This window comes from Haloferax sp. ATB1 (assembly GCF_000730175.1).
In genome coordinates, this window is record NZ_JPES01000088.1 from 1 (window position 1) to 57,671 (window position 57,671).

43 protein-coding genes and 2 pseudogenes (1 of these 45 running past the window's edge) are annotated in these 57,671 nt (G+C 58.6%); 26 read left to right on the forward strand and 19 right to left on the reverse strand.

The features are described from left to right. The coding region (locus ATB1_RS14495; RefSeq protein WP_128081478.1) for an MFS transporter at nucleotides 1-264 on the reverse strand (264 nt) is incomplete at its 3' end. Between the two features lie 512 nt (nucleotides 265-776). On the opposite strand from ATB1_RS14495, the gene ATB1_RS14500 reads away from it, so the two are divergent. Further along, on the forward strand, nucleotides 777-2,105 hold the full coding sequence (locus ATB1_RS14500) for a glycerate kinase (protein ID WP_042664943.1): 1,329 nt from the start codon (nucleotides 777-779) through the stop codon (nucleotides 2,103-2,105). Nucleotides 2,106-2,377: 272 nt separating this feature from the next. Here the strand turns inward: ATB1_RS14500 and ATB1_RS14505 are convergent, their stop codons facing one another. Both ATB1_RS14505 and ATB1_RS14510 read right to left on the reverse strand, forming a co-directional pair. Continuing rightward, nucleotides 2,378-3,118, reverse strand: coding sequence for an IclR family transcriptional regulator (locus ATB1_RS14505; protein ID WP_042664945.1), 741 nt, complete (start codon nucleotides 3,116-3,118; stop codon nucleotides 2,378-2,380). A 340-nt stretch (nucleotides 3,119-3,458) separates the two neighbouring features. After that, complete coding sequence (locus ATB1_RS14510; protein WP_082256434.1) at nucleotides 3,459-4,598, reverse strand: TAXI family TRAP transporter solute-binding subunit; 1,140 nt, start codon at nucleotides 4,596-4,598, stop codon at nucleotides 3,459-3,461. A 176-nt stretch (nucleotides 4,599-4,774) separates the two neighbouring features. Here ATB1_RS14510 and ATB1_RS14515 point away from each other — a divergent pair, with 176 nt between their 5' ends. From ATB1_RS14515 to ATB1_RS14525, 3 genes are all read left to right on the forward strand, one after another. Then, on the forward strand, nucleotides 4,775-5,836 hold the full coding sequence (locus ATB1_RS14515) for an isocitrate/isopropylmalate dehydrogenase family protein (RefSeq protein WP_042664948.1): 1,062 nt from the start codon (nucleotides 4,775-4,777) through the stop codon (nucleotides 5,834-5,836). A 12-nt stretch (nucleotides 5,837-5,848) separates the two neighbouring features. Then, on the forward strand, nucleotides 5,849-6,262 hold the full coding sequence (locus tag ATB1_RS14520) for a universal stress protein (RefSeq protein ID WP_198526116.1): 414 nt from the start codon (nucleotides 5,849-5,851) through the stop codon (nucleotides 6,260-6,262). Nucleotides 6,263-6,504: 242 nt separating this feature from the next. Continuing rightward, entirely contained in the window at nucleotides 6,505-8,460 is a 1,956-nt protein-coding gene (locus tag ATB1_RS14525) for a TRAP transporter fused permease subunit (RefSeq protein ID WP_241768264.1), read from the forward strand. A gap of 455 nt (nucleotides 8,461-8,915) precedes the next feature. Here ATB1_RS14525 and ATB1_RS14530 read toward each other — a convergent pair whose 3' ends face one another. After that, on the reverse strand, nucleotides 8,916-9,560 hold the full coding sequence (locus tag ATB1_RS14530; protein WP_042665142.1) for an SDR family oxidoreductase: 645 nt from the start codon (nucleotides 9,558-9,560) through the stop codon (nucleotides 8,916-8,918). A 195-nt stretch (nucleotides 9,561-9,755) separates the two neighbouring features. On the opposite strand from ATB1_RS14530, the gene ATB1_RS14535 reads away from it, so the two are divergent. The 3 genes from ATB1_RS14535 to ATB1_RS14545 all read left to right on the forward strand — a co-directional run bounded on the left by ATB1_RS14535 (nucleotide 9,756) and on the right by ATB1_RS14545 (nucleotide 13,439). After that, nucleotides 9,756-10,769, forward strand: coding sequence for an NADP-dependent oxidoreductase (locus tag ATB1_RS14535; RefSeq protein ID WP_042664956.1), 1,014 nt, complete (start codon nucleotides 9,756-9,758; stop codon nucleotides 10,767-10,769). Nucleotides 10,770-10,928: 159 nt separating this feature from the next. Then, nucleotides 10,929-12,140 carry an ABC transporter substrate-binding protein gene (locus ATB1_RS14540; protein ID WP_042664958.1) on the forward strand — a complete coding sequence of 404 codons (1,212 nt, stop codon included), beginning with the start codon at nucleotides 10,929-10,931 and terminating at the stop codon, nucleotides 12,138-12,140. An 84-nt stretch (nucleotides 12,141-12,224) separates the two neighbouring features. After that, on the forward strand, nucleotides 12,225-13,439 hold the full coding sequence (locus tag ATB1_RS14545; protein ID WP_042664961.1) for an ABC transporter substrate-binding protein: 1,215 nt from the start codon (nucleotides 12,225-12,227) through the stop codon (nucleotides 13,437-13,439). Nucleotides 13,440-13,824: 385 nt separating this feature from the next. Here ATB1_RS14545 and ATB1_RS14550 read toward each other — a convergent pair. Continuing rightward, nucleotides 13,825-14,043: pseudogene (locus ATB1_RS14550) on the reverse strand (inorganic phosphate transporter); the annotation flags it as partial. A gap of 111 nt (nucleotides 14,044-14,154) precedes the next feature. On the opposite strand from ATB1_RS14550, the gene ATB1_RS14555 reads away from it, so the two are divergent. Further along, nucleotides 14,155-14,445: a fibronectin type III-like domain-contianing protein gene (locus tag ATB1_RS14555; protein WP_042664967.1), complete on the forward strand. Its 291-nt coding sequence runs from the start codon at nucleotides 14,155-14,157 to the stop codon at nucleotides 14,443-14,445. A gap of 766 nt (nucleotides 14,446-15,211) precedes the next feature. On the opposite strand, the gene ATB1_RS14560 is transcribed toward ATB1_RS14555, so the two are convergent. Then, complete coding sequence (locus ATB1_RS14560; protein WP_082256435.1) at nucleotides 15,212-16,879, reverse strand: histidine kinase N-terminal 7TM domain-containing protein; 1,668 nt, start codon at nucleotides 16,877-16,879, stop codon at nucleotides 15,212-15,214. Nucleotides 16,880-17,352: 473 nt separating this feature from the next. Between ATB1_RS14560 and ATB1_RS14565 the strand changes: the two genes are divergently transcribed. Then, nucleotides 17,353-18,153, forward strand: a complete 801-nt coding sequence (locus tag ATB1_RS14565; protein ID WP_042664970.1) for a UbiA family prenyltransferase — start codon at nucleotides 17,353-17,355, stop codon at nucleotides 18,151-18,153. 30 nt (nucleotides 18,154-18,183) lie between these two features. On the opposite strand, the gene ATB1_RS14570 is transcribed toward ATB1_RS14565, so the two are convergent. From ATB1_RS14570 to ATB1_RS14585, 5 genes are all read right to left on the reverse strand, one after another. Further along, nucleotides 18,184-19,326, reverse strand: a complete 1,143-nt coding sequence (locus ATB1_RS14570) for an ABC transporter permease (protein WP_042664973.1) — start codon at nucleotides 19,324-19,326, stop codon at nucleotides 18,184-18,186. Next, entirely contained in the window at nucleotides 19,323-20,000 is a 678-nt protein-coding gene (locus tag ATB1_RS14575) for an ABC transporter ATP-binding protein (protein ID WP_042664976.1), read from the reverse strand. Before ATB1_RS14575 ends, ATB1_RS14570 begins: the two co-directional genes overlap by 4 nt. A 1-nt stretch (nucleotide 20,001) precedes the next feature. Further along, nucleotides 20,002-20,586 (reverse strand): hypothetical protein, encoded by a 585-nt coding sequence (locus ATB1_RS23460; protein ID WP_241768266.1) that lies wholly within the window; start codon nucleotides 20,584-20,586, stop codon nucleotides 20,002-20,004. Next, on the reverse strand, nucleotides 20,579-21,193 hold the full coding sequence (locus ATB1_RS23465; protein ID WP_241768267.1) for a hypothetical protein: 615 nt from the start codon (nucleotides 21,191-21,193) through the stop codon (nucleotides 20,579-20,581). The genes ATB1_RS23460 and ATB1_RS23465 overlap by 8 nt, the downstream gene beginning before the upstream one ends. A 306-nt stretch (nucleotides 21,194-21,499) precedes the next feature. Then, entirely contained in the window at nucleotides 21,500-24,562 is a 3,063-nt protein-coding gene (locus tag ATB1_RS14585) for a right-handed parallel beta-helix repeat-containing protein (RefSeq protein WP_042665147.1), read from the reverse strand. Nucleotides 24,563-24,956: 394 nt separating this feature from the next. Between ATB1_RS14585 and ATB1_RS14590 the strand changes: the two genes are divergently transcribed. After that, nucleotides 24,957-26,516, forward strand: coding sequence for a COG1361 S-layer family protein (locus ATB1_RS14590; protein ID WP_042664979.1), 1,560 nt, complete (start codon nucleotides 24,957-24,959; stop codon nucleotides 26,514-26,516). A gap of 28 nt (nucleotides 26,517-26,544) precedes the next feature. Continuing rightward, the gene (locus ATB1_RS14595) at nucleotides 26,545-28,797 is read left to right on the forward strand and encodes an RND family transporter (protein ID WP_042664982.1); all 2,253 of its coding nucleotides are present in this window, start codon (nucleotides 26,545-26,547) and stop codon (nucleotides 28,795-28,797) included. Nucleotides 28,798-28,934: 137 nt separating this feature from the next. On the opposite strand, the gene ATB1_RS14600 is transcribed toward ATB1_RS14595, so the two are convergent. Continuing rightward, on the reverse strand, nucleotides 28,935-30,512 hold the full coding sequence (locus tag ATB1_RS14600; RefSeq protein ID WP_042664985.1) for a hypothetical protein: 1,578 nt from the start codon (nucleotides 30,510-30,512) through the stop codon (nucleotides 28,935-28,937). Nucleotides 30,513-31,025: 513 nt separating this feature from the next. Here ATB1_RS14600 and ATB1_RS14605 point away from each other — a divergent pair. Further along, nucleotides 31,026-31,811: a TrmB family transcriptional regulator gene (locus tag ATB1_RS14605; RefSeq protein ID WP_241768271.1), complete on the forward strand. Its 786-nt coding sequence runs from the start codon at nucleotides 31,026-31,028 to the stop codon at nucleotides 31,809-31,811. A 238-nt stretch (nucleotides 31,812-32,049) separates the two neighbouring features. Here ATB1_RS14605 and csg read toward each other — a convergent pair whose 3' ends face one another. After that, on the reverse strand, nucleotides 32,050-34,515 hold the full coding sequence (gene csg / locus ATB1_RS14610) for an HVO_2072 family ArtA-dependent S-layer glycoprotein (RefSeq protein ID WP_082256436.1): 2,466 nt from the start codon (nucleotides 34,513-34,515) through the stop codon (nucleotides 32,050-32,052). A gap of 606 nt (nucleotides 34,516-35,121) precedes the next feature. Beyond that, nucleotides 35,122-36,723: a hypothetical protein gene (locus ATB1_RS14615; RefSeq protein ID WP_241768286.1), complete on the reverse strand. Its 1,602-nt coding sequence runs from the start codon at nucleotides 36,721-36,723 to the stop codon at nucleotides 35,122-35,124. 466 nt (nucleotides 36,724-37,189) lie between these two features. On the opposite strand from ATB1_RS14615, the gene ATB1_RS14620 reads away from it, so the two are divergent. From ATB1_RS14620 to ATB1_RS14635, 4 genes and pseudogenes are all read left to right on the forward strand, one after another. Beyond that, entirely contained in the window at nucleotides 37,190-38,716 is a 1,527-nt protein-coding gene (locus tag ATB1_RS14620) for a COG1361 S-layer family protein (RefSeq protein WP_052368028.1), read from the forward strand. 3 nt (nucleotides 38,717-38,719) lie between these two features. After that, nucleotides 38,720-41,240 (forward strand): annotated as a pseudogene (locus tag ATB1_RS14625) (RND family transporter). Nucleotides 41,241-41,415: 175 nt separating this feature from the next. After that, entirely contained in the window at nucleotides 41,416-42,522 is a 1,107-nt protein-coding gene (locus ATB1_RS14630; RefSeq protein ID WP_042664994.1) for a tubulin/FtsZ family protein, read from the forward strand. 185 nt (nucleotides 42,523-42,707) lie between these two features. Next, entirely contained in the window at nucleotides 42,708-43,328 is a 621-nt protein-coding gene (locus ATB1_RS14635) for a TetR/AcrR family transcriptional regulator (RefSeq protein ID WP_042664997.1), read from the forward strand. Between the two features lie 125 nt (nucleotides 43,329-43,453). On the opposite strand, the gene ATB1_RS21000 is transcribed toward ATB1_RS14635, so the two are convergent. The 4 genes from ATB1_RS21000 to ATB1_RS14650 form a co-directional block, all read right to left on the reverse strand. Continuing rightward, a complete protein-coding gene (locus ATB1_RS21000; RefSeq protein WP_241768273.1) occupies nucleotides 43,454-43,876 on the reverse strand; it encodes a hypothetical protein in 423 nt (140 codons plus the stop codon). 68 nt (nucleotides 43,877-43,944) lie between these two features. Then, the gene (locus tag ATB1_RS14640) at nucleotides 43,945-44,337 is read right to left on the reverse strand and encodes a putative toxin-antitoxin system toxin component, PIN family (protein ID WP_042665000.1); all 393 of its coding nucleotides are present in this window, start codon (nucleotides 44,335-44,337) and stop codon (nucleotides 43,945-43,947) included. A gap of 494 nt (nucleotides 44,338-44,831) precedes the next feature. Continuing rightward, nucleotides 44,832-45,806 (reverse strand): hypothetical protein, encoded by a 975-nt coding sequence (locus ATB1_RS14645; protein ID WP_042665153.1) that lies wholly within the window; start codon nucleotides 45,804-45,806, stop codon nucleotides 44,832-44,834. Nucleotides 45,807-46,199: 393 nt separating this feature from the next. Continuing rightward, the gene (locus tag ATB1_RS14650) at nucleotides 46,200-46,484 is read right to left on the reverse strand and encodes a hypothetical protein (RefSeq protein WP_042665003.1); all 285 of its coding nucleotides are present in this window, start codon (nucleotides 46,482-46,484) and stop codon (nucleotides 46,200-46,202) included. A 124-nt stretch (nucleotides 46,485-46,608) separates the two neighbouring features. Here ATB1_RS14650 and ATB1_RS14655 point away from each other — a divergent pair, with 124 nt between their 5' ends. The 9 genes from ATB1_RS14655 to ATB1_RS21010 all read left to right on the forward strand — a co-directional run bounded on the left by ATB1_RS14655 (nucleotide 46,609) and on the right by ATB1_RS21010 (nucleotide 55,900). After that, nucleotides 46,609-47,106, forward strand: coding sequence for a hypothetical protein (locus ATB1_RS14655; RefSeq protein ID WP_241768274.1), 498 nt, complete (start codon nucleotides 46,609-46,611; stop codon nucleotides 47,104-47,106). Nucleotides 47,107-47,390: 284 nt separating this feature from the next. Beyond that, nucleotides 47,391-47,552, forward strand: a complete 162-nt coding sequence (locus ATB1_RS22495; RefSeq protein WP_198526117.1) for a hypothetical protein — start codon at nucleotides 47,391-47,393, stop codon at nucleotides 47,550-47,552. Between the two features lie 716 nt (nucleotides 47,553-48,268). Next, nucleotides 48,269-48,742 carry a type IV pilin gene (locus ATB1_RS14660; RefSeq protein ID WP_042665008.1) on the forward strand — a complete coding sequence of 158 codons (474 nt, stop codon included), beginning with the start codon at nucleotides 48,269-48,271 and terminating at the stop codon, nucleotides 48,740-48,742. Nucleotides 48,743-49,058: 316 nt separating this feature from the next. Next, the gene (gene agl6 / locus ATB1_RS14665; protein ID WP_042665010.1) at nucleotides 49,059-50,300 is read left to right on the forward strand and encodes a low-salt glycan biosynthesis hexosyltransferase Agl6; all 1,242 of its coding nucleotides are present in this window, start codon (nucleotides 49,059-49,061) and stop codon (nucleotides 50,298-50,300) included. Between the two features lie 532 nt (nucleotides 50,301-50,832). Further along, nucleotides 50,833-51,813 carry a hypothetical protein gene (locus tag ATB1_RS14670; RefSeq protein WP_042665013.1) on the forward strand — a complete coding sequence of 327 codons (981 nt, stop codon included), beginning with the start codon at nucleotides 50,833-50,835 and terminating at the stop codon, nucleotides 51,811-51,813. A 102-nt stretch (nucleotides 51,814-51,915) separates the two neighbouring features. Further along, nucleotides 51,916-53,352 carry a lipopolysaccharide biosynthesis protein gene (locus ATB1_RS14675; protein ID WP_241768275.1) on the forward strand — a complete coding sequence of 479 codons (1,437 nt, stop codon included), beginning with the start codon at nucleotides 51,916-51,918 and terminating at the stop codon, nucleotides 53,350-53,352. After that, nucleotides 53,349-53,501: a hypothetical protein gene (locus tag ATB1_RS22075; protein ID WP_157837754.1), complete on the forward strand. Its 153-nt coding sequence runs from the start codon at nucleotides 53,349-53,351 to the stop codon at nucleotides 53,499-53,501. The genes ATB1_RS14675 and ATB1_RS22075 overlap by 4 nt, the downstream gene beginning before the upstream one ends. Continuing rightward, entirely contained in the window at nucleotides 53,498-54,691 is a 1,194-nt protein-coding gene (locus ATB1_RS21005) for a glycosyltransferase (protein WP_082256437.1), read from the forward strand. The genes ATB1_RS22075 and ATB1_RS21005 overlap by 4 nt, the downstream gene beginning before the upstream one ends. A 264-nt stretch (nucleotides 54,692-54,955) precedes the next feature. Next, nucleotides 54,956-55,900 carry a glycosyltransferase family 2 protein gene (locus ATB1_RS21010; protein WP_082256438.1) on the forward strand — a complete coding sequence of 315 codons (945 nt, stop codon included), beginning with the start codon at nucleotides 54,956-54,958 and terminating at the stop codon, nucleotides 55,898-55,900. 77 nt (nucleotides 55,901-55,977) lie between these two features. On the opposite strand, the gene ATB1_RS14680 is transcribed toward ATB1_RS21010, so the two are convergent. After that, the gene (locus tag ATB1_RS14680) at nucleotides 55,978-56,907 is read right to left on the reverse strand and encodes a glycosyltransferase family 2 protein (RefSeq protein ID WP_052368020.1); all 930 of its coding nucleotides are present in this window, start codon (nucleotides 56,905-56,907) and stop codon (nucleotides 55,978-55,980) included. Nucleotides 56,908-57,211: 304 nt separating this feature from the next. Between ATB1_RS14680 and ATB1_RS21710 the strand changes: the two genes are divergently transcribed. Then, nucleotides 57,212-57,671: the start of a hypothetical protein gene (locus tag ATB1_RS21710; protein WP_128081479.1), read on the forward strand. It continues 1,121 nt past the right edge of the window; the window shows 460 of its 1,581 coding nt (coding positions 1-460); it begins with the start codon at nucleotides 57,212-57,214; the stop codon falls past the right edge of the window.

Below are 57,671 nucleotides of genomic sequence, written 5' to 3' on the forward strand. Positions count from 1 at the left end.
GGTCGCGAGCGCGACCACGCGGCGCACCGAAAACCGGTCGAGGACGACGCCGACGGGGACGCTCGTGACGACCGCCGTCGCGTACATGATGCTCACGAGCCAGCCTGCCGCGCTTGCGCTCAGCCCGAGGGACTCTTGAATCACCGGCAGCACGCTCGCCGGGGCGATTTCGTAAGCTGCCGCCGCCGTCGAAAGCAGGAAGAAGCCGACGACGATGCCCAGTATCTCGCGTCGCGTGCCCGCCGCGTCCGATGTCGTACTCACGGTTTTCATATCTGCTCGGTGGGGGCTGAAATCGTTTGTCGTTCTTCTGTGCTGAGCAGATGAGCCACACGCTAGCTTTGTGTTTTTGTCCATTACTACTGTTCTTCGAGCATGGTGTTGTCCCGTGGCAATTGACACATTTAGATACAATACTATAGCACTAGTATAATCTATTTTCGCTCGATTACCTGGACGGCTGTCGATGTGGAAAACTATAGAAAAATAAATAACAGTGGAAACACCTGGTATAGGTGGTTAGAAGTGTAAAATATATTTCTTTGAGGAAATTTTGAGATATATGATGACGACCACGTTCCAATGGGTTTGACTGATCTATACCTGAAAACTAGCGGCTATCTTGTTATTTACTACCAATATTAATGGGTGAAGATACTATTCTGGAGTGTGAGAGTATTGTCTTATACGAACACGACAACGTCGCGCAGCTATCTCTGAACACGAGACACGAAACGCCAGTACATTTTTGAGTTCTTGGTTGAGAGTATCCACTGATGTTTGCAAATCGAGCTGCCCTTGCAGCTACATCCGAACACAAACTCGTACTCGACTGCCTTGAGGCGGGGATTCGAGCTGCACACCCGCAGTCGGTTATCGAACGGACTGTTTCGGTAGTAGACAACACGTTACACGTCGGTGAGCGCGAGTACGACCTAGACGACTACGATCGCCTGCTCGTGTTGGGCGGTGGTAACGCCGCTGGCCACGTCGCTGCGGCCCTCGAGACGTGCTTGTCCGACCGAATCGACGACGGACTGGTCGTGACAGATGATCCTGTTTCGCTCTCGAGGGTCAGCTGTGTCGAGGGGTCTCACCCGATTCCAGATGCGTCCGCCGTTTCAGGGACCGCCGAGCTGTTGGAGCTAGCGTCGGACGCGACGACAGACGATCTCGTGCTCAGTATCGTGACGGGTGGGGGGAGCGCTCTCCTCCCTGCCCCAGCGGGTACTCTCACTCTTAGTGACGTACAGGCAGTCACCGAGACACTTCTCAGGGCCGGTGCGACGATTGGAGAGATCAATACGGTTCGAAAACATCTTTCAGCAATCAAGGGCGGACGTCTCGCGGTCGCTGCCTCCCCAGCGGATGTCATCGGGCTCGTGTTCAGCGATGTCGTCGGGAACGATTTAGGTGCAGTCGCGAGCGGCCCTGTCTCGCCGGATCCGACGACATATAGCGACGCACAAGCGGTGTTCGACCGCTACAACATCGAACCGCCTGAACCGGTTGTGCGCCACCTCAAAGATGGCTTCCAAGGGGGGCACCCAGAAACGCCTACAGAAGACCACCCGGCTTTCGCTAGTGTGGACGTTCACGTCTTGGCAGATAACGGAACTGCGTTGGAGAGTGCCGCTGAAGTCGCTCACGAACACGGGTACGAGTCGATGATCTTGTCATCACATGTCCGAGGCGAAGCGAGCGAAATCGCGAAAGTACACGTCGGTCTCGCAGAGGAAGCACTCGCCGCGAAACGACCGGTCGAACCACCGGCGGTCGTCCTTTCCGGCGGCGAAGCAACAGTAACCGTCTCGGGCGACGGACATGGCGGTCCAAACCAAGAGTTCGCGTTGAGTGCTGCACTCGAACTCGATGCGGCGGGCGTCGTCGTTGGAGCGGTTGATACGGATGGCATTGACGGCAACACCGACGCCGCTGGGGCACTCGTCGATGCCGAGCTACTTGATGACCAAGAGAGTGCACAAGCTGGGCTCGCACAAAACGACGTCTATCCACACCTCGAGGCCGCTGAGGCACTTCTTCGATCGGGTCCGACCGGGACAAATGTAAACGATCTTCGTGTGATGGTAATCACGTTGACGTGAACTGCCTCGGGGCTTGACCCCGAGGCACTCGCCTTGTTTTCTCTGTAGACCCGACATTCTGTTTTATTTCTTCGTGGGCCGTGGTCCGCACGAGAACGTGTCAATCGTAACTTGGTATCGGTCTGGTTGGCATCTATCTACACAACAACACATACTATATAAAATTCCATCTCGTGGAATATAATTACCGATGATAGGTTATGTGGTGAGGGATTACAACGATATCTTTGTAATGTATAGTACGAACATCGCTTCACCCGCACGGCATTCGTCTACTGGTATTTCATATTGAGCTCGACCTCGTTGACGACACCCAAGAGTTTGTCTGGCAGTTCTTCGCGGTAGAATTCACCTTTGAACCGGTTCTGCGGGCCGGAGATACCGATCGCACCTAACGGCTGTCCGTTCGGCTTGATAACTGGAACTGAGACGGACCGGAGACCCTCAATATACTCTTGATCATTGAAACTGACGCCCTCGTCTCTGATCTCGCGTAGTTCGTCGTAGAGCTCGTCTTCGTCCGTGATGGTGTTCTCGGTGATTTTTGGGAGCCCATGACGCTTGATAATGCGAGCGATTTGGTCGTCGGTCAGTTGAGCGAGAATTGCTTTTCCGCCGGAGGTCGCGTGGATTGGCATTCGCTTTCCGAGCTGCGTGTTCGTCTGAACGGCGTGTTCTCCGGTTTCTCGATAGATGTACACGAGATAGCCGTGTTCTTCGATCATGAACTGAGCACGTTCGTCCGTCTCCGAGGCGAGTGCTTTGACTTTCGGTTCGATCTGAGCGAACGCCTCGTGTCGGTTGTTTACGCCCATACCGATGTAAAGAAATCGGGAGCCGATGTGGTAGAGATCCCCCGTCTTCATCACGTACTCTCGTTCCTCGAGTGTCTTGAGATGCCGGTGAACCGTGCTCTTGGGCAGCTCTAACTCCGTCGCCAGTTCCGATACTCGAGCCCCGTTTCGGTCTCGTAGCTCCTCGATAATCCTGAACAGCTTGTGTGTCGTTTTCATGGTTTGTGTCTCCGTTAGTCGTGATTCTCAGCGGTAGCATATAAAATTTCACAATGTGGAACATAGCACTCGGAGTCTCACTTCGGATTGGCGCGCGTGTCTCGGCGTACACACGTAGTGTTCGTGTGAGTCTCACTCACACATATGTTCTTAACAATCATGATGGTTGTTCGCGTGTCCATCCATCTGTCTTCGAACACAACGAAGTGAGACCCCATACTGGCCACCGATCAGCATCGAGTGTGTGCCATGATACGGAACATTATATGCGAATTCAATGAGTACGAAGTACAATCGGTAACTAATCATAAAAAACGAAACGTCCGTCAGTTTGGTTTCGTTACGCTTCGTCGCCGACGGTCCAGGAGTCGTCCCACACGTCTTGTTCCTTGTAGAACTCAGCGACGCCGGGGTGGACCGGATGTTCTGGAATGACTGCGGTGGCCATATCTGCCGGGTCAGAGTGGTCAGCGTACGTCTGGTCGGCCTCCCGGATCGTCTCGCCGTGTTCGTGACTGATCCGAGCCAGTTCGTGTGCGGCGTCTGCTGGCACTTCCGGACTGAGCAGACACTGCAGGTCAAGATTCCAGCTGACGATCGAGTCGGTAACCTTCGTGACCTCCTGATTCCACCCGTAAGGCTCGATTTCGGCTAAACGTGCGCCGCCGACCTCTTCGATGGCCTGTTTGAAGTTGTCGGCGACATCGACGAGATAGACGTCGTTTCGAGCATCGATCTGCTTCGCCCAGCCAGTCAGTTCGACGCGATTCGACCCGTATACCGCAACAGCGTCAACGCGACCCTCTTCGATCGCACCAGGGATGTCGCTCGTGTTGACGTTGATGATGTCGACTTCCTCCCACATTCCGGCGACTCGCATCACCTCTTCGGTGAGTAGCCGCGTCCCGAAGCCCGGCTGAATCGGGTAGACAGTCTTCCCCGCGAAGTCTGCGGTCGATTCGATTCCAGAGCCTTCAACGGCAACCCAGAAGATGTCGAGTCCGTTGAACCGGAACGACTGATAGCCGATGTTGTCGACCGGTTCATCGTTGAATCGGTCCGTTTCGTTGACCGCCTTGTTGATCGTGTTGTTGTCCGTCGCGACGGCAGGGATGTTGCCTTGGTCGTACTGATACATGTTGGCGACGTTCCCCTGGGTCTGCTCGACGGTCATTCGGAGGGAGTCGCTGTGTTCGTTGAGTGCTCGAGCAAGTGCTTGCATCGAGTTGAACGCCGTACTCCCCTGTGAGGAGCCGCCCATCCGTAGTTGGTACGAGCTACCGCCCGAGCCACCGTCCGAACCCGAATCATCGCTCGAGCCGCCGTCCGACCCTGAATCGCCACCGGATCCACTGCCAGACCCACTGTCGGATTCGCTGTCGCCACCGAGACAGCCGGTGATTGCAACGGTCCCGGCACCCGCAGCGGCTGCTTTGATAATACTCCGTCTAGTCCGTGCGCTGTGTGCTTGCTTAGACATCCGCTCTCGACGTTCATGTACATCGATGATAAACCTTGTTGTTAATTCCAATATTTGATTGATATTCAAAATATCATCAGGGGGTTGCGCCCGTGACAGCCGGCTTGGGAGCGAGATACCCTCTCGATTGGTCGCCACCCAAATGTTTTTATCAGGATAGAGCATCAATCGGACCGATGTCGTATAACATAGCGGTGATTCCAGGCGACGGTATCGGAATCGAAGTGACAGAGGCGACCGAGCCACTTCTCATCGAACTTGCTGCGGCCCACGGCGTTGAGATCGAGACGACGTGGTTCGACTGGGGAAGCGAGCGGTATCTCGAAGAGGGTGCGCTCATGCCCGACGACGGTTTGGAGACGCTCAAAGAGTTTGACGCGATTTTGCTCGGTGCGGTGGGTCACCCAGACGTGCCGGATCACGTTACGCTCCGTAACCTTCGCCTCCCGATCACCAAGGGATTCAACCAGCACATCTGCAAGCGCCCCTCGTATCTCTTTGATGGGGTCGAAAGCCCGCTTCGTGGCTACGAGGGCGGCGATATCGATCTCGTTGTCTACCGACAGAACACCGAGGGAGAGTACGCTGACGTCGGTGGACGCGAACACCAAGGATTCGGAAACGAAGTCGCAGTTCAATCAGCGGTCTACACACGCGAGGGGACCGAAGCGATCGTCCGGGCTGCCTTTGAGGCCGCGACAGAGCGGAGTGGAAAACTAACCAACATCACGAAGTCGAACGCACAGGCTTACGGGATGGTGTTCTGGGACGAAATCGTTGAGGAGATTAGCGAGGAATACCCGGATATCACCGTCGAACGACTCCTCGTCGACGCCGGGAGTATGGACTTCGTTCGTCGTCCCAACGAGTTCGACGTCGTCGTCGCATCGAACCTGTTCGGCGATATCCTCACCGACATCGGTGGCATCATCTCCGGGAGTCTTGGGATGGCCCCATCGACGAACATCAACCCCAGCGGGGAGTACCCCTCGATGTTCGAACCGGTCCACGGAAGTGCCTTCGATATCATGGGAGAAGGCATTGCGAACCCGGTCGGGATGCTGTTGTCGATGTCGCTGATGTTCGAACATCTCGAAGAGGACGATCTCGCCGAGACGCTCTGGGACGGTGTCGGTGCACAGCTAGCAGATTCGGATGCACCGCGGACCCCGGACATCGGTGGCACGGCAACGACGCTGGATGTCGTGGGCGATCTCGAAGAGCGACTCCTCGAGTAACCCATGTATCACGTGCTACTTGCCGTCGACGGGAATGAAGATCGGACGGCAGCCGCAGTCGACGCAGTTGCCAACCTCCCCGCTGCCGAGTCAGCGGTCACCGTCACGATTCTCAACGTATTCGAGGAGTTCGATGCAATCGACGACAGCGGCGGACACGTGACGTCGGAGGAACTCTTCGAAAAGTACGATTCGCCATCGAGCGTAACTGTCGCCCGCGAGGAACTGGACGAGCGCGGAATCGACTGGACGTTCGAAGCGGCCCACGGCGACCCGGCGGCGACGGTCGTACAGACTGCAGCGGATTGTGACGCCGACGCGATTGCCATGGCGCCCGCCAGTCGCTCTCCGGTTGGGAAAGTGCTCTTCGGGAGCGTCACACAGGGCGTCCTGCTTGACGCCGAGTGTCCAGTCATCGTTGCCTAGTTCCTGACCGCCCGACAGCCTGCAACCTGCCCCACTCCCGTTTTCGTCAGCTGAGATTGCCTCCCAACAGCTTCAGTCACACTCCCCGGAAACCGAGAGCCGATGTACTCGGACGTCTCAGGTGCGGATTCGTTTGTCTGCTGTCATGCGAGACGTCGCCATATGACTGAGCCTACCATAACTAATTTATATGTTTGAATCTACTGTGAGAGTGAACCATGGTAGCAAGACGTATCCAGCGATTGAGATCAACAGACCTGGAAGACGCGGTGGGTGGGACGTTAACGCTCGCTGCTCTCGCGTTGTGGGCACTCGTTATCTTCTATGCCTACACCGTGTCGATGCCGAGGGCACAGTACGGTGTCCTGTTCATTGCCGGTGCAATCGGGGTGTACATCCTCAACGAACTCGAAGACGTCATCGCTGATCGGGACTATCTCGACGCAGCCCTGTTACTCGGGTCGTTGGTGATCACCATTGCCATCACCGTCTACGTCAACCTGCACTTCAGGGAACTGTACATCGACCGTGTTGGCTACGCGTTTCCACACGAGTACGCCTTGGCAGCTGCATTCCTCGCAGCAATTGTCTACCTCTCGTGGCGTTCGTTCGGGCTGACGTTCCTTAGTATCCTTGTGGGTGCGCTCCTGTACGGCTACTTCGGTGATCTGATTCCCGGAATCCTCGGCCACAGTGGGTTAAGCTACAGCCGACTGCTCCTCTTGCTCGCACTCGACATCACCGGCTTCTACGGCTTCCTGACTCAGTTAGTCGCGGCGTGGATCGCGCTCTTCTTGCTTTATGCGGGGCTGTTGGAGAGCTACGGTGCGTTCGACCTCATCTTCCGTGGAGCCGTCCGAACGTCGAAGTACATCGACTCGGGCGTTGCACAGACCGCTGTCGTCGCAAGTGCGGTTATCGGCTCGATCAACGGTTCACAGACCGCAAACGCCGGTATGACCGGGTCGTTCACAATCCCGATGATGAAAGAAAACGGCATCAAGCCCTCGACAGCAGGGGGAATTGAGGCGGTCGCATCCACGACTGGTCAGGTTCTTCCACCAGTTATGGGTGCGGGTGCGTTCATCATGGCCTCGCTTCTCGGCATCAGCTACGTGACCGTCATCACCGCAGGGCTCATTCCGGCGATGATCATGATGGTGTGTATAATTCTCGCGGTTCACTACATCGCGAGCAATCAGCTCGACTCGATCGACGTCGATGCCGTCCTTGACGAGCTGGAAGACCGGACTCGTCGGGACACCCTCGTCGACACGGTCAAGTTCATCATCCCATTCGGCGTGTTGGTGTACACGCTCGGTGTCATTCAGCTGACTGTGATGACGTCCGCGCTGTACACCGCAGTCACGATGTTGATCACCGGTATCACATTCCCCGTCCTCCAGGCGGCGTACGAGTCGCGCTCGGTGACGGCCGCGACTCGAGAGACACTCTCGGACACGGTGGCTGGCTTCCGGCGCGGTGCGATCATCACGGCACCCATCGCCATTATCCTCGCGGCGATAAACGGCGTCGTTGACATTCTTATGACCACCGGCGTCCCCGGAATCCTCACCCTCTCGATGATGGATATCTCGGGTGGCATCATGCTCGTCGCTGTTCTGATCTCGATGGTAATCTGTATCCTCCTCGGGTTGGGGATGCCGACGACCGCCGCCTACACCGTTGTGGCACTCCTCGTGGCCCCGACGCTCGTCAGTCGCTTCCTCGTCCCCGATCTGGCTGCCCACTTCTTCGTCTTCTACGGCGCGATTCTCTCAGGACTCACGCCACCGATTGCGACGTGTGCCGCGGTCGCCGCCGGTATCGCGAATGCCGACTTCGTCGAGACGTGCTACGAAGCTATCAAAGTCGCCGCCCCATTGTTCGTCTTGCCGTTCTCGTTCATCTACCACCCTGTCATCGTCTCAGGGGTACTCAGTGGTGGTGCCGTCTTCACCGGGTTGCTCATCTTGCTGGGCGGCATCAGCATCATCCACGGAATCAACTACCGCTTTGGCTACGGCAAATGGGCGCAACTCGGCACTCGAGTGGCGTTCTTTGTGGTTGGTGTCCTCACGATGGTGTACCCCAACTCGACAGTTCAGTACGCGGGCGCTGGCGTGATTATCACGCTCTTCGTCATCCAACAGCTCGCGACTCGTAAAGTTGCTGTCGGCGACACCATCAACAACTAGGCGCATCGATGTACAACCGTCAATACAAGACACCGACCGGTAACGGGTAGCTGGCGAGTCACGTACCATCCCGTCGAGGTTACTCCCGAGGACAGTTGTCGTCTCTTCCCACACAGCACGTATTGTGGGTGTCCTCATACGTGGTTACTACTCTTAGTTGACCACGTTTCCTGAATGTATCTTCGGATATAGGTGAATAAAAATCCAATGTAGTTATGCTATTTCTACACATTTTCATATTAGTGCATCATTCTCGAGACTGTGCGTACTGAATAAGAGACTGCAGGTAGTCGCCACTTTCTGTGCACACCTACTGTGGAAACTCAATAGTAGTACTAGAATATCGAATTTGTTGCTCCATTGGGAGCAGCAAAAACTGGTTTTACTCTCCGGTATTGCTTACTTATTACACTTCTATTACCTGTGCTAGGTGTCTATATACAGACAATACCGACTCAGTCGTCGCCGCAAAGCGCCCGCTCGATGGGCGTCTCGCCACTCGTGAGATGCATCGTCTCGCCGACCGTCCGGTCGATGTCGAGACAGGCGACGACCGCTCCTGCGACGTCCGCTCGCGGAATCTCGGCCGTGTCGCCATCGAGGTCATCGACGGTCAGCGAGACGGTTCCGGTGCCGTCCGCATCGGTGAGCCTCGTGGGCCGGAGAATCGTGGCGTCGAGCCCCGACTGTTCGAGGTAGTCGTCGGCGCAGCGTTTGGCGACCAGATACGGGCGTAGGGGCTCGGGGCCCGCGAGGGGGTCGCCCGCGCCGACCGAGCTAATCATCACGAAGCGGTCGATGTCCGCGTCGACACAGGCGTCGACAACCCGTCGAGCGCCCCAGAGGTCGACCATGAGCGTCTTGTCCGCGCCGGTCGACCCGCCGGACCCGGCGGTGAACACGACCGCGTCGGCCCCGTCGAGCGCCTCGTCGAAGTCGCCTTCGAGGTCGCCCAGTCGCGGCTCGCCGCCGCGGTCGCGGACCGCCTCGAACTGCGACTCGTCGCGGACGACGCCGATGGGGTCGTGGCCGGCGTCCGCGAGTCGCGGGAGAAGCTCGCGTCCGATACCGCCGTTCGCGCCGATGACTGCGACCTGCATGGTTCGGCGGTTCGTAACCGGTCCGACGCAATAGGGGCTTGGTTCGGCGAAGGTGTAGCGGTCGTTCGTCGAGGGTGGCGTGAGGGTGGGCCGCGCGACGGGAGCGCCGTCGACCGACGCCCGACGCCAGTCTGTCGAACCGGACGGTGCTGCTGGAACCGACACCGTCCTTGGTCCGCGGGTCCGTGTTCGGGTATGCGCGATTCGAACCGCGAGTGGATTCTCGCCGAGCGACCCGAGGGAGAGCCGGACACGGACAGCTTCGAACTCCGCGAGGGGGAACGACCCGAACCGCGACACGGCGAACTCCTCGTGCGCGTGCGATACCTCTCCGTCGACCCGTACATGCGCGGCCGGATGCGAGACGCGGAGTCGTACGCCGAGCCGTGGAGCGTCGGCGAGCCGATGCAGGGGGCCGTCGTCGGCGAAGTCGTCGAAAGCGAGAGCGACGCCTACGACGCCGGCGACGTCGTGACCGGCAACGGGGCGTGGGCGGACTACAGCATCCTCGACGCCAGCGAGGTCGCGCCCGTCGACCCGTCCGTCGCTGACCTCCCCGCCTATCTGGGCGTGCTCGGAATGCCCGGCCGAACGGCGTACTTCGGCCTGCTCGACGTGGGCGACCCCTCGCCCGACGAGACGGTCGTGGTGTCCGGGGCCGCCGGCGCGGTCGGCTCCGTCGTCGGCCAGATTGCGAAACTGAACGGCTGTCGCGTCGTCGGCTTCGCCGGCTCCGACGAGAAGGTGGCGTGGCTCACAGACGACCTCGGCTTCGACGCCGCAATCAACTACAAAGCGGTCGACGACTACCGGGCGGCCCTCGACGACGCCGCGCCCGACGGCGTCGACGTCTACTTCGACAACGTCGGCGGCCCCATCACCGACGCGGTGTTCACCAAGCTGAACCTCGACGCCCGCGTCGCGGTCTGCGGGCAGATCGCCCACTACAACGACGAGGGCGTGCCGACCGGCCCGCGGAAGCTCCCGCAGCTCATCGCGCCGCGCGCGAAGGTCCAAGGGCTTCTCATCGGCGACTACGCCACCCGATTCGGACGGGCGAGCGAACGGCTCGGGTCGTGGGTCGCCTCGGGCGACCTCGAACACCGCGAGACCGTCGTCGACGGGTTGGAGAACGCGCCCGACGCGTTCCTCGGCCTGTTCTCCGGCGACAACATCGGCAAGCAGGTCGTCGGCGTGTCCGAACCCTAGCCCGGCTTCGACGCCGGGCGTCGTCGGGTCGACACCCTAAATCTGAGACTCGATACCGAACGCGCGCCGAGCGGCCGCACCGGGTCGGAATCGACACCAGCGCCGGTCACCACCGAGGAACCGAAGTGATTATATTAATTTAGGCTAGCCTAAAACCACATGCCAAGTGATGACGAGGGACGTGAGGGACCGACGCGACGAGACTACGTGAAATACGGTGGCGCAGTTCTCGGGGGCGGGTTACTGGCCGGTTGTTCGCAGCGCGATTCGGCCGCGACGCAGACAGAGACCGCACCGTCGACCGAGACCGCGACGGAGACGGAGACGACCACGCCGGAAGACGCGCCGTACACGGTGACGATGGCTCCCGCCGGCGACGTCGCGTTCGACGCCGTTCCGGAGACGTGGATAGCGTACTACAGCAACTACGGCGACATGGGAATCGCTCTCGGCAAACTCGATTCGCTGCAGGCGCTCGTCTACCGCGACGGCTGGCCGCTGCAGTTCTACGACACGCTTCCCGGCGTCGACGTCTCGTTCGACGGCGTCCGTCAGCTCTCGTCGGGGACGTTCGACAAAGAGGCGTTCTACGAACTCGACGCCGACGTACACCTGCTCGACCCCCACTTCGTCGGTCTGAAACACGACGGCTTTTCGGCCACGGACTTCGACGAAATCGCGTCGAACGTCGGCCCGGTCGTCGGCAACTACATCCGACGGCACGGCGAGGACTGGCACGACTACGAGTACTACTCGCTGTACGAGGCGTTCGAGAAGGTCGCCGACGTATTCCAAGAGCGAGAGCGGTACGAGGGGCTACGGACGGTCCACGACGCGCTCATCGCCGACCTCCAGGCGAGCCTACCCCCGGAGGGCGAACGCCCCGAAATCGGCCTCATCTCGTCGTTCTCCGACTTCTCGGAGGGGTCGCTCGACGCGTACCCCATCGGCGCTGGAAACGGGAAAAAGCAGTACCAAGACCTCGGCATCGTCGACGGGTTCGGTCCCCACATCGACGGGAGCTACGCGAGTTGGGACTACGAGCAGTTGCTCGAAGCCGACCCGGACATCCTGGTCTTCCCGTACGGCTTCGCCAGTCTCTCGCACAGCGAGTTCGAGACGCGGATGGACCGGCTTCGCGACCACCCACTCGGCCAGCGGCTCACCGCGGTGCAAAACGACCGGCTCTACCGCGGCGGCACGTCGTATCAGGGGCCGATTATCAACCTCATCCAGACCGAAATCGTGGCCAAGCAGTTCTACCCCGAGCAGTTCGGCGCGTGGGACGGCATCGAGACGCTTCACGACGAGGACGCACAACTGTTCGACCACCAGCGCGTCGCCGACATCATCCACGGAGCGGAGTCGTAGGCCGACTGTTCATATCGTGCCAATCGGTTTTAGCCTCACCTAAATTTCGAAGCAGCTATATCGTTTCAGGTGGGCCTGATTCACATGAGGAACGACGAGAACACGGGGGCGACGCGGAGGGACTACCTGAGGTACGGCGGAGCGCTTCTGGGCGGCGGGGCGCTCGCGGGCTGTGCCGGCCAGTCGGGCGATGCGGCTTCGACGACGACCTCGACCGAGACGGAAACCACCGAGGCGGCCACGGAGACGCCCGAGTCGAACTACGCGGCCGAGTTATCGCCGGTCGGGACGGTCACGCTGGACGAGCCGCCGACGAACGTGTTCACGCACTTCCCGTGGTTCCCGGACATGGCGAGCGCGCTCGGACGGGGCGACACCGTCAACAACCTCTGGTGGGACGGCACCGTCGCGGGGCTGGAGTACTTCACCGCCGGCTTCGACGGCTTCGAAATCGAGTGGGCGGACGCGGCGGGCGAGTACGGCTTCACGAAAGAGCGGCTGTACGAACTCGACAGCGACCTCCATCTCGTCGACCCTGCGTGGGTGACCGCGCAGGACAACTGGAACCGAGCCGACGTCGACGAAGTCGCGGACAACATCGGCCCGTGGTTCGGCAACTACTACAGTAACTTCAACGCCGCGCCCCCGGAGGAGTGGGCCGACGGCTACGAGTACTACGACCTCTGGGAGCTGTTCGAGCGCGTCGCGTCGCTGTACGGCGAGCGCGAGCGCTACGAGGCGCTCCAGTCCGTCCACGACGACCTGCTCGGCACCGTCGAAGACGGCCTTCCGACCGAGACCGAGCGGCCCACCGCCGCGTACCTCTCCGTCTCGACGGACCTGTCGAGCATCTATCTGCTCCGCCTGAACGCGCCCGGCTACTGGAACTCCCACACCCGGCCGCTCGGCGCGGTCGACGCCTTCGGCGGCGCGGAGTTCACGGGGCCGTTCCAAGAGGTCGACATGGAGGCGCTGTTAGAGGCCGACCCCGACGTGATTCTCGCGTTATGGACCGTCACGGAGACGTTCGACTTCGACGGGCTGAAGCGGAATCTCCGAGACGACCCCGTCGGCCGCGAACTGGCGGCCGTCCAGAACGACCGCGTCTACCCGCAGGGGACGCGGTGGCAGGGGCCGCTGATGAACCTGTTCCAGTTGGAGATGACGGCCAAACAGCTGTATCCCGACCAGTTCGGCGCGTGGCCGACCTACGAGGACGGCGACGACTACCCGGAGTTCGGAGACGACGAGCAGTTGTTCGACCACGGACGGGTCGAAGGGATTGTCACAGACGGCTAACCCGTCAGCCTGTCGCGTCAGCAGTCCTCCACGAATATTGTTTGAAATATACTATTCTAATCGCCATGAGGAAGGTTGGAATCGGACGAAATTACAGAGTAGTCAGATGCGTCTCAGATTCGAGTAGAACCGATATAGTACATCATACACGTACAAAACCCACATAAACATATTTCTGATATTTTTTGACCTATTTATCTTCTGAAGAACATATAACCATGTAGTTATCAATATTAGTTTGGATACTACGAGCGTTCGTGTCGAAATTGTCGAATTTGATTGTTTTTATAATTGTGGTGATTCAACCACGCCACTATTGTCTGTTTTTCACAATATTTATCATCTGTCGACGAGCGTGGTTCGCAAACCGGAAACACGACGAGGTCGTTCCCATCGCCCCGGTGACGTTCGCCCCCTGGAGGGTCGCACCCGCGAGGCCGAGGAGCCCGACGATGAAGCCCGCGCGCATCACCGAAATCGCGTTGGCCCCGACCGCGGGCGCAAACGGCGTCGACCCCGACGACCCGGCTCCGATCGCCCACGCCACGAACAGACTTGCGACTACGGCTATGACGACTGTTGCGAGCCCGCCGAACGCGACCATGTACCAGCCGGGTCCGCCGGCCCCGTATTGAACGTACTACGGTCATCCCCACCCACCCGGATTTCACGTCGAGGTCGTCGTTCGGGAGCGTCGCCTGCTGGTTCGACACGATTGGCTCCCGCATCCGAGTCCGTTGGGGATGGACGAACACCGGCGACCGAGCGGGGAACCGAGACAGTCCAGTTGTTCGGCGAGCACCGATACAGTTCCGTGGTGACGCCCGTCCGGGAGTTGAAGGACTTCACGGAGGTCGCGCTCGCCGCGGGCGAGACGCGGACGGTGACGATGACGCTCACGGCCGACGACCTCCAGGTCGTCAAACCGGACGGCTCCCGGACGCTCGAACCCGGGTCGTACGAACTGTTCGTCGGCGACCTGAATCGGACGCCGACAATTGCGTAATACTGGTATTACTGTATTGTCATGGTCGTTCGATACACATCTGTGCTGTCGAACTAAACGCGGGCACGGACCGAACGCCGCGCGGGCGCGAGATTGGGTTACAAGCTTATGCGTGTAATTTCTGGTCGCGTACACGCTCATCGCGTCGCGCCTCGCGGGGACGCGTCGACTCCCATCACATATCGCGTACCACAACGGGCGAAAATCATGGACAGATCACCCACATCTATAATCGCAATAAAGTTACTGTTTCCCGAATTAGTAATTAAATCGACTATTACTCGCCAACGAATCCTATTATATTCGGACACATTGTTATTATTTTAATCCTGTTGTTAGATATTAGCTGGATTAACAGGACTAAAATAGCATTTTTTCTGTAATCTGAGTGTCTACGCGGTCGTGTCGCTAATATACAGTTCACATATTTAGAATGTAGGGTAGACCGTAGTTATCCGAAGAAAAGTATAAAATATACAATATGATCTGCGCCACGGCCGATGCGTCTCGAACGCGACTGTGGCTTTCGGTGCCCCCGCCCGTCGTCAGAGTAGCATGCGGTGTTCTGTCATACCAACAGGAATAATATCGCAGTGCGTCCTTGTCTGACTGCGGAACTCCAGCGGGGCCGCCGAATCGAACCGATACGGCGTGAGAGTGTCGTACCGGAGCGTAGCCTGTGTGACGCAGGTTGTGTCTGGCGACCGTACGCACGGTACGCGACTCTCTTCTGCTGTCAGTTCCGACGCGCCGGTCGGAGACATCGTCATCCGCGACCGTCGTCAGTCGCGGGCGAGTCTCCGCCGTCAGCGGCCGAATCCGCTCGGTTCAGTCGGATTCGGACTTGCGTGCCGGACTCGGACGCCCGGACACTAAGCGTCCCGTTCGAACGGGAGACGATCCAGTACACTAACCACAGGCCGATTCCGGAGCCGTGCTCCAGATCCGTTTCTTCTCCGGCCTCTAACACGGCGAATTCGGACGGTGGCAAACCCGGACCGTTATCCTCGACGATGATCGTCGCCGCTGTCGGAGAGAGGTCCGTCGTGACGCGCACGGTGATCGGGTCGTCGCCGGCGTGGTGAGAGACGGCGTTCTCGATCAACTCAGCGAGTGCGAGATCGAACCGAGGATGCGCGTCAACGACGACGTCATCGACGTCAAACGAGACGTGCGTCAGCCACTCGGCCGAGACGCTTTGTTCGACCTTGGATAGATACTCGTCGAGCGGGCGTTGATCCGTCTCGGTATACGACAACACCGTTTCGATCTTCCTCGCTTTCGCCGCCTGTTCGACGACTTTCATGGCGCGCGTATGGATGCGATCTGCCGACTGAGCGGTCTCACCACTCGTCGAGTCTCGAATGATGGCCGCGAACCCCGCAATCACGTTGAGGTCGTTTCGAATGTTATGTCGGAAGATACGCGAAAGGACCTGCTTGAGGAGGTCTAATTCCTCTTCGCGCTCCTTGAGGGCCGTGATGTCGCTCAACACGACGATTTTCCCGGTCACTCCCCGACCGTAGATGATCTCCGATGTCTCAATCGAGAACGTCCGCGTTCCACCGGATATCTCTAATTTGACGACGCCGGAGCCTTGCGCGTCCGCAGACACCGTGGAGCCACAGATGAACTCCTCGATGTTGGTTCCGATGAGACTCTGTTCTGACAGTCGGACCCCGGCTTGATTCGCATCGACGATGTAGCCGGCGGCGTTGACCACGAAGATGGGGTCGGTGATCTCTTCGAACGTCTGCTCGCGAGCGACGGGTACGAATTTCAGTAACCCGTGTTCCCGAATCGAATACGCAAAGAAGAGTCCGGAACACGAGTACAAGACGGACGTAGGGTCGAAATAGATCGGGACGAGCCCCGCGACCTTAACGAGCGTTGAGCCGACGAGCATCGAGAACACGACCAAGAGATAGACTGTCTGTCGACGCTGCGTGCCGTTCGTCCGAAGCAGCTCTCCGACGAACATGCCCGCGGCCAGAAACACGAGAAGGTAACCGTATATCTTCGTCACGAGTACCTTCAGGGGGCCGTCGAAAATTGGAAAGTGTAAGATTCCGTCCGCGGTCACGTAGTACGCACTCGTGAACACCAGTTCGTACGGATTGAACCAAGAGAGGATAAATAGGAGTACAATCGGGGTGAACAACGCATAAACGGCGGTTCTGGAGGCCGTTTGTTTGAAAACGAACTCGTAGGCGAGTAAGAAAAGCGTCACTGCGGCGGTCGGAATCATCACCCAGAAGAAATTCGCAACCGCGAGCGTGAGCTGCGGGTCCGGAATGAGGGTAAACGTTGCGAACAGTAACGACCACAGACCCCCGGTGGCCATCGAAAGGATAAACCAGATGACACCCGGTTTGTCACGTTCCTGCCAGAGAAGCTGACAGTTCACGACCGACGGGATCACCCCAAGGTACATCAGAGCGATAGAAATCTCGGGAGTGAGCCATCGGTCAAGCACGTATTCTATACCAGTATTATCGATCTAATTATTCTTTTGGGGCATCTATAATATAATGCACAATTCCGCATGGAAGGCGTAGTCTAGTTCCGTCAGTACGAAAAGCGGGAAGAGAGGCGGATGGGTTCGCGAAAACGCTCGCAGAGTTGGCCTCGGTGCGGGCACCGGTTCGGTTCGAATCGCAGTTCAGACGGTGGTTCGAATGCGGCGAACGCGGCAGTCGGGCGGCGGCGATGACACCGCTACCGCTCGGGACCGTTCGGAGGGGAAACGACCGCACGGCCGAGCACACGACTTCAGTCGTGGCGATGACCAAACAAGTATAGTACGAGCGGCGAGATAGTCCTGAGAGATGAACAGTACGGACTGGTTTCGATGGCTCGGACCACAGGTCTGCCGCAACGGTGGCTCTCGGGGGGGAACGCGCTGAGATGAGAGTGGCAGACGCTCGATTCCTGTTTTTTCAATTGAACATCTGGTTGTGTCTGCTATCGGCCGCGATGGTTGCGATTTCGGGAATCGCGATGGGAGTCGACCCCCGCTCGATCGGAGGCGGGCTCCTGCTCGCACCGCTCCTGTTTTATTTCATATACATCGAAGACCGACGAGGGGGGACGGCCGAAGACGAGATAAACCAACCGCACCGGACGAGGCTCGTGCGGCGGTACCAGACGGAGCTACTCGCGACGGAACTGCTCGCGCTACTCGGCTACGAGCTAGTGGTCTGTCTGCTGGTGTTTCAGACGGCGACCGCGAACGTCAGCGATTTACTATTTGCTCAGGTTCCCCTCGTCGTGCTCGGAAGCTACGGCTGGCTGAAGCGCTATCCGACTCTCGATTCCATCGGCGTCGGGTTCACTTGGGCGTTCGTCGCCGTCTTTTCGGTCGTCGCAGCGACACACCAGCAGTATTCACTCGAAGGGGTGGCGGTCTTCTTCGGGTGGTTTCTGATCACCGCCGCCGGGGTCGAGTCCCGCAATATCCAAGATATCACCGGCGATACACGCGCCAACAAAACCACGCTCGCGGGGTACTTGGGGCCCCGAACGGCGTCGCTGTTAGTCCGACTCCTCAAGGCGGGCGGCATGGTCGTGTTCTGGGTCGTTTCCGGGACGTTCGTCGCCGGGCTCGTTCTCTGTTACTTGCTTGCGCTCTCGGTGTTCCGCCGTCTCACGCGACTACACAGACGGAACGCGTCGTCCGAGACGGGGCAGCACTCCACCCACGGGTGAGGCCGCGGGCGGCGACTCGCGGCAGGCGGGTCAGCCTCGCAACGCGTCGACCGGCCGGTCGTTCGCCGCTTTCCACGCGGGGTAGACCCCGCTGAGGATGCTCGCGACGACGGCGAAGCCGAACCCGTACACCAGATACTGGGCACCGCTCCACTGCAACGCCCCAAGCGGGTTTCCTGTAATCATCTGGAAGATGGCGAGCCCCGCCGCGAGCGAGAGTGCCACGCCGATAAGGCCTCCGAGCGCGCCCATCAGGGCGGCCTCCGTCAGAATCATCCGAAGCACTTCGGAACGCCGAATCCCGACCGCACGGAGGACGCCGATTTCGCCGCGGCGTTCGACAGTGCTCATCAACATCACGTTGAGGATGGCGACGCTCGCGACGACGAGCGAGATGCCGCCGATTGCCAGCAAGGCGAGCGAAAGCGTCTCCAAGAACCCGCCGACTTGGCCTGCGTTGCCGAACGTGTTGATGCTGAGTTCCTCTTCGTCTTCGGTGTTGAAGTACTGGTCTAACTCCCCGCCGATCTCGGTCGCGGTCGAGCTATCCGCGGCGACAATCGTCACGACGTCGTAGTGGTTCTGCTCGGAGAGGGCGGACTCGGGCAACACGAGTTCGCCGCCGCCGAAGCCGAACGCGTTTTCTTCCTCGATTAAGCCCTGCACGCGGTACAGTTGGCCGTCGTATTCGACGGGGTCACCCTCCTCAATCCCGAGGGTGGTCGCGGTGCTGTTGCTGAGCAGTGCGCCGCTCAACAGCCGGGAGGGCGCTTCGCCCGAGGTGAGGTTGTACAGCGCGGCCGCGTTCGTCACCCCGGTGACGCTCACCCGCACCTCCCGTCCATTTCGCGACGAGACCGACGTCGAGTTCGTCTTCTGGGGGACCACCTCCGCGTCGGTCACCAGATTCCGCATCGTATCGACCTGGTCGTCGGTCACCCCGTCCGTGTCGCTGTCCTGACCGGACGTTATCGACACCTCGTTACCGATGCTCCCGAGTTGCGACGTCGCTTGTTGCTGAATCGCGGCGGTCGCCATCCCGAGCGAGCAGATGGAGACCACGCCGATGATGATGCCGAGGGCGGCCAACACCGTCCGCAGTTTGTTCCGGCCGAGGTTCCGCCACGCCATCTGGACGCTGGGGAAACGCCAGAGGAGGTCGACGACGCTCATCTCTCGACGACCTCTTTGACCACGCCATCGACGAGCCGAACGGAGCTGTCGGTGTACTCCAGCATCTGTTCGTCGTGCGTGACCGCGACAATCGCGACGTTTTCGTCCTCTTTTAAGCGAGTCAGCTCGCTCAGAATCGTCTCTCCGGTGTCTTGGTCGAGGTTCCCCGTCGGCTCGTCGGCGAGGAGGATATCCGGCTCGTTGATCAGCGCCCGCGCGATGGCGACGCGCTGTCGCTGTCCCCCCGACAGCTGGTCGGGTCTGTGGTCGAGTCGGTCACCGAGACCCACCCGCTGAAGGAGGTCTTGGGCGCGGTCGTGCCGGTCGACCGAGGTGTCCCACATCGAGGGGAGCTCGACGTTTTCGGTCGCGGTCAGCATCGGCAACAGGTGGAAGTCCTGAAACACGAACCCGATTCCGGACCGCCGCTCTTCGGTCAGTTCGTCCTCGGAGAAGTCGGTCACGTTGCGACCGTCGAGATGGACCGTCCCCTCTGTCGGGGTGTCGAGCAGTCCGATCATGTTCAGCATGGTACTTTTCCCGGACCCCGACGGGCCGATGATCGTCACCATCTCACCGCGTTCGGCGTGAAAGTCGACGTGGTCGAGCGCGGCGATGACCTCCTCGCCGTTCTGGTAGCGTTTCACGACGTCAGTGAGTTCAATGACACTCATGCTAGTGCTGGCGCCAGCGATAGATGCCAACCCCGCCGACCACGACGACCACCAGAACGCCCCCGATGATGGGCAGCGGAAGCTGGGACCCACCTGACGACGACTCGTTCGAACCCGGGCCCTGATCGGACTGGGGACCGCCGGCGACAGGCGCGGTGCCGCTCGCATCGAGTGGCACCTGCTGTGTCGTCGTCACGCGGTCGCCGTCGACGATGTAGGACACCTCGATGGGGACGGAGGTCGGCTCGCCGCTGAGCTGTGCGGTCACGTCGAACGTGGCGAACTCGCTTGCTTCCACGCGCCCGACGAAATAGCCGCCGGACGGCGAGCCGTGGGACACGTTTGCCGTCTCCTTGACGGTCAGTAAGACCGAGCTCGCGTCCGTGTTCCCGACGTTCGCGGCGTCGCCCTGTATCGTGACGGTTCCGGCGCTTCGCGTCGTCTCGATGCTCGTCAGTTGGATCTCGCCGGGAACCGACTCGTCGTCTATCTCCTCCGACAGCGAGCTCGTGTACGTCTCTCCGTCAACGACGTACGTCGCGGTGAACTGCACGACTTGGTCGCTCAGGTCTGCGGTGTCAAACACGACAGAGCGGTTCACGTCCGGGCCGAGGTCCGGCGGTGTATTTCCGGGCGACCTCGGAGTCGTTCACCGACGCGACGATTTCGACTTCCGAGAGGTCCGTGTTCCCGTAATTTGTCAGCTCCACTTCGATGGTATCGTTCGTCTGGTCACCCACCGAGAGACCGGCCCGAACGTCTCGCCTGTCGACGTTCACGATGACCGGGTACTCCACGTTAACGACGTTCCCGTTTTCCTGGCGGCCGGAGACGTGGACTCTGAGCTGTTTTTCCCCGGCGCTCGCGAACGTGGTGGACAGCGGCACGTCGACTGACCCACCCGGACCGAGCGTTCCGAGGTTGTTCGCTTCGGCGACGATGACGCCTCCCGACCGGAGGGTGACCTCTTTGAGGTCTACGCCGCCGGAACTACTCTCGAAGTTCGAAACGGTCGCTCTGACCGTGACCGACTCACCGACGTATGGATCATCCGGCTCGACCGTCGTCGAGTTAACCACGATTTGACCCGACTGTGCGCTCACCGCCGAAATCCCTCCGACGAGTACGCTCGTGACGGCCAACAGCGTGACCGTCGCCGCGATAGCGGGCCGAACACCGCGTCCGCCCGTCATACGCCCGACCCGGTCGCCGCGCTCGTTTGGCGACCGCTGTCGGTTCGTCCTCGGAGCCGAACCGACCGCGTCACCGGTGTCTGTCTCTTGGAGGGCCGATCGATCAGTGGGACCATCTGGTTGCGTCGCTCCATTTCTACAGAACAAATCAGTGAGCCAAGAATAAATGAGTCTTTTCACTACTTAGACCCAAATCCTCCAGACATGCCGCCGCAGTCGACGGTTCTGACACCCGTGGGTCGGTCTCAACACGCCGTCGACGCCTACGAAAAGACAGAAGACCGAACGGTCGTCCCCGACGAGATGTCAGGTCCGAGTCGCGACGAGATACGCGGTGGCGGTGAGTCCGGCCCAGAGTATCCCGGCGACGCCGGCGACGAGCATGAGCCGGTTCGACCCGACGACGCCGGCGACGAGCCAGACCAGAATCCCGAGCCCGGCGAGTAGCTGGACGAACAACCCGCGCATCGGAACGGGCTGGCTTCGAACCGTCCGAACCATTCCATACCCGCCGAAGAAAAGCGCGGCCAAGAAACAGCCACCGCCGAGGATGCCCCACGCGGAGAGCAGTCCGGTCCCAGAGGTCGCCCCCAGCTCACGCTCGGGCAGGGCCGCGGCGGTCTCGGTGGAACTCGCCGACTCCGAGGCGGCCGCGGGTCCCGGTCGAATCCGCGCCGTCGCGGATTCGTTGCTGTCGATTCCGAGGCCGTCTTCGACGGCGAGTGTGACCGTTAGCGTCTCGTTCGGCATGCGGACGCCGAGTCCGCCGCGCTCCCGTGTCGTGTGGCTCGTCCCGTTAACGACGAAATGGTACTCCGAGACCGAACCGGTCTCCACAGTGCTTTCGCCCCCCGAGAGTTGGATTCGACTCCCCGGGGCCGCCGTCGACGGCGCACTGAGCCGCGGGGTCGGCCGTCGGTAACGCTGACCGATCGGGGCGTCCGCGACCGGGATGAAGTCGACCCAGCCGTTGGTTATCGTGATTTCGTCGCCGTCGCCTTCCGGGAGGATAGAAGAGTGATACGGCCCGCTCGCGGCCCCCCAGTAGTTCGACTCCGCGTTGACGGTCCGTATCGAATCGGTGACGATACGCGCCGTCGCGTTCGCCGTGATGAGCCGGGAGATGTTAATCTCCATCCCGGTGTCGTGGCCGTAGACGTCGTTGTTAGCGATTCGGTAGCTGTCGGCGTCCGCCCCGCCGTACGAGAGCTCGACGCCTGTCGGCAGCGTGTCGTCGACGCGGCGGATATCGACCGCACCCTCGGCCGTCGACCGGGTGTGACTCACGCCGTCGGTGCGAAGGACGGCGACCGTGTCGTCCCAGAGCGTTGCGATTTCGATCTGTTGTCGCAGTTGCGGGTTCGCAACGAGTTCCGCGAACGGAGCGTCGACGTCGCTCTGGTCGAGAATCGCACCGCGGGACCCCTCGGCGATGTAGATCCCGGTACCGGGGTCGACACCGGCAACCGGCGGCGGCCGGACGTTCGCATTCGTGTTGAACACGATGTCGTTGTTCCGAACCGTCGCGTTCAGCGTGCCGCGAGCCACGAGTCCGTAGCCGTTCGCGGCGATGACGTTGTCAGACACGTTGAGTTGCCCGCTGTGGGTGAGCGGACTGGAGACGAGGAGCCCGGCACCACCGTTGTTGGCGAGGCGGTTCCCCGCGACGGTGACCCGGTGGACAAGGAGGTCCGAGCGGACCGTCAGTGCGTGGCCGCGGTTGTCGGCAATCGTGTTGTTGGTCGCGACGAAATCGCGGGCCAATGCGCGCACGGACAGGTCGAGGCCGTCGCCGCCGTTCTCGGCGATTCGATTCCGTGACAGCGTGACGTTTCGAACCACGTGGCTGTTGATCGCGACCCCGTCCTCGCTGTTGTTGAGAACTCGGTTCCCTGTCACCCGACCGTTCCTGATAGCCCAATTGGAGAGCGCGACCCCGTGTTGGCCGTTTTCGCTGATCACGTTGTCCGTGAGCCACAGTTCACCCTCGCTCGTTTCGGACCGGATTTCGAGCCCGTTGCGGTCGTTGTCGACCAACTCGTTCCCGCGGAGCGTCACTCGCGTGACTCCACGGTCTCGCCGTTCCGACTGCCGAACGCGAATCCCCGTCGTCGACCGCGAAATCCGGTTGTCGGTCGCGACCAGCGTCGTCTGTGCCCGCGTCTCGACGTGGATGCCCGCGTCGCCCGCGTGCATGCTGTTACCACGGAAACTGCCTTCGCTCTGGGCGGCCCGTATCGCCACACCGTCTCCCCGCACGTCGGCGAACCGACTGTCGCTGACCCGGATGCCGGTGACGATATCCGCGTCGGCGAACAGCCCCGCGCCGTCGATCGCATCGAACTCGGAGTCGTGGACGGTGATCCCGCGGACGCGCGTGAGGTCGGTCGGCGGCGCGTACGCGAACGGCGTCGTCTCCGCTCCGACGACGTACATCGCGTGGACCCCGTCCGATAGCTGCGGGACCCGGCGGTCGAGCAGACTGACCCCGATCGGGTACACCCCCCGCGTCCGCGGGTTCACGACCCCGTCGAACTCGACGACGAGTCGATCTCGACTCGAAATATACTCCGATTTCGAGAGCGAAATTTCCACATGACGCCCGCTGACCGACACGTCCGAGACGGCGTCGTCGAACGACTGGTCGATCTCCCCATCGCTGTCGGTGTCGAGGCCAATGCGACCGAGCGACTCGGACCCGACGTTTCTCACCGACCGTGCGCTCGGGTACCGCAGCCGAATCGTCTCCATCGAGACGCCGACGCCGGGGGCGAGTCTGAGCGTGTGCCGTGCGGTCCGGTTCCGGCGTCGGTCCGTCGAGTCGAGTTCGATCTCCTCGACGGCCCCGATCGACGGGCTTGCGCGGATGGCGTGGCCGCCGATCTCGGAGAACGTCGACCGCGTTATCGTCACCGGGGGCGTCGTCGTGCCGTTAGCGGAGATTCCAGCCTCGGCGAAGTTTTGCAGCCGCGAATCGGTGACGGTGACTGACCCCTCGCCGCTCGTGGTCGTAACCCCGCTTCGACCGCCTCGTAACGTCGTATTGCGTAAGGAGAGCGTCGATGACTCCGAGCCGTTGTATCGAATCGTCTCCCACCTGACGTCCCGGGAACTCGCACTCTGCGTGATCAGGACCGGCCGCGTTTCGGTGCCGACCGCGTGCAACGACCCCCGGACCGTCAGCGAGACTCCCTCTGCGAGTTGGACCTCCGTTCCGGGCCGGATGGTGAGCGTCGCGCCGGGCTCGACAGCGACGTCCCGAATGAGTCGATAGGGGCCGCCGTCGTCGGTCCACGTCGTGTCCGACCGGATCGGTGACTCGACGAACGTGACCCCGGACGGTGCCGCCACGGCCGATACGCTTGACATGGGTGTGAGAAGCGTACAGACGACGACGAGCGCCACGGCCCACGGGGTCAGTTTGTTAGTCACCACGTTTGTCTTACACTCAGATAGGTCAGGATACGGATTTAGCTTTCGCCTTTGCTGAGTTACACGTCGTCGGCCCGAGGCCGGTGCCGATACTGCACCAATTAGTATCTAGCAATATACAAAACCAATCTTATAGAACGACCGTTCGATAGAGTTTTACGCCTCAACGAATCACCTCTCAGATGTGAAATCGAACGTCGGAAACAGCGAAGACTCGGTTACTCGACTGACGAGTGGGCAGTTAGACAATTAACAGATTACCACGATGGTACGGAACAAATCAGCGATACTCCTTTGTGTGCTAGTAGTAACGTCAATCGCGGCGGTCCCGGTGTCGGCCGAGAGTTCGGTGTACGGCAATCCGGAACTCTCGCTAAGCGTGTCGGACAACACCTACAGGTCGAGCGAATCCGCCACGCTGTCGATCGTCGCGAGTAACAACGGACGGCTCGAACAGGGCGGACCGGCGCAGTACGAACAGGAGGTCCAGACTGCGCAGAGCGTCCAGATGAAGGTTCTCGAAGAGCAGATCGACGCGCCGATCGACGTGAAAACGGGGACCGTGACGGCGGGCACGATCCCCGACTCGGGAACCGGCCGCTTCGATTTCAACATCGAGATCGGTGCCGCCGAGCCGGGTACTTACGAGATTCCCGTCGAGGTACAGTACAAGTACGTCCGGATGGTCACGTACGGCAACGTCGATGGCCCGGAATACGTGTGGCGGACGGTCACGAAAGAAAAGTCGGTGACGGTCGAAGTCGAAGACCGTCCGCAGTTCGAGGTCGTGAACGACGACAACAACGCGGTGTTCGCCGGGGACACCGGCCAGCTTTCGTTCACGCTCGAAAACACGGGGACGCGAACCGCCACGTCGTCGTCGGTTCAGCTCACGACGCAGTCGCCGACGATTTTCTTCGGAACGACGCAGAACCCGCAGTCGTCGACGAGCCTGTACGTTCCGTCGCTCCAGCCGGGTGAGCGGGCGAACCTCTCCGTCCAAGTCGGTGCGGCGGGAGAAACCCAAGCCGGGTCGTACCCCGTCAACCTCGCCGTGTCGTACGAGAACCAAAACGGAGTCACCGAGACCTCGGATACGCTGACGACCGGAGTCACGGTCAACCCCGAGCGAACGTTCGAGATCAGGGACATCGAGACGAAACGCTTCAGAGTCGACGAGGGAGAGGCGAAGATCAACGCGCAGGTCGTGAACACGGGCAGCGGCTCCGTGAGCAACGTCGCCGTCCGTATCGGAGACACAGCCGTTGTGACGCCGACGAACGGCGAGTCCGCAATCGGTGACCTCGGACCGGGCGAGTCCCAGCCGGTCTCCTTTACCGTCTCGATTCCGGCGAGCGCCGAGCCGGGGACGAACACGTTCCCGTTCATCGTCGAATACGAGAACCAAGACGGCGACGTGAGAACGACGTCGTCGCCGATTCGCAAGTCGATCTCGATCGGGGCGGAACAGGACCCGTTCACGGTCGTGAACGTCAGTACGGCCGTCTCGCCGGGGACGACCGAGACGGTGGACGTCGAGGTGCAGTACAACGGTGAAGAGCCGATCTCGGCGGCGAACGCCAAGCTCTTCGTGAGCGATCCGATTTCGACGTCCGACGACGGTGCGTATCTCGGCGAGATGCAGCCGGGAGAAACCAAGACGGCGACGTTCACCGTCAGCGCCGGCTCGGAAGCGATCGTCAAAGCCTACGACGCCTCGGTCGAGGTCCGGTACGACGAGGCCGACGGCGACACGAAATACACTGACGGCCTGCCGGTCGGCATCGCCCTGTCCCCGTCGAGCGGTGGACTCCCGATCCCGATGTCGGTAATCGGTGTTCTCGCACTCCTCGGGATCGGAGCGATAGCCGTCGTCTACCGCCGTCGATGACGGATCATGGACGGGACAAGGAGTAACCATGGATAAGCTACGCGAGGTATTCAGCACGGTCGGAAGACAGGTCCAACAGCGACCAGTCGCAGTGCTGCTCCTCGCAGTCCTGCTGATCTTCGGAGCGTTCGGCGGTGCTGCGCAGATCACGAGCGTTACTGGCGACGCTGCATTCGTTGCGGACAACCCAACGTTCGACGCGTTTACGGAATCGTTTGACCGAGGCAGCATTGCCGTTCTCGTACGGGGGGATATTTCGGAACCGCAGACACTCCACGCGATCGACCGCGTCGACCGGCAGATGTCGACGAAGGCGAACGTCCAGACCGTAACGAGTCCGGCAGACCAGGTCCGTCAAGAGTACGGCCGAATCCCCGATTCGGAGGCGAAAATTCGGAGCGTTATCGGATCACCGGACTACACGGTCGTCCAGATCGTCTTCGATACGGGGCTCTCTCAACAGGACGAACGCCCCATCTACACGCAGGCCGTAGAAGCGACTGACTGGGCGGAGTTCCCCGCCGGAACGACGGTAACCGTCACTGGCAGTGCCGCGTTCTCTGCACAGCTTTCGACGCTCATCCAGCAGAGTACACAGCAGTTACTCGGCCTCGCGATCGGGCTCATGGTCGTGGCGCTGTTCTTCTTGTTCCGCGGCGTCCGCCTCCGTCTCCTCCCGATTGTCGCCGTCTTCGTCGGCGTCATCTACACGTTCGGAGCGATCGGATACGCTGGAGTCCCCAACTCGACAATGACCAGCGCGGTCTTCCCCATCTTGATCGGGCTGGGCATCGACTACTCCGTGCAGTTCCACGAGCGGTACGAGGAAGAACTCGAAAACCATCCGCCGCGCGAAGCGCTTCCGCAGGCGCTTGGCGGGATCGGCCCACCGGTCTTCGTCGCTATGCTCGCCGCCGCCCTAGGGTTCGGAGCGACGTGGGTGTCGACGTCGTCGCCGTCGATTATCTGGTTCGCCCAGACCTCGATCTTCGGCGTGCTTCTCACCTTCGTCGCGGGGATTCTCGTTCTCCTCCCGCTTCTCACCCTCTGGGTTCGCCGGCGGGACGACTCGACGGGCGAAACGCCGACCGAAGACGACGCTCCGACGACGGCCGAAACGACGCAGTCCCAAGGCGACTCAGATCGCGTCGGCCTCGTTGGAGAACTGCTCGGCCGTTCGGCGCGGACGCTCGCGAGTCATCCAGTGCTCGTCCTCAGCATCGCGCTGCTGATCGCTCTCGTGGGCTTTCAGGCCGGCGGGTCACTCGACACGCTCGCGGATACGGAAGGGTTCATCCCGCAGGACCTCCCCGCGTACACCGACCTCCAACAGTTCCGCTCTGTCGCCGGGGGCGGTTCGAGCACGAGTTACGACGTGCTCGTGACCGGCACGAATCTCAAACACCCGACAACATTGCAGTGGATGCTTGACTTCGAGCACATCGCAACACAGGCCCCGCTGGTACAAGGCGTCGATTCGCCAGCGACGCTGATTAAACAGCACAACGGGGGCCAAATCCCCCAAACCGAGAGTGGCGTCAAGCGCGTGCTCGAAACCATCCCCGAGAGACAGAAACTCCAGTATTACAACGACGGGCGTGCGCACATCATGGTCTACTCCGCACAGGATATGACCACCCAGCAAGCCCTCTCGTTCCTTGAGAACACGCGCGAGTCGATCGCGTACAGTAGTCCGCCGCCCGGAGTGACGGCGGACATCACGGGAACCGCCGCGATTGCGACGCCCTCCATCGTGGAGCAGATCAACTCACGAAACGTGACGACCGGACTGGGAGTCCTGTTCGTGTTCGTCCTGCTCCTCCTGTACTATCGCAATCTGGTGAAGGCTGTTGCGCCGCTCATCCCGATGGTGTTCGTCATCGGCTGGCAGAACATCTACATGTATCTGCTGAACATCCCGGTTTCGCCACTCGGTGCGAGTCTCGGGGCGATGACTGTCGGGATCGGTGCGGAGTACACCATCATCGTGATGGACCGATACTACCAAGAGAAGCAGCAGGCGGGCGTCAGTCGACTCGATGCCGTTCAGACCGCAGCCACTCGGGTCGGAAAGGCCATCAGCGTGTCGGGAATGACGACTGTGTTCGGCTTTTCGGCGCTGGTGTTGTCGCCGTTCCCGATTCTCAGCGGGTTCGGCTTCCTGACCGTCGGCGTCGTGTTCCTGACCCTCATCGCGTCGCTGGCGACACTCCCCCCGACGCTCGTCCTCTTGGACTCGATCTCCGAGCGCGTGGCCGCCATCCGCTCGTCGCGAGTGTGACGCTCCCCCGCGTTTCTTACCATCCCCCGCGCTAACGCGCAAGGGGTTCGCCGTTGAGGTCGGTGACCGACGCCCGGAGGCAACGAACGGGGTGAGAAACGCCAACCCTCACGGAGCATCGACGAGACTCCCCCGGATTACGCCCCGAGAGATTCGCCCCACGAAACTGTCGAAATCAGGTTTCTAACCGCCTCGACGAGCGTGTCGATGAGTCCGTCAGACGAGGGCTCCGAGGGGACGCTGGGTAACGGCGTGTTCGTGCGCACCGAGCCGGCTGGAGTCGGCGTCGACGCGTTCGGTTCGTCGGCCGTTGCGTTCGGTGGTGCGACCTGAACCGTCTCGATATGCTCTCTCCCGGTCGAATCGGTCACACGGACCCGAACACGCGCCGGGTACCCGTCCAGTTGGAGCGTTTCGTTGATAGTAACGTCGCTGGCCACGCCCCCACCGTAAATCTGCGCTAAATCGACGGTGTCGCCGGCCGGTCCGACCGTCTCGGCGTACACGCTGGTAACGCGGCCATCGTACACGCGACCCTCGACGTGGACCCGGTCGTCGCTGACCCGAATCGCGTCCGGCTGGAGTTCGATGGCCGGTTGCACGAGCTGCGTGACGTTCACCGCGAGTTCTCGTTTCGTCGCGTTGCCGGTGGCGTCGTCCGCAACGATGGTGATGTTCCGACGGTCTCCCGTGATCGGTATCGTCCTCGTGAACGTGTGTTCGATTGGCCGTGCACCGATTGGCTTCGGTTGGACCTCGTAGTTCAACCCCGAGCCGTCCGCCGAGCCGCGACGAACACCGATCGAGCGGATGCCGACCGCGTCCGTCACCCGGATGGTCAACCGAACCGCCGAGCGTGTTTTGACGAGGCTCTGGTTGAGTATCTCAATCGACGGCGGCGTCTCGTCTTTGACGTAGATGTTGACATTGTACTGACGACGGTGGCCGCGCGAATCGAGCACCGTAATCTTGAGACTGTTTTGGCCAGCGCCCACGCTGTCGTCGAACGGCCCCAAACGAAGCGGTTTCGAAATCGACGTGTTCGGATCGTCGATCACGACCCGCTTTCGGAAGCCCCAGGGAGTATCGATACCCTGGCCGTGATACCGCAGTTCGATCGACACCTGCTCGACGTCCGAGTGGTCGTAGAGCGTCCCGTCGAGGCTGATTCGAGACCGATTGATCGTATAGTTGTTCTCGGGGGTTTCGTAGATACTGGTGTTGCCCGTCCGGAACGGCGACGTGAACACCAACGCCGGGGCGATCGAATCCTCGATTATCGTTGCCCTGTGGGTCGTGGTTCTCCCGCCCTCCTTTACGAGAACCTCCAGATCGTGCTCGCCAGCGTTCACATCGAGCGTTGCCGTTTCCTGGACCGCGGTGCTGTTCGGCGTATATATCCGTCGGCTGTCTCCATCCACGCGGACGACGAGCAGTTCGATTGCCGCTGAACTGTTTGCTCGAACCGTGAGTTCGGGGTTGTCGCCGGTCGTAACCGTGTCCCCGTCGACCACAGTCCGGTTTTCGATAACCAGCGTCAGACTCGGCTCTGAACGGTCGGTCGAATTGTTCCGTTCGACCTGCCGGTGTGTGTCCGGAACATCGATAGCCACGTCTCCAGTTGTCGTCGATGGCTCCGCCGCGGCGGTTACTCCTGCAGCAAAAGAGAGTATCAGTAGAACTGCGGCCGCCCAACCCACGTGCTTGGAGTCCATGTTCGAATACACTAGCCAGTGGGCGTTTCGAAGATAAATCTACAGACCCAACTATCATCGTTGAAATTCGGAGCAGGATTAACGGAGACGGACCCGAAGATACGGGGCGATACGGTCCCGAAATCGGGAGCCGCCGACCCAAGATGAAGTGGTGCTGGCCTGTCGTTGCGAGTAAGCAAATCGGTGTCGATTACTCGCGTTACAGCCATCAAACAACTGGCCGCTAACACGACTAGTTGGGTCGATCCGGTGACTGCCCATACAGAGGCTGGCTTGACGCCAACCTTTCTTATCCTCAAATCCATCGATACTAATCTATTTCGGTCTCAAGCCGCCTCTCGGGCAGTCCTCTCTGTCGAGGGGGGATTGAACGTTCCGAGATGACGTACGACTAGGTCCGTCTCACAGGCCAAGCACCTTCCGCATCCATGTGGGAGCCCCACGCAACGAAAGAGCGGAATCAAGGGAGACAAATACCCAAACCGCTACCACTCTCCGAGAGGTAGTTCACCCATGAACAACAGCGAAGCGATCGACGCGCTCATCGAGCTCGGTCTGTCTACGTATGAGGCGCGGGTGTTTACCGCACTGATCGAACTCGGTGAGGGAACGGCCCGCGAGGTTGCGAAGACGTCGGACGTCCCCCGTTCGCAGGTGTATACGACGGCAAAAGAACTGCAGTCGCGAGGGTTCATTAGCGTCCAACAGGCGAATCCACAGGTATTCCAACCGATATCGCTGTCCGAGGTCGAGTCGCAACTCAGTCGCGAATTCGCATCTAAGCGCGACACGGCGTTCGACCGACTCAAGACGCTCGAACGACAGACCGCACCGGCGGCCGAACAGAACGAAGACGTGTGGACGATCACGGGCACGCCGGCGATCATCGGCCGGGCCAGCCAACTCATCGACGAAGCCGAAATGCGAGTGATCTACGGTGCCGAGAGCCTCGGTCATCCGGATGCCGAACTCCTGAGTACAGTCCGCTCGTGCTGTTCGCGCGACGTCTCGGTACACCTGCTTCAGGATAGCGACCAAGAGATTTCGGACCAGTGGCGAGAGATCGACTGCGTGTCCGCCGTGTCGATCCCACCGCAACAGTCCAAAGGCGACCACGCAGTGCGGCTGTTACTCGTCGATTCGGATAGCTTCCTCCTGAGTGTCCGCAGTAACCGATCGGCACCCGAGATCGCGGATTTGGAGCGCAAACACGACGTTCGCCGAGGCGTTCTCACAGCTCCTCACGAGCAGTCTCCCCGTTCCCGAGTGAACAGCTCTCTGTCTTCCGGGCTCGCTTAGGGTGACGCCGCCCGCTGTTCGAGAATGTGCCAGAGCTCTCCGAGTCCTGACTCCGTTCCAGAAGTACGTGAGGACGACCCAGTCGTCGGTCTCCACCGTAGTCTCGGTGGCGACGCTCGTCTGTCAGAAGTGTCTCTTCGGGTTGGTCGGGTAAAATAAAAAGACCGGAACGAATCCGGTTGGTTACTCGTCTGCTGTCGTCACGTCCTCGTCGGAGTGACGAGGCGGGACGGCGGCGTTAGTTCTCGCGGCGGAGTGCGAGAAGGGCCGCGCCGACGAGTGCGACGAGAGCGACTGCGATACCGAAGCCGGGCGTGTTGGAGGACGTGGTGGACGTCTCCTCAGTCGGCTCCTCGGTGGTCTCAGTCGGCTCCGAGGTCGTCGTCGTTTCCGTGGGTTCGTCCGTGGTCGTCGTCGTTTCCGTCGCGTTGGAGGACGTCGTCGTGTCCTCACGCTCGGAGACGATTTCGACGTTCACGGTGTCCGTGTTGTCGCCGTCGTCGGCTTCCACGGTGAACGTACCCGTCTCGAAGTCGGTGGTGTCAATTTCGACCATCCACTGGCCGTCGTTGTTCCACTCGTCAGTGTCTTCGAGTGCGACGGACGTGCCGTCTTCACTCGTCACTTCGATGCTGATGGTGTTGTCGTCCGGCTTGAGGTTCGTCGAGCCAGCGATGACCATCGTTTCACCGGTTGCGACCGGGTTGATGCCAGACGCTTCAGCGGCGTCGGGGTAGATCGAGTCGATGGACGTCGAGGACTCGGCCAGACGGAACGTCTCGGTGACGATCAGGTCGTCGCTCGCCGTCTCGTCAACCGTTTCGGAGGCGATGAGCTCGTTGACCTGCTCACCGTTGTTGCTACCCGCGTCAAGGTCGTCGAGGTAGGTCATCAGTTCGGAGAGGTCGCCACTGCCGCCAGCCGGCGGAAGCGAGCCGTCACCGACGTTACCGTCACGACCGACCGAGAGGATGTGGGCGGTGATCCGGCCCTGCGTGAGGCCGACGGTGATGTCGTCCTCGTCGAAGGTACCGTCGCTGTCAACGCTCACTTCCTGGTAGTTGACGTTACCGCGCTCGTCGACGAAGATGACGAGGACGGTGTCGGCACCGGAGGCGGTACCGTTAACGTCAACCGTTCCGGAGTCGACAGGAGCGACCTGACCGTTGATCGTGCTGAACTGACCGGTCAGACCCTGGTCGACCACGCGGAGCGAGTTACTGCTGCTCACGCCGCTCGTGAACTCAGACGTCGAAAGCGAACCGTCGACGTCACCGTTACCGTCAACGTCAGCGTCGGACGCGTCGATGACGCCGATGCGGTAAGTGCCCGTCAGCGACAGGATGCTGCTACCGTCGCCGGGGAGGTTCGAGATCGCAACGTCTTCCTCTTCGAACGTGTCGTCAGAGTCGACGTTAATTTCGTTGTCGCCGCCGATTTCGAGGAGCTGCCAGTCGCCATCGTCGCGGACGTAGATTGCGACGCTGTCGGAGCTGGTAGCCGTACCGTTAATGTCGACTTCCGAGCCAACGACGTACTGACCGGTCGGGCTCGAAAGCGATGCACCGCCCTCCTCGATGGTGAGCGTGATGTCGTTCGTCGGGTCAGCGTCGACTGCTGCAGTCGCGCTCACACCAGCGTCGTAGACTTCGAGGTCGACGTCGCTGTCGTCGAGATACTGCGTTTCAACGCCGCCAACTGCACTGGCACCGTCGATTTCGACGACTGCGTACGCGATGTCAGCGGTCTCAACGGTCGGGCCCGTGGAGGAGCCGCTCGCGTTCGTAGCGCTGCTGTTCGCAATGCCGACTTCCGAGGTGTCGCCGATGTTACGGAAGACCGCCTTGGCGTCTTCCGTCGTGGCGTCGTTCCGGAGGTCGGAGAGGTCGATTGCAACGACGTGCTCGTTGCCGTCGATGCCGTTCGTGACGGTGTACTGAACGTCAGTACCCTGCGTCACGGATTCGCTGTCGAGTTCGATGCCGACCTCGTCCTGCGACGAGATCGTCAGCGTCAGCGTCTCGGACGCCGAGCCGAAGTCGAGGTCCTCAGCGCCTTCGATGATGATCGTGTACTCGCCAGCGTCCTGACCGGACATGTCGAGCTGGGCACCGTTCTGCGTGCCAGTCGTACCGTCGTCGACGAGACCGTCGGAGCTGGTCAGAACCTCGTTGGTGATGTCAGTTCCGCTCGGGTCTTCAACGGTGACCTCGACCTTCTCGGCCGATTCGTAGTTGTAGTCAGCGTTGACGTAGAGCTCATCAGCGTCGCCCGAGCTGATGGAGGAGCCGGTAACGTCGCCACCGGACGCCGTCACGATTTCGCTGTCCGTGATACGGGGCGCCAGGAGGGTGACGTTGGCAGATCCGCTAGACGCACCGTCAGCGGAGTACGTACCAAGCGGCTGGTCATCCGAGCTCTGCGGGATGGGCGAGGAAAGGTCCAGCGTAACGCCTTCCGCGTTACCTGCCGTACCCGTCAGAAGCGGATTCGAAGCGCCGAGTCCTGCGTCGGTGTTAATCTCCTCACCGAGGAAGACACGGTCTCCGGATGCAATTGTCTTGTTGAACGCTTCGTTATCTGCGTCGAGATTTCCACGCTCCGCGGCGGCACTTCCGGTCAGCGCGATGGTCCCCGCAAAGACGGAGGTTACCATTAGCGCTGCGAGAAGTATCGCACGCGTTTGGTTTTTGAGCTTTGTCATAGTGTACTTGTAGCGCCAGTATTTTCCACGCACATCGCTATGACGCGGATCCCTACTAGCGGGGGATGGGCAGGGGTACGGTAGAACCATATAAGCGGCCTTGGTAAATGCTTTCTGTTTCTGTTGCTTGATTGGTCACTATTCCCGTTGCCGTCTCGCACTTGGCGTCGGGTCCTCGCGCGCACGTAACGTCAGTAATGATAGTGGAGACGGTCGGACCGCTCTGGCCAACCCTCGGGAACGGACGCGCGAGAAAACGGCCTCCAGCAGGCCACTCCCCGACCAAACCCCCCAGCAACGACGCTGACAAGCACGGTCGCGATGACGGCAGTCCCATCCTCAGAAGTAGACGAAACGCGGCGAGGAATCACGACCGCCGAGACGAGTCGCTCGGAGCACGGCTCTCAGTCGGGGCCGAACCGCATCTCAGGCGGGCAGTTCGAGGGTAGCAACTGTGGGAACTTAGCGAATCGTGATCACAGCGCTTCGAAAAACAGCCGTCTGAGATTGCCAACTGTTCCGTCGGGCACACGTCCAGACGGGTTGGCGGAATCATCGCACCCCCACGTCGGGGACGGCGGTTACACCGCCTGCGAGACTACGTCGTCAGGTCGAGCGTCCACGGACGAGCCACGACTTCAGTCGTGCGTCGGCGGCGGTACCACGTGGGTGAGGGTCATCGCGGGTTGTCACGTTCGACTCGATTTCGATCTCTTGCGGCCCCGCGACGACCGTGTCGTTGTGGCTGATCGAGACGTTCGCGGCCCCAGACTTCGCCGGCGTGAAGTTACAAGAGACGACGCCGTTCTGGCCGACGGTCGTCAGACACCGGGAGAAATAGGTGGTGCCCTCCTGTGTCATCGTGAGGTCGATATCCATCTTGGTCTGTGGGGCGAGGTTGGTCCGTGCCGAGACGTTAAGCTTCGTTCCGGACATGGTCGCCGTGAGATTGTCCACCGACGGTTCGGCGACCGCAAACGACTCGGTCAGTACAACTCGCTTCCCGTCAGCGTGGATCTCGCTGTCGATTACGACGGTCACGTTGTACGTCCCGGTTTCCAAGCGCGTGGAGTCAGCGACGACGTTGAGCGTGTCAGTCTCCGCGTCGTATGCGACGTCGAACACAGTCTGCGGGGAGACGAAGTCCATCTCGGAACTCTCGACGCGGAGGTCGACGCCGGGACCCACGTTACCGAGGGCATTCGACGCGTATTCGAGACGACTGTGGGCGGTCTCCTCTCCGAACGTCACCGAAACAGCGCCAGTTCCTTCCGTACGGGGGTTGACAACGTGATATTCGAACAGCAGCGTCTCGTTATCCGCGACTGAGATCGGCTCGTCGAATGCGACTGTCAGCCCCCCACTGGATGTGACCTGATATCGATTGACGGCGGTTCTGAGCGACCGATCGATCTCACCGTCGGCATCCGTATCAATTCCGATGTGTTCGATCAACTGCGAACTGTGGAGGGAGGGAGATGGACCTGCACGGTAGTCGATTCGGAGCGTTTGACTCGTACGGGCATCCGTCTGTGGCGACCACTGTACAACGTGTGTCGTGTGCGCGCCCGTAGACGCGTTCCGTGCGAACATCTGCTGTGTGCCGGGAGCGGAGGGCTGAACAGCGCTTTCGAGCCCGCTCACGTGGTACTGCACGACTGCGTCGTCACCGACCGCGACGACGGGAGCGGACCCACTCCCGTGCGATCGGTCAGCACAATCGACGTTACCGGGCTGCTGGGTGGCTGGTACCGAACACGCCGCGCTCCCTCGGACCGATGGGGGCTCAATCCAGAGACGGTCCGCAATCCGGGTCTGGCCGGCGGAGGCGATTACGTTGTACCGGCCGGTCGGAAGTGCTTCAGGGGCGGCCGCGTTCGGGCGCGTGAGGACAGAGACAGTGTCGTTTGCGTCCGCCGTCCGGAACGCGGCGTCGGGGGCGTTCGCGTTCGACGTGTCGAACACCACGGTGACAACGCCGTCGCCGGAGCCGTCGGTCGCTAAGACGGTCGCCGAGAAGTCGCCTTCCGCAGACGAGATTTGGAGACTAGCCTCGTCGGTGTTGTTGAGGACCAGCGTGCGTTTTACGAAGTCGCCTTGCTGTTCGACCCGCTGGGCGTCCGCGAACCGCACCGATTCGTCTGTGGGGTCCAACGCGTGCACAGCGATTGCGCCGCTAGGAACCGCCGTCAGCCCGAGAATCAACAAGAAGATAACAGATAATGTTCGTATCGAGCGGGTCCGTGGACTCATACCCCTGACTATCTGGTCCGGCAGTAAGTACTTTCTGTCACAGTCACCATCCTCAAACGCCTGTAGGACGCTTGCACGTCAGTTGAGAGACCAGTTTTAGGTTGCGTGCTGTCACCGGCCGTCACTACCCTCAATAACCGTCCGTTTGACGTGATTTACCACGTCTAGTTGGAGATTTTTTGTAGATTCACCGACCAGTGTCCACAAAAGATATTAGTTGTGTGTCGCTACTGTTAGTAGAGATGTATACACAGGTGTTGTCCCGAGAGCCTTGCCGAATCAGCGCCCTCCTCCTCACGTCTGAAACGCACTGATGTACAGAGACACACTTCGTTCTACGCTACTTGCCCTCTGTCTCGTCTTCGTGCTGACTACCTCGTTGGTCACCCCGGTCGTCGCCCAGACCGCCAGTTCGGGGCAGGTGTACGGGTCGCCCGACATCGACGTGTTCACCTCGACGAGCGAGTTCGAGCCCGGGACGCAGTCGCAGCTCCGGCTCACACTCCGAAACAACGGTCAGATCGATCAATCGGGCCCCGAGCGATACGAAAGCCGCGTGACGACCGCCCGCGGCGTCACTGTCGAAGCACAGTCCGGGGACGCGCCCATCGAGATTAACACCGGCACTATCGGTGCCGGAAATGTCCCGACGGGGACTGTCGACCTTTCGCCAATCGATATCACGGTGTCCGAGAATGCAACCCCCGGAACGTATCGGATTCCGATCGAGGTGTCGTACACGTACACGCGACTCGTCGATTACGACCCGTCCGGCGCCGAGTACACGGATAACACGCGAACGAGGACCCACTACGTGACGGTCCGCGTCCGCGACCAGCCGCGGTTCGAAGTCGTCGAAACGTCGTCGACTGCGCAGGTCGGGAACACTGGCGACCTCGCCGTGACGATCGAAAACACCGGCACCCGCGCTGCGAGCGAAGCGAGCGTCACGGCGACCTCGCGGAGCGACGAACTCGTGTTCGGAACGGGTTCGGAGAGTTCGACCGCGCAAGTCGGCCGCTGGGCCGTCGGCGAACGTCGGACGGTCAACTACACCGTCTCGCTCGCGGAAGACGCCACGGTGCGCGGCTACACGGTCAATCTCGACGTCGACTACACCGACACCGACGGCATCGCTCGAACGTCGCGAACGCTGAACATTGGCGTCACCCCCGCCGAAGAACAGAGCTTCGCCCTCGAAAACGTCTCTACGAACCTCCGCGTCGGCGCGGACGGAACGGTCTCGGGGACGGTCGTCAACAACGGGCCGAAACGCGTCGACGACCCGGTGCTCCGGTTCAGTTCGAGCAATCCGAACATCAACGTCGAGACGTCCGAGTACGCGCTGCCGGACCTCGAACCGGGCGACAGTGCCGCGTTCGAATACGAGGTCGGCGTTAGCGATGCCGCGAGCGCGAACGTTCAACAGCTCAACCTCTCGGTGGAGTACCGCAACAGCCGCGGGAACATTCGAGTCAGCGACGGGCTCACGACCAACGCAGAGATCGCTCCGCATCAGGACCGCTTTATCGTTGAGGTGGTCAACAACACGATCGAAGCCGGAAGTGACAGAGCGGTCCGCGTGCGGGTCACCAACAACGGCGACGAGCCACTCACGAACATCGAAGCCCAGGCGTTCGTCCGAGACCCCCTCAGTAGCGACAACGACGAGGGGATAATCAGCGAGCTCCAGCCGGGCGAATCCGAGGAGTTCACGATTGCGCTGAGCGCCGGGGCCGACGCGCTGCCGAAGCGCTATCCGGTCTCCTTCGACTTCCAGTACGAGATGCCGGACGGAGACACGGAAGTGTCCCAAACGTACACCACGCCGATCGAAGTGACCGAGTCGCAGGGCGGCGGCCTCCCGATTGGGCTGATCGTCGGTGCGGTCGTCGTTATCGGCGTGCTCGGCGTGTTCGGCTGGCGGCGCTTCAACACGGACGAGTAACTAATGGACTTCCAGATCGATTACCAGCACTACATCGACGTTGTCGACGGTTGGATAGTCGACCAACCGAAGACAGTGCTCCTCGCGTTCTTACTGCTTTCGGCGGGGTTTTCCGCCGGGCTTGGACAGTCTGGAACCTCGTCTGGAACCAGTCAGTTTACTGAAGACGTCGCCGCGTATCAGGCGTTCGAGGAGGTCAACGACAACTTCGAGCGGGTGGCGTTCGAAGAAGACACCGGTACGACACAGCTCATTCAATCGGGGACGAACGTCCTGTCGAAGCCCGAGCTACTCCGGATGCTCAGGGCCCAACAGCGGTTGCAAGCCAATCCCGAGCTATCGGTCGTGCAGACGACGAGCGTCGCCCGCGCCGTCGCCAGAACGATAGACCCGTCGGCCACGACGCTCGCCGAGGAGATCGACGCCGTCGAGCAGGCGACGCCGACGGAAATCGACCGCGCAGTCCAAGTCGCCGTCGAACAGAACCCCGCGATTCGGGCGAGTCTGAGCGAGGACTTCAACGCGCGTTCCGCGTCGGCGTCCGCGACCATCGGCATCGTCACCCACTCGCTCACCGCGGAGGTGTCCGACTCGGCGGGGACGGGCGGCGAGAGCCCGCTTACGGATATCCAGCGACACGCCGAGTTCATCGTCGGCTCCGTCGGCGGGGATATCCGGGTCTTCGGTAGCGGAATCCTCTCCGAAGAGTTCGCCTCGGTCATCGGCGACTCCCTCGCGCTCGTCGTGCCCGCGGCGGTCGTCCTGATTCTGTTCTTCTTGGTGTTCGCCTACCGCGACCCGATCGACCTTCTCATCGGGGTCGTCTCCCTCGCGATGGCCGTCCTCTGGACGTTCGGCTTCATGGGCTTGGCGGGAATCGCGTTCTCGCAGATGCTGATCGCGGTACCGCCGCTCCTCCTCGCGGTCGGTATCGACTTCGGCATCCACGCGATCAATCGGTATCGCGAAGAGCGGACCGAGGGCTTCGGAATCCAGGAGTCGATGCGAACGGCGACTGACCAGCTTCTCGTCGCGTTCACCATCGTCACGGGGACGACCGTAATCGGCTTCGCGGCCAACGCATCGAGCGACCTCGGGCCGATTCGGGACTTCGGTATCGTCGCGGCCGTCGGAATCGTGTTCACCTTCCTGATCTTCGGCATCTTCCTGCCGGCGGCCAAGGTGTACATGGACCGCCTCCGAGAGCGGGTCGGGTTCCCCGAGTTCGGGTCCGAGCCGCTCGGGGCAGAGGACTCGTTCCTCGGGAAAATCCTCCCCGTCGGGATTCACATCGCCCGCATCGCCCCAAAGGCGTTCCTCGTCGCGTTGCTCGTGAGTACCGCGTGGATGGGGTACTACGGTTCGGGCGTCGATAGTCGCTTCACGCAGGATTCGTTCCTCCCGCCGGAGGACAACCCGGAGTACCTCGAACTGTTCCCCCAACAGCCTGCAACCGCGTGACTACACGGTGACGGAGACCACGAACTTCCTCGAAGACAACTTCCAGACCGGTGAGGAAGACGTCACGACGGTTTATGTGGAGGGCTCGCTCACGGACGGTGGTACCTTAGAGTCCATGTGGCGGGCGGGAGACAGCCCCCCCGACAGCTTCGTCGTCGACGACGGCCACGCGCGGGAGACGAGCATCATCACCGTCATCCAGAGCTACGCGGAGCGGGACCCCGAGTTCGCGGCGCTCGTCGCCCGGAACGACCGCAACGCGAACGGCATCCCCGACGACAACCTCAAGCAGATCTACGACGCGCTCCTCGCGTCGCCCGCGCGCGACCAGGCGCTCAACTACATCACCGACGATTACACCTCCGCACGCGTCGAGTACGCGGTCGAATCCGACGCCAGTCAGGCCGACGTGACCGAAGACACGCGCGCGGTCGCCGACCGCTACCGCACGGAAGCGACCGCGACCGGCAACGTCGTGATTCTGAAGGCCGTCTCGGACGTCATCGCGCAGTCGGCGTTCATCAGCCTCGTGCTCGCGCTCGGCGGCTCTGCGGCCTTCCTCATCATCGTCTACGCCCTGCTCGAAGGTCGGCCCTCGCTCGGGATTGTGAATCTGGTCCCGATCATGGTGACCGTCGCCGGGATCGCCGCGACGATGCGGTATCTCGATATCCCGTTCAACGTGATGACCGGAACGATCCTGTCGATCGGGATCGGCCTCGGTATCGACTACTCGGCGCACCTCGTCCACCGGTTCGCCGAGGAGTACGACGAGGGCACGGACGTCTTCGTCGCGCTGACCGATTCGGTGCGCGGGACCGGTGGCGCGCTCACCGGCAGTATGCTGACGACGGTGACCGGAATCGGCGTGCTCGTCATCGCGATTACGCCGATTCTCGGACAGTTCGGGCTCCTGACCGGGGTCTCGATTCTGTACTCGTACGTGGCCTCGCTTGTCGTCTTACCGCCGGCGCTCGTCGTCTGGGCGCGCCTCGTCCACGGCGAAAACGCAGAGACGACCGAGCCGGCGGGCGGCCCGGACGGCGCGGGCGGTGCGGTGTGACCCCGACGACGTTCACGCGCTGAAAGCCGTCGGCGGCGTCGCCGTATCGAGACGGAACGGACGCCACACGCGGCCGGCAGACCGCCGGCACGCCGGGGGCTCGAAACGAGGCGTCGGGCGCAGTCGCGGGAGACCGGGATTTTTTTCGCCCGGTGAGTAACAGACCAGACTATCTATGAACGTGTTCTGCTTCGGAGCAGGGAAGGCTGGGGGGAGAGTCGTCGAACAACTGCTGCAGTACGAGCGCCAGCTGAAGGCGGATTTCATCGTCGGCGCGGCGGCGTGTGACACGACCGCCGCGGACCTCGACGCCTTAGAGCAGGTCCCCGAAGACGCGCGCGTGCTGTTCGGCACGGCCGAAACCAACGGGGAAGGCTTCGAGGGTGACGCCGCCGGTGGTACCGAAGCCGCCAAGAAGGAACACCGGCAGCTCCTCGAACCGACCGACGATGCACCGATCGCAGCGAGCGACGCCTTCGTCGTCTGCGCCGGTCTCGGCGGCGGGACGGGTGGCCCAACTGCCGCGGTCATCGCCGAGCGGCTCTCCGAGATGTACGACCAGCCGGTCTACGGTGTCGGCGTCTTCTCGACGTCGACGACTGATCCACAGCGCGCTTCGAACACGCTGCGGTCGCTCCGCCGACTCGTATCGACCACGGACCACGTCTTCGGGTTCGACACCGCCTCGCGAGTCAAAGAAGAGCCGGTGTCCGACGAGACGTACGACACGCTCAACGCGGAACTCGCGCGCCGCCTCGGCACGCTGTTCGCAGCGGGCGAGGTTACGACCGCCGACGACGTCGGCGAAAGCGTCGTCGATGCCTCCGAGATCATGAACACGCTCCGCGGCGGTGGGCTGGCGACGCTCGGGTATTCCGAACGCCCGCTCCCGCCGCGCGATACGAGCGTTCGCGGGCGTCTCAAGCGTCTCATCGGCGACGACACCGAATCCGTCGACCAGATTGACTCGCTGAACCGCATCACGACACAGACCCGAGAGGCCGTCCGCGGACAGTTGACGCTCCCCTGCGATATCGGGACGGCATCGAGAGGCCTGCTCGTGATTACCGGGCGGCCGGCGTGGCTCAATCGCGATGCGATCAGCCAGAACCAGGGCTGGCTCGAAGACCAGACCGGGAGTTTGGAGGTTCGAAACGGCGACGACCCGCGGCCGGATGCGGACGCGCTCAGCGTGTTGGTCGTCCTCGGCGGGGTCGCCCCGCCCGAGCGGCTGACTGCGCTCCAAGCCGTCGCGGACGGTGACGACACGAACGACGACTGAGGTCGCTCGCCGTCGTTCGGCAGGCGGGCGCATCGGGAACGCCGACGAGACGAGACGAGACATCGCGGGGCGATACGACCGACGGGTACGCGGTCGACGCGTCTGTCGATCCCATCCAAAGACACCGTTAAGTACGGTTCGACACTATCTACGCTAGACCCCTCGCGCGGACGACTCCAGAATTCATGACCTACTTCTCGGATTCAGCAGACACAGATCGCCATCAGACACAACAGGCCATCCTCGAAGCGACGCACCAGGTCTTACTTGAGTCCGGTTACAGCGGGATTTCCATCTCGCGAATCGCCGACCGAGTCGGCATTAGCAAATCGGTCATCTACCATTACTACGACAACAAGGAGTCGTTACTGGCGGAACTCTTAGACGCCGTGCATCGACGGTTCCTCGCGAAGATATTCGAACAGGAGGACACGACGCCCCGCGAAGAGCTCGAACGGTTTCTGACGCTGTTCGTCGCAGCGCCGTCGCTGAGTTGCCAGCCGGAGACCGAACTGACACAGCTCGCAAAGGCGTTCGTCGAACTGCGAACGCAGTCGATTTCGAACCCGGATTATCGCTCGATTTTCACCGAGTCGGAAAACAGGGTCAAACGACGGCTCACAGAGACCATCGAAGCGGGAATCGAACAGGGGGAGTTCAAGCCGGTGGACCCAGAGCGAACGAGCGAACACATCATCACGTTCGTCGCTGGGATCCTGTTTCGGCAAGCGACGACCGACTCGGTCGACAGCGAGGCTCTGTACGACGAGGTCCAACAGTTCCTCGCCGACCGAATCTACGTCTGACGAGCGTCTCAGCGTGGTGGCGAATCTGGGTAGCGGGATATGAGGCTCTGTTGAAGTCCTCATCTACTGATAGTTTTCCGAGGCCGCGCTGAATACAGGGCGCATATGTTGCACGAGACGGGGGCTCAGTTTGATGTTGTATTCCTGTGATTCTCACCTAACTTGCGCCGGGTGATGACGAACGAAAGAGCGAGAATACTCGCTATTTCTGCCCCGATTGCCGGGAGAACCTGCCACAGTGGGGTTGGTTCAGAGAACCCAGGTCTCGGATACAAGACTGCATCAAAGTAGCCAAAGCGATGAAGCGTCATGAACAACAACGCGGTTACGCCGACTAATGCGAACACAGTAACGAGGGCCTGAAGCGTCTTGTTCAGTGAGTTCTTCCGAGTCCACAACAGCCAAAACGACGAACCGGTAAGCGCGACTCCGGCGAGTATGAAGTCGGGTGTTGTGGAGGGTGGAACCACGTCACCAAGAGTGACTGTATCCTTATCGACTTTTTGGGAAATCCTGAGAGAAATTGAGTTGGCTCGTGCTGAACTCACACTCTACGTTCAGCTCGGGTGTTGCGAAACCAGTTGAGATGACCACATCGAGAACTGCGTCTGTGCGGTCAGTCAATCAGTTCGTCCGGTGCAACACCACCGTGATCAAGCAACTCTCCGTCGAAGGTAACCATGGTTGCATCAACATCGTTCGCTAATGCGAGAAGCACGCAGTCCATTGTATAGAGTAGATTGTCTTGCTGTAATCCATACGCTGCAACCTGGTCGCTGATTTCGGGCGCGTAGATGTCCACGCTACTGTAGATGTCTGATAACACTGCCTCGACTCGATCTTGCTCAACACGCTTCTTCTTTGTCATCACTGACCGAATCTCCATGAGGTTTAGAATAGAAGTACAGAACTCGTGGTCCTCGTTGAGCAACTGTGTCGCGATTTTGCCACGACCCGGTTCGTCAGTTAAACTAGCGATGAAAACGTTTGTATCGACGAAGACCTTCATTCTCGTCTTCGTTCGTCACGTACCGCCGCAACAGAGTCGATGTCCACGTCTGCAAGTCGGCCAGATAGGAGGTCGCCAAGTCGTAGTCGTGGTTCGTCGTTATCAGACGATTCGTCGATCCAATTCGGCGGCGTTGCGTAGCTACCCATTGCCGGTAATTGCGGACGTGCCTGTAAATCATTTTCTCTGTGGGAGGGTTCGACTCCCCAACCTCGGCTAGACTATTCTCGATTTGCTGAACTCCCCCTCTAAGTCTTGCACGACTTTTCTGACAGCGTTCGGGGAGGTCTCTGTGGCCGTGTTGAACTCAGAGCACGAGTCGGTCAGAGATTTCGTCCAGCAAAGAGCCTCAATCGTCGTCGGCAGTGTACGCTCCACCACGACGCTTGATTCGAGATACGGAGGAGACGATGCGGGCAGACCTGGCTGGGTGAGAGCCGTCTACGTCGAAGCGGCGATACGGCGGGGAGCAGCGGACGGGAGACGGCGGGCGTTTAGTCGTCTCTGACCCACCGGCGGCCGGTGAACAACAGCGCAGTCACCACGAGACCACCGAAGAAGCCACTGAGCAGGAACGTCGATGAGTTCGAGGGGTCCGTACTACCGAGGTTCACGGTGAGTGCGTTCGCGCCCGAGGCGGTTGTCGACGAATCGAACTGGACCGACTGCGTCGCCCGGCCGGTCGTCTCGCCGACGTCGTACGTCGCGGAGACCGTTGCGGTGTCCGACGGGCGCTCGTTGACCTCGACGACGACCGTCTCCGAGGTCGCGGCGGCGACCGACCGAAGCGAGGTCGTCGGCAGTGCCGACCGGTTCGACGCGCCCGAAATCACGACGTTGTCGATGGGTGCGTTCCCGTGGTTGGTGACTCGATACCGAACGGCAACCGAGTCGTTTTCCTCGAAGGCGGTCGCGTAGACCGACACGTCGTCCCGGAGCGGCTCGACCTGCATGGTGTCGAACGCGTCGACGGTTTCGCCGTCGTTGTAACGGAGCGTCGCCTTGAGCGCGGTCTCGCCCGCCTCCGACGGTTCGACCGTGAACTCGTAGGTCGTCGAGTTCTCCGCGGCGAGGACCGGCGTGAGCGCGGTCTGAGCCTGCATCCCGCCGGTAACCGAGTCGAGTCGGAGCGACAGGTCCGTCAGCGCCTCGTCGTCGCCGTTCGACACCGTGACCGCCACGGTGGTGTCAGTCTCGGCGACCGCTTGGCGGGTCTCGATTTGGACCCGCGGCGGAACTGTCGTCGACGTGCTCGGTTCCGAGACCGTGACGAACACCGGATGCTTGAGGTGGACGATTTCCGACGTCGCACCATCGGAGCCGTAATACCGACCGCGGACGTGTACGGTCAGTCGCTTATCACCGGCGGTGGCGAAGCGCGCACTAATCGGCACTTCGGCGGTATCGCCGGCACCGAGAACGCCGATTTGATTCGCCTCGCTGTGTTTCGTTCCAGAACGGTCCTCCACCGTCACCTCCGTGATTTCGAAACTGCCGCTTCCGGAACTGGAATGACTAATTGTCGGGGTTATTATAATACGGTCGCCGGTTTCCGGTTCGTCGTCGGACACGCTCACCCCGGTTACTGCGGTATGCGCGGGTGACGCCGTCGCACCCCCCACTGCACTTCCAACCGTGAGTAAACAAATAACCGTTACTAATCCAACTAATACACCGTTCTTCGGGTCGAATTTCGATGTCATGCGAGTTTTAGGCTCGCCTAAATAGATAAAAATGCGTCGATTTTTAGGTCTGCCTAATACAGCGAGTAGGAGGGTCAGTGGGCAGGAACAGGAATTAATAGTCATCTGATATAATAGAGCTGTCCCGCCGTCAGCGACGAATTGTGCTAGAAAGATAGCTCAAGGAAAGAGTCGACCAGTTTGCCACTCCCAGACCAGTTCCGACCCCAACCAGACGACCAGCCAGACCGTTGCGAGGACGAAGACGAGGGCGGTAATCGACAACAGGTGGAGCGGCCGCGTGACCGCGAGCAAGAGCGGATAAAACAGAAACAGTACCGCCGCCACCGCGCCGAGGCCGATCAGACTACAGACGTACCGCTCAGTCGCGTCGATCTGTGCGGGCTGGACCACTTGCTGTGTCGGTTGGTCGTCGTCAGGCACGCCCCCATGTTGGTTGTACATCTGTTATCCCCCTACATGGATACTACATCAACAATTATTATAAATTTAGCGTCGTGGCGACACGACAGGCGACGAACAGTTGTCTGACGGAATCTTGATTAGAACTGTCCGAGTGGACTGCATGATGCCACTGTCAAATTCGCCGGACGAACCGGCGGCCGATCGGGCACAGTCTGGCTCTCGCGACGGGGTCACACGTCGACGAGTGCTGCAAGCGTCGGCCGGAACGGGGGCGCTCCTGCTCGCGACGGGGACGGCGGCCGCGAACGGCAAAGGCGGCCAAGCGATCGTCAAGGAAGACGAGTACTACCCGGACGAGTCGTTCGTCATCCTCGAAGTCGAGTCGTGCGATAACCAGACGCCTGACGGTTCCTGTCGCGACGATTCGCTTCCGTTCCGGTGTGAGGGTCAAGGCGGACGGTTCCCCCCGGGCAAAGGCGGCGCGCTTCCGTTCCCGTGGTGGAACTTCAAATACGAGAGCGGCCCGCTCGAAGGGGAACTGCTTCGGATCTATACGCGGGACAACAGCATCGACACGGACAGCACCTACCGCTGGACCCGAAAGGAAAAGGACTGCCCCGAGACGCCCGACTACTACCAAGTCGGGTTCGCTCGCGACTAGTACCACGGACCGTTTCATTCGGACACCTTGGACCGAGTCTCATTTCGACTGCCTCAAGCCGACTGGATGTCAGATCTCCGCGTTTTCGTGTAGAAGAAATATCAGCGCCTCGGTTCGAATTAGAGCGCACCGAGAAGACACCACATAAGAGGTAGACGGTCTAGAAACACTTTTTAGATTAGATTAGCTATTAGACATGATGGTTGGGTTGTACGATATCATACGTCGCGGTACTCGGAACGTACCCGGACGGGGAACGACCGATGAGTGGGGACGCCACAGCGATGAGTGAGCAGTCAACGTTCGTCGAACAGACCAAGGTCCACCTGTACAAGGCGCTCGAAACCGAGGACCCCGACGAGAAGAACTTCCACCTCCGGAATGCGCTCCAACTCTGTGCGTGGGACGAGGTGACCGAACGAGCGGAACAGAACGACGCCGACTGACGTCTTTCTCACCGCAGCCACATTAGTCTGTATACCAAGGGACTCGCTTGGAGACGGGTCGGTGACCTTACCGTTTCTTCGTCTCCGGTGTGGAAATAGTCGCGTTGGTAGTTCGAACAATAGTATCAATAGTATAATATAATTCAGATATATATTGTTTCCATACATGAATTACAGTAATCTGAGTCGGTGGTTTTTGTTCTGATATCGTATGTTAGTCGAGTTATTATGCTTCATAGATTACTTATTCCAGTTTTTTCCATATGATTGCAGGATACTAGGTGTCAATATAAAGTGGCGATATAGACGGCCCCAATTTTACTAGCTGAACAGAATATATCTGAATCTGATTATTTGCGTCCGCGTGGGTGCGCTCACAGCAGCCGGAGCGGCGTCACGGAGGGCCACGGGACAGCCGACCCCGTCACGAACGCCACGGCAGTCCGCGCACGTCGTTCAGCAACTACTCACTTGAGGCGAGCCAGTTCGGTGGCGAATCGCGATTTTGGCTCCGGGTCCGTGATAGCCACAGACCACTGAGAGAGACTGTCTGCCTGCTGTGACAGTCGCTCAATCTGTCTTTAATAGCACTCCCACCGAATGAGTGGGTAAGCCCCACAGGCAGATCGCACACGGTCGACAGGCGTCGCACCCGATTTCGCGGCTCGACCGCCATCGCCCGCCGGTCACCCCCTGTCCGGGCACAGGACATTCAAATGCAACTCACAACCCTCTTCAAAGACGAATCCGCCGTCTCACCGGTCATCGGTGTGATTCTGATGGTCGCGATTACCGTCATCCTCGCGGCCGTCATCGGCACGTTCGTCCTCGGCCTCGGCGACCAAGTCGGTGACACGTCCCCACAGGCGAGTTTCAGCTTCGACTTTGACAACGACGTATCCGACACCGACACCGACGCCCAGCTCGTCATCACGCACGAATCCGGGACCAGCATCTCGGCGGACCGCCTCACCGTGTCCGTCGACGGAACCGGCGTCGCCGCCGATACGACCGACGATTACTCGTTCAGCGATGATTTCCCGACGACCGTCGGAGCCGGTAGCTCCGCGACGGTCGTGAAGAACGCAACCGGGGACGCCGTCTGGGACGGCGAGTCCATCCGCGTCGTCTGGACCTCCGAATCCGGATCGAACTCTGCCACCCTGCACTCCCAGACCGCACCGCAGTAACCACGCCGTCATCGCTTTTCTTCGTCGAATCGAGACGCCCGTCGGAACGCGAGACAGTTCACACAGTTGTTCTAACACCGATATGGTCGTTATATCTCTCCGGCTGACAGTCGCTTTTCCGTGAGATACCGACACACTGGTAGCCGACCAGAACAATCTAAATGCCCTGTAAGACCTAACATACCCTCAGACAAGTAAGAGGCCAAACGCTTTATGAGTGTGCTTTCGTCTATCTGATAGTACGCGTCAACTCGGAGTGTGTAGGCTTGCCGCCCCTCGCAGGCACACCCGATAGCGATACGGAGGAATCCAGTAAATGAGCACGAAATCCCAATCAGAACCCCCCGTAGACGCTCCACAGCAGGGAGCGACGAACGGGCAGTCTGCCTCGGACATCCAACTTAGCGGAGACGAACTACTCCTCTCGGCGGACAGTGAGGTCACCCCCACCCTCTCGGTCGTCATGCCCACCCTCAACGAAGAAGGTGGCATCGCCCAGTGTATCGAGTGGGTCAAAGCCGCCCTCGAAGACCTCCAGGTCTACGGCGAGGTCGTCGTCGCCGACAGCTCGACCGACCGCACGCCCGAGATCGCCGACGAAAACGGAGCCATCGTCATCGAACCCGACGGCAAGGGCTACGGCTACGCCTACCTGTACGCCTTCGAGCGCGTCCGCGGCGACTACATCGCCATGGGCGACGCCGACTGCACCTACGACTTCGAAGAGCTTCCCAAGCTGTTGAATCTCGTTCGGTCGGGCGAGGCCGACATGGCCATGGGCTCGCGGCTCGAAGGTGAAATCCTCCCCGGGTCGATGCCGCCGCTGCACGAACACGTCGGGAATCCGCTGTTGACGAAGTTCCTGAACGTGTTCTACGGCGCTGGGGTGAGCGACGCGCACTCGGGGATGCGCGTGTTTAGTCGCGAGGCCTGGGAGACCATGGAGTGTTCGTCGACGGGCATGGAGTTCGCCTCGGAGATGATCATGGAGGCCGGCGCGAAGGATTTAGAGATCGCTGAGAAGCCGATTACGTACCATCCCCGCGAGGGCGAGGCGAACCTGGAGAGTTTCCCCGACGGCTGGCGACACGTCCGGTTCATGCTCGTGAACGCGCCGGGGTACCTGTTTTCCGCGCCTGGGTTCGGGCTTTCGGTGATTGGGGTGTTGTCGCTCGTGCTGGCGTGGAGTGGCCTGGAGCTCGGTGGCGCACAGTTCGGGATTCACACAGGGATTGGCGGCGGGTTGTTGACCCTCGCTGGGTTCCAGTTGATGCTGTTCGGGGCGTTCTCGACGGTTTCGTCTGACCCGGTTCGGGGGGCTAGCGATCCGTTTACGACCTGGTTCACGAAGCGGATTTCGTTAGAACGAGGGGCGACGATTGGGTCTGTCGTGTTGCTCTGTGGGCTGGCCTACGGTGGGTTCTTGGCCGTTACGTGGGTTTCGAGCGGCTTTAGTGCGCTTCCGATTGCCGTTGCTGACGTCGTTGCGACCGTGGCTGTCGTGGTCGGGTTGCAGATGGTCTTTGGGTCGTTCCTGTTGGGGTCGGTTGGGGAATAACCCGACAACTCTTCTCTCGTTGCGTTCCCATCAAATACTGAAAACGCGTTTCTTTTGCGGTTCTCAATCGAGCGCTTGGGATATCGTTTATCAGATACCCACCATGATAGCTATAATCGATATATAATCAAGATTTTACTCTTTTGACTCACATCTTGACCTCGAAGTAGATGACTAACCATCACCAGACTAATCAGCAATTCCCTCTTTGCTAATACATATTGTTGCAAAACACTCTCGTATTGAAGACGGTTATTTAATAATAGACCTCTTACACAGCTTCCGATGGAATGCAGAACTCAGGCGGAGACTGCTAACCTGACTGATGAGCTATAATTGTGTGCTCATATCTACGAGCAGGTAAACAACCAAAATTAGTCACACACTCAAATTTGAGAATGTTAGTTTGTTTGGATTATTTTGATTCACAATGGTAGTGTATATTCTCTCAACTAATAGTTATTTTGATGAACAAATGGCAATAACTGCCCATGGGAAAGTGTTTTCAAAATAAGGATTAGAGAATAGATTGATGACTAATGCTGGCAACAATGTTATTGATACATCAATAGGTGCCCTCTCCTATGTGACTCACCGTCTCAAGTACCACACTACCCGTGGGGTGTTTGAGGCATATCGGCGGTTCCAGGGCATTCCTCAGCAGAGGCCGCTTATCCACGAGTTCGTAGAAAATGACGATTTCTTGTTAGTCATTCTTGACGCATGTCGGTTCGACATCTTCCACGACCACATTGGATCCCACTTGGAAGGGAAAATTCAGAATGTATGGGCCTCTGGCCGGTGGACTGCCGAATATACACAGCGGACATGGACGCGTGACGATGACCTTACGTACCTGTCATCAATGCCAGTAGTCTCGGATTTCTATTTCGACTTACGTGAGATGGATTATCGGCCGACAGAGCATATTCGTCGGCTCATCCCGTTGTGGGAGACCGACTGGAACGCCGCATGCGGAACCGTTCCCCCTGAACGAGTTACTGATGCCGCCCTTGCCCATGTATCTGAGCCGGATGCGACACGTGTGGTTGCTCACTATTCGCAGCCACATGCGCCCTACATTGGAGCGACAGAGATACTCCCTTGGGACGAAAACCCCGACGAGATGCGGTCCCTACTCAAAAACGACATCGACCGCCCCACACAACGAATTTACAGACGCATCCAACAGGAAGAGATTTCCGAGGCGAAACTTCGGCAGGCGTACCGGGACAATCTCGAACGGGTGCTTGAAGAGGTTGTCCGGCTCGTTCGCCGTGTCGATTGCCCGGTTGTGATCACAGGTGACCACGGAGAGCATCTTGGCGAACGCGGAAGGTATCTCCACGAGGAAGATTCACTACTCATCCGACAAGTGCCGTGGTTCGTCATTGATGACGATGAGACAGGGAAAGAGTCTATCGAGAAAGACTACGAGGTCCGATCAAAACCTCGGCGAGACTCGCCATCAGAAGCCGTTACAAAAAAGCTGGCCGATCTCGGCTATACGTGATCACAGTCATTTATTGCATCTTAAATGGAGTTTTTAGTCTGGATGCGTGAATATCTCCGAGCGCTATACCGTCGTCTAACGGCTGGTGGATCAACTAAGCAGATGGCCATCCAGAGCGGTATATGGGCTGCCGGAATCAACGTCGCCGACCGTGCCCTCCAACTCCTCAACGTAATCATTCTAGCTCGAATCCTCTCACCGGAGGCATTCGGCCTTCTCGGAGTTGCACTGCTAGTTCTCGGAGCTCTTCAGCAGTTTTCGAATTTGGGATTCGATTCGGCCCTCGTCCAGCATGAGTCTGATAATATCGACGAATATCTCAACACGCTGTGGCTCATGAAAATTGCCCGCGGTGCAGTTATCGCCACGATCACGATTGCATCGGGACCACTGCTCGCCCAAGCATTCGGAGAACCAGAAGCAGCTGGAATCATCCAAGTAATCGGCTTCTCACCCCTGCTGCTCGGCATTCAAAACCCAGCCATTGTCTATTTCCAGAAGGACCTCCATTTTCACAAAGAGTTCATCTACAAAGTCGGCGGGCGCACAATTGACATTCTCGTTGCCGTCGCAACCGCTCTTGTGTATCAGAGTGTTTGGGCACTTCTCGCCGGATTGCTCGCCGGACGAGTTGTCATGGTGATTCTGTCATATGCTATCCACGACTATCGTCCGGGGATTGAATTTAACAGAGAGTATGCCGGCGAGATGTTTGAGTTTGGAAAGTGGATGTTTGCCTCGGGGATACTCGTATTCCTATACGGACAAGGAGACGATGTCTTTATCGGATGGTTCTTTAGCGCGTCCGCACTTGGACTCTACCAACTTGCGTATCGCTTCTCGAATGCTCCCGCAACTGAGGTCACCCAAGTGATCTCTCGTGTTGCATTCCCAGCGTTCTCAAAGGTCCAAAACGACACCGCTCAACTTCGCGAGGGGTACTTTCGAGTTCTTCATCTGACGACCATCGCCGGGTTCCCGATGGCGGCCGGAGTTATCGCTATTGCTCCGCAATTCGTCCTAGCTGTGCTCGGTGAGCAGTGGGAAGCGGCGATTCCAGTGATGCAAGCGCTCGCGTTTTGGGGGGCAATTCGGTCTTTCGGTGCATCGACGGGAGCGCTTTTCAAAGCCGTTGGCCGGCCCGAGATTGGCACCAAGATCCAGGCGCTCAAGGTCGCGATTCTCGTGGTTGTGATTTATCCCGCAGCCACGGAGTTCGGACTGCTCGGTGTCGCGGGGGCAGTTGTCGTAAACGCGGTTCTCGTTCAGCCACTCGTCATCTATATGGTTATAGACGTGACCGAAGCGTCACTGTCGCGGCTGTTGTTTTTGCTCATGTGCCCGCTCACAGGTAGTGTCATAATGGGTCTTGCTGTAATTGGGCTTGATCGGATGGTTATCACTGGTACCGGGGTTCTCCAACTTGGTGCGCTTGTAATTATCGGCGTTGTAATCTACATCGGCGTGATGCTCGGGATCGAAAATATATCGAGGTACGAATTTTCATCGTTGGTCTCGACGTTCCGAGGAACTATTTGATAAGTGAAATTAACCCGCCAGAAAGAGCAAAAATACCACCATCAATAGCGTCACAGGTAGAGACCGGGCATACTGAACTTGTAACTCTCTTCGTGCAGATTGCATTTGGTGGAAGCTTTATTTATTCGAAAGGTAATGTCGATGTATGAACATTCTATATGTGGTCAACACGTGGCCCAAGCTCTCTGAGAGCTTCATACTGAATGAGGTTGTGGAATTGTCCGACAGAGGGCATAACGTTGCAGTCTTTTCGATTAATAAAGGTGATTCAGAGATACAACACACAGAATTTAGTCAGAAGCAGATCACAGCGGGATATTCAACGGCCTCTGAGTTACATCCAAAAGACCTTTTTCGTGCAAGCTCACTCGGAAAGCACCTTATCCCAACTTTAGAAACAGCACAAGGATTGGCCTCAGAACCACGTGAATTGGCAAAGGGTTTAATTAGAGGCGCAGAAATCCAATCATTTATTGATGCGCTAGAGTGGTGTCCTGAAATTATCCATGCGCACTTTTTAGCATCTCAGTCACTAGGGGCGCAATTCGCAGGTTCGGCGCTGAATATTCCAACAACGACAACAGCCCATGCATATGACATATGGCGAGATGATATGAACGACTCACTTTCGGAACGTATGTCCTCTCTTGACCGGGTTCTCACTATCTCTGATGCCCATCGTCGTTATCTGCAAAACCGCACACACACACACGTTCAGGTTGTTCATTGTGGTATTCGCTCTGAAAAATTCACACCAACAGATGAAACAGTCACGAACCGCTTCGTGACTGTCTCCAGATTTGTTGAAAAGAAAGGACTGGCGTACGGGGTTGCAGCAATCTCTGAGCTTGTCTCAGACTATCCAGATATTGAGTGGCATATCATTGGAGGAGGGCCGAATGAGGAGGAGATCCGATCAGCAATCGAATCATTTGGGATATCTGATCACGTGACACTGCTGGACCATGTGACAGACGATGAACTAATAAGCGAGTTAGATGCTGCAGAATTCTTTTTATTGCCATCTGTTGTCGCCTCTAATGGGGACCGGGACGGAATTCCGGTTGCTGCTATGGAGGCAATGGCAATGGAAACGGTCCCAATTCTCGGTCGAGTTAACAGCACGACAGAACTAATTAATCACAGTTCAAATGGATTTGTAGCAGACACGCGTTGTGGAAAAATGGTGTCCCCCAGATTCATTGAAATAATTCGGTCAGCTATTGAGTCAGATACTAGTACAATTGGGGCACGTGCTCGTGAGACAATCGTCTCTGACTTCAACATAAAAAACACTGTTGAGAATCTTGAAGATATATTCATTGACATTTCAAAATGAATTTGTGAGAATAGCTTTTGAATTCTATTTGAGATATGAAGCACACTATTACTCACCAAGGCTCTGTTGAATTCCTCTAGCAGTGACATTGAGGAGAAGGATTCTTCTCCCGGGATTCACCAGATACAGTTGGAAACTAGCGTCTCAGCAAATCGCCAGATGGCGAGAGAATTTCAACAGAGCCCTCACCAATTAATTGCGTCTCAGGTCCCCCACAACTACTTATACTTGGGAATTCCTACATGTATGTAGATTGGCTCTAAAATGAGCGATTCGAATCCATTAGTTTCGTATGTTGTTGCAACATATAACCGAAGTTCTGAACTTGAGAGGGCAATCAAGAGTATATTAAAACAAAGATATGAGAATTTTGAGATAATAGTCATCTCGAATAGCACATCAGGACCAGAAGAAAAATTTGTGAAAGGTGGAGAGTTCGACCTAGAAAAGGTCAGGTACATACACAAACCCGTCCGAATGGGTGTCATAAATGCTCGAAACCTTGGTTATCAACTAGCAGATGGAGATTATATAGTAACGCTTGATGATGATGCAATATTATCTGACCCCCAATTAATTGCAGACATTGTAAATGATTTTGAACAGGATGATGACTTAGGTATTGCAGCTCTACATGTGGTAAATGCGAAAACTTTCGAAACTGAATTCCCACTTCCTGTGAGTGATTTAGAGAAGAAAGTACCATTTTTCCGTGCCCAAATGAGGCCTCCCAATGATCATCCGGAAAGCCCATCCAATACGACATTATTCACAGGTTGTGGAAACATTATTCGAAAAGAGCTATTTGAAAATGTAGGGTATTACCCAGATCTATTCGATTATGGTACCGAGGAGTTAGATTTGTGTTTGAGATCAATTGATTTTGGATATGATATTCGTTATTATCCTAACCATGTAGTCACCCATTTTGAGGATCCAAAGGGACGATTTACTGACAAGAAGGTGCTACAAGAAAATTTCACAAATAGAATTGCACTAGCAATACGGAACTTACCTGCTAGACTTATCTTACTCTCATTGTTCGTCTGGACTGGCCAACTCCTTTATCGGTCCCAATTTGACATCCAATTATTGATGAGCTCAGTGTTCGAGCTAATCAGCAATCTCCCCAAATTAATTCGACAACGAAATCCAGTAGACGAAAAAACGATAAAACTAGTGAACTCGATGGGTGGGCGAGCCTATTAATTTGATTTAAAACCTCGACACTAACCTCATCGCAACGGATACCGGTCTGACTTCTTTACACTCACCGTACGTACTGTCTATTCAAGATGTGTATCTTTTCCGTTCCTCAACCTCCCAAGTCCGATAAGCGTGTACCAAACCAGTATCGGAAAATCACTAAGATCGAGGTTTAATTTTATCAGCCATTCGATTGCTTCGCTAAATTCACCCTGTATCAAATATGATTGAGCTAAGTGGAGGCGGTGGTTTCGAACCACTTCATAACCAGATTGCTCTGCAGACCTTATCTCTTCTGAGAATTTATTGAAATATAACTTTTTTGCACCGTATATTTTATCTGCCGAAGGCCTGCCAGTCTCAAACTTATTCACTAACTTTTCATCGACATATGAAAGTTTATGGTTTTTCAAGACTCGGAGCATGAACTCCCAATCTTGGTGCCGATCGAACCGTTCGTCAAAACCATTGACCCTGCTCACAACGTCTGCAGTCAGTAACAGTGTTGACGTACCACCTAAATCAAACTGCATTGAGAGTATCTCTGGAATCAAGTCTTCTCCGCCCTCTCTAACGCCTCGATCTTGGCGCAGTTTGAACGCTCTCCGGATAAATGTTCTAATTCGTTTTGCTCTCCCCGATTGCTGATAGTCTATTCCACAATATACGCAGTCAGAAGTAGTGCTTTGAATCTTTTTCACTTGCTTACTGATTTTTTCTTTATTCCATGTGTCGTCAGAATCAAGAAATGCAATTAGATCGCCGCTTGCAGCGTCTATTCCCGTATTCCTTGCCGCAGCTCCGCCTCTATTTCGAATATGAGTACGAGACGTTATCTGTTCGCATTTATCCGTATACTTTTCAATAATTTTTTGAGTCTCGTCATTTGATGCGTCGTCGACTATGATAATCTCGATATCTGGGTACGTCTGTTCAAGAACACTTTTCACAGCTCTTTCTAGTTCTTCACTTTGGTTATATGTCGGTATTATTGCACTGACAAGCGACATGCATGCTAATTCACCTACTACGTGAAATATTTGTCGTTGAACCAAGCCTGAATTTAAAACAGCAATTTAAACAACAATCTGTTTGAGTATAGATCTAGTGAACACATATTTCGTTGATTAAAAGCATACAATTACCGAATAGAATTAATATAGGCGATGTTCAATATGGATGTATGGTGGAGCCTTCGAAAAAGAGTAATCAATATGGACTATCATATTGTCCTACATCAATAGCCTCCGCAGTTGACATCTGTCTATTTCTATCGAGATTTCGCCGACCATCATCAACTAAGACCCCATACCAATGATAGATAGAAAGATATTAGTCATATATTTTAATATATTAGCAGTAGCTGCTATTGGTCTATTAGTCCCTAAGGCATCAGTACCACATGGAATTGGTTACCTCCTCTTGATTAGTCTCTACTTCATCCCAATCATCACAGCAGTGCTAGCTGATCTGAAAAAAACTACGCATATCATTTTTCTCTTTCTCACTCCAATCTTCACGATGCTAATTGTAATTGATCCAGTCGAAATCGGGTTCTTTGGTTATGACCCATACTCGTACACAATCCCCGCGCATCTATCTTTTTCCAACAGTCAAGGGATTTCTGAATTCATGTCACTCACCACATCTTGGCCAGCTTTCTATGCATTGACGAATGTAATTGAAAGAGTAATTGGCCATTCGATTCTCGATGTAGGGAAGTACCTACCGTTAATTTCTGGTGTCACCCCAACAATGGTGTATCTTGCAGTAT

What these genes read in the sequence shown, in the direction of transcription:
- ATB1_RS22495 (WP_198526117.1), top strand. Translation starts at nt 47,391, where the DNA reads ATGAGTGAGCAGTCAACGTTCGTCGAACAGACCAAGGTCCACCTGTAC.
- ATB1_RS14510 (WP_082256434.1), bottom strand. Translation starts at nt 4,598, where the DNA reads ATGTCTAAGCAAGCACACAGCGCACGGACTAGACGGAGTATTATCAAA.
- ATB1_RS14655 (WP_241768274.1), top strand. Translation starts at nt 46,609, where the DNA reads ATGCCACTGTCAAATTCGCCGGACGAACCGGCGGCCGATCGGGCACAG.
- ATB1_RS14515 (WP_042664948.1), top strand. Translation starts at nt 4,775, where the DNA reads ATGTCGTATAACATAGCGGTGATTCCAGGCGACGGTATCGGAATCGAA.
- ATB1_RS14560 (WP_082256435.1), bottom strand. Translation starts at nt 16,879, where the DNA reads ATGTACCTTGGGGTGATCCCGTCGGTCGTGAACTGTCAGCTTCTCTGG.
- ATB1_RS14605 (WP_241768271.1), top strand. Translation starts at nt 31,026, where the DNA reads ATGAACAACAGCGAAGCGATCGACGCGCTCATCGAGCTCGGTCTGTCT.
- ATB1_RS14635 (WP_042664997.1), top strand. Translation starts at nt 42,708, where the DNA reads ATGACCTACTTCTCGGATTCAGCAGACACAGATCGCCATCAGACACAA.
- ATB1_RS14575 (WP_042664976.1), bottom strand. Translation starts at nt 20,000, where the DNA reads ATGAGTGTCATTGAACTCACTGACGTCGTGAAACGCTACCAGAACGGC.
- ATB1_RS14500 (WP_042664943.1), top strand. Translation starts at nt 777, where the DNA reads ATGTTTGCAAATCGAGCTGCCCTTGCAGCTACATCCGAACACAAACTC.
- ATB1_RS14585 (WP_042665147.1), bottom strand. Translation starts at nt 24,562, where the DNA reads ATGTCAAGCGTATCGGCCGTGGCGGCACCGTCCGGGGTCACGTTCGTC.
- ATB1_RS14600 (WP_042664985.1), bottom strand. Translation starts at nt 30,512, where the DNA reads ATGGACTCCAAGCACGTGGGTTGGGCGGCCGCAGTTCTACTGATACTC.
- ATB1_RS14630 (WP_042664994.1), top strand. Translation starts at nt 41,416, where the DNA reads ATGAACGTGTTCTGCTTCGGAGCAGGGAAGGCTGGGGGGAGAGTCGTC.
- ATB1_RS14680 (WP_052368020.1), bottom strand. Translation starts at nt 56,907, where the DNA reads ATGTCGCTTGTCAGTGCAATAATACCGACATATAACCAAAGTGAAGAA.
- ATB1_RS21010 (WP_082256438.1), top strand. Translation starts at nt 54,956, where the DNA reads ATGAGCGATTCGAATCCATTAGTTTCGTATGTTGTTGCAACATATAAC.
- ATB1_RS23465 (WP_241768267.1), bottom strand. Translation starts at nt 21,193, where the DNA reads ATGACGGGCGGACGCGGTGTTCGGCCCGCTATCGCGGCGACGGTCACG.
- ATB1_RS14535 (WP_042664956.1), top strand. Translation starts at nt 9,756, where the DNA reads ATGCGCGATTCGAACCGCGAGTGGATTCTCGCCGAGCGACCCGAGGGA.
- ATB1_RS14545 (WP_042664961.1), top strand. Translation starts at nt 12,225, where the DNA reads ATGAGGAACGACGAGAACACGGGGGCGACGCGGAGGGACTACCTGAGG.
- ATB1_RS14650 (WP_042665003.1), bottom strand. Translation starts at nt 46,484, where the DNA reads ATGTACAACCAACATGGGGGCGTGCCTGACGACGACCAACCGACACAG.
- ATB1_RS14505 (WP_042664945.1), bottom strand. Translation starts at nt 3,118, where the DNA reads ATGAAAACGACACACAAGCTGTTCAGGATTATCGAGGAGCTACGAGAC.
- csg (WP_082256436.1), bottom strand. Translation starts at nt 34,515, where the DNA reads ATGACAAAGCTCAAAAACCAAACGCGTGCGATACTTCTCGCAGCGCTA.
- ATB1_RS14570 (WP_042664973.1), bottom strand. Translation starts at nt 19,326, where the DNA reads ATGAGCGTCGTCGACCTCCTCTGGCGTTTCCCCAGCGTCCAGATGGCG.
- agl6 (WP_042665010.1), top strand. Translation starts at nt 49,059, where the DNA reads ATGAGCACGAAATCCCAATCAGAACCCCCCGTAGACGCTCCACAGCAG.
- ATB1_RS14675 (WP_241768275.1), top strand. Translation starts at nt 51,916, where the DNA reads ATGGCCATCCAGAGCGGTATATGGGCTGCCGGAATCAACGTCGCCGAC.
- ATB1_RS14670 (WP_042665013.1), top strand. Translation starts at nt 50,833, where the DNA reads ATGACTAATGCTGGCAACAATGTTATTGATACATCAATAGGTGCCCTC.
- ATB1_RS14530 (WP_042665142.1), bottom strand. Translation starts at nt 9,560, where the DNA reads ATGCAGGTCGCAGTCATCGGCGCGAACGGCGGTATCGGACGCGAGCTT.
- ATB1_RS21005 (WP_082256437.1), top strand. Translation starts at nt 53,498, where the DNA reads ATGAACATTCTATATGTGGTCAACACGTGGCCCAAGCTCTCTGAGAGC.
- ATB1_RS14640 (WP_042665000.1), bottom strand. Translation starts at nt 44,337, where the DNA reads ATGAAGGTCTTCGTCGATACAAACGTTTTCATCGCTAGTTTAACTGAC.
- ATB1_RS14595 (WP_042664982.1), top strand. Translation starts at nt 26,545, where the DNA reads ATGGATAAGCTACGCGAGGTATTCAGCACGGTCGGAAGACAGGTCCAA.
- ATB1_RS14565 (WP_042664970.1), top strand. Translation starts at nt 17,353, where the DNA reads ATGAGAGTGGCAGACGCTCGATTCCTGTTTTTTCAATTGAACATCTGG.
- ATB1_RS14540 (WP_042664958.1), top strand. Translation starts at nt 10,929, where the DNA reads ATGCCAAGTGATGACGAGGGACGTGAGGGACCGACGCGACGAGACTAC.
- ATB1_RS14660 (WP_042665008.1), top strand. Translation starts at nt 48,269, where the DNA reads ATGCAACTCACAACCCTCTTCAAAGACGAATCCGCCGTCTCACCGGTC.